The organism is Paenibacillus senegalensis JC66 (assembly GCF_000285515.1).
In the GTDB taxonomy this organism is placed as follows: Bacteria; Bacillota; Bacilli; order Paenibacillales; family NBRC-103111; genus Paenibacillus_L; species Paenibacillus_L senegalensis.
This window is the reverse complement of record NZ_HE610964.1, coordinates 125,583-182,886: the sequence shown is the minus strand read 5'-3', so window position 1 is coordinate 182,886 and position 57,304 is coordinate 125,583. Positions and strand designations below refer to the sequence as shown.

Annotated in this window: 50 protein-coding genes; 49 read left to right on the top strand and 1 reads right to left on the bottom strand. The window is 46.8% G+C overall.

Annotation, left to right across the window (positions count from 1 at the left end; translation table 11 throughout):
* Positions 1 to 146: 146 nt before the first annotated feature.
* The 44 genes from PSHG_RS24350 (at position 147) to PSHG_RS24130 (ending at position 49,700) form a co-directional block, all read left to right on the top strand.
* Complete coding sequence (locus PSHG_RS24350) at positions 147 to 1,394, top strand: serine hydroxymethyltransferase (protein ID WP_010279033.1); 1,248 nt, start codon at positions 147 to 149, stop codon at positions 1,392 to 1,394.
* A 1,420-nt stretch (positions 1,395 to 2,814) separates the two neighbouring features.
* Positions 2,815 to 3,444, top strand: coding sequence for a uracil phosphoribosyltransferase (gene upp / locus PSHG_RS24340; RefSeq protein WP_010279029.1), 630 nt, complete (start codon positions 2,815 to 2,817; stop codon positions 3,442 to 3,444).
* Between the two features lie 90 nt (positions 3,445 to 3,534).
* Positions 3,535 to 4,695: a non-hydrolyzing UDP-N-acetylglucosamine 2-epimerase gene (gene wecB / locus PSHG_RS24335; RefSeq protein WP_010279027.1), complete on the top strand. Its 1,161-nt coding sequence runs from the start codon at positions 3,535 to 3,537 to the stop codon at positions 4,693 to 4,695.
* A gap of 218 nt (positions 4,696 to 4,913) precedes the next feature.
* A complete protein-coding gene (locus PSHG_RS24330; protein ID WP_010279024.1) occupies positions 4,914 to 5,153 on the top strand; it encodes an AtpZ/AtpI family protein in 240 nt (79 codons plus the stop codon).
* Positions 5,143 to 5,538, top strand: a complete 396-nt coding sequence (locus PSHG_RS28955; protein WP_010279021.1) for an ATP synthase subunit I — start codon at positions 5,143 to 5,145, stop codon at positions 5,536 to 5,538. Before PSHG_RS24330 ends, PSHG_RS28955 begins: the two co-directional genes overlap by 11 nt.
* A 9-nt stretch (positions 5,539 to 5,547) precedes the next feature.
* The gene (gene atpB, locus PSHG_RS24320; protein WP_010279018.1) at positions 5,548 to 6,324 is read left to right on the top strand and encodes a F0F1 ATP synthase subunit A; all 777 of its coding nucleotides are present in this window, start codon (positions 5,548 to 5,550) and stop codon (positions 6,322 to 6,324) included.
* A gap of 107 nt (positions 6,325 to 6,431) precedes the next feature.
* Positions 6,432 to 6,647: a F0F1 ATP synthase subunit C gene (gene atpE, locus PSHG_RS24315; RefSeq protein ID WP_010279015.1), complete on the top strand. Its 216-nt coding sequence runs from the start codon at positions 6,432 to 6,434 to the stop codon at positions 6,645 to 6,647.
* Between the two features lie 107 nt (positions 6,648 to 6,754).
* Complete coding sequence (gene atpF, locus PSHG_RS24310) at positions 6,755 to 7,240, top strand: F0F1 ATP synthase subunit B (protein ID WP_010279012.1); 486 nt, start codon at positions 6,755 to 6,757, stop codon at positions 7,238 to 7,240.
* Positions 7,237 to 7,788 carry a F0F1 ATP synthase subunit delta gene (locus tag PSHG_RS24305; RefSeq protein WP_010279010.1) on the top strand — a complete coding sequence of 184 codons (552 nt, stop codon included), beginning with the start codon at positions 7,237 to 7,239 and terminating at the stop codon, positions 7,786 to 7,788. Before atpF ends, PSHG_RS24305 begins: the two co-directional genes overlap by 4 nt.
* A gap of 16 nt (positions 7,789 to 7,804) precedes the next feature.
* Complete coding sequence (atpA, locus tag PSHG_RS24300; protein WP_010279007.1) at positions 7,805 to 9,316, top strand: F0F1 ATP synthase subunit alpha; 1,512 nt, start codon at positions 7,805 to 7,807, stop codon at positions 9,314 to 9,316.
* 67 nt (positions 9,317 to 9,383) lie between these two features.
* On the top strand, positions 9,384 to 10,247 hold the full coding sequence (gene atpG / locus PSHG_RS24295; protein ID WP_010279006.1) for an ATP synthase F1 subunit gamma: 864 nt from the start codon (positions 9,384 to 9,386) through the stop codon (positions 10,245 to 10,247).
* A 97-nt stretch (positions 10,248 to 10,344) separates the two neighbouring features.
* A complete protein-coding gene (gene atpD, locus PSHG_RS24290) occupies positions 10,345 to 11,751 on the top strand; it encodes a F0F1 ATP synthase subunit beta (protein ID WP_010279004.1) in 1,407 nt (468 codons plus the stop codon).
* A 166-nt stretch (positions 11,752 to 11,917) separates the two neighbouring features.
* A complete protein-coding gene (locus tag PSHG_RS24285; RefSeq protein WP_010279002.1) occupies positions 11,918 to 12,316 on the top strand; it encodes a F0F1 ATP synthase subunit epsilon in 399 nt (132 codons plus the stop codon).
* A 138-nt stretch (positions 12,317 to 12,454) separates the two neighbouring features.
* Positions 12,455 to 12,817 carry an NADH-quinone oxidoreductase subunit A gene (locus PSHG_RS24280; RefSeq protein ID WP_010279000.1) on the top strand — a complete coding sequence of 121 codons (363 nt, stop codon included), beginning with the start codon at positions 12,455 to 12,457 and terminating at the stop codon, positions 12,815 to 12,817.
* Positions 12,808 to 13,326 carry a NuoB/complex I 20 kDa subunit family protein gene (locus PSHG_RS24275; protein ID WP_010278999.1) on the top strand — a complete coding sequence of 173 codons (519 nt, stop codon included), beginning with the start codon at positions 12,808 to 12,810 and terminating at the stop codon, positions 13,324 to 13,326. The genes PSHG_RS24280 and PSHG_RS24275 overlap by 10 nt, the downstream gene beginning before the upstream one ends.
* Entirely contained in the window at positions 13,323 to 14,024 is a 702-nt protein-coding gene (locus PSHG_RS24270) for an NADH-quinone oxidoreductase subunit C (protein ID WP_010278998.1), read from the top strand. Before PSHG_RS24275 ends, PSHG_RS24270 begins: the two co-directional genes overlap by 4 nt.
* A 3-nt stretch (positions 14,025 to 14,027) precedes the next feature.
* On the top strand, positions 14,028 to 15,128 hold the full coding sequence (locus PSHG_RS24265) for an NADH-quinone oxidoreductase subunit D (protein ID WP_010278997.1): 1,101 nt from the start codon (positions 14,028 to 14,030) through the stop codon (positions 15,126 to 15,128).
* Positions 15,128 to 16,138, top strand: coding sequence for an NADH-quinone oxidoreductase subunit NuoH (nuoH, locus tag PSHG_RS24260; RefSeq protein ID WP_010278996.1), 1,011 nt, complete (start codon positions 15,128 to 15,130; stop codon positions 16,136 to 16,138). The genes PSHG_RS24265 and nuoH overlap by 1 nt, the downstream gene beginning before the upstream one ends.
* Positions 16,139 to 16,162: 24 nt before the next feature.
* The gene (gene nuoI / locus PSHG_RS24255) at positions 16,163 to 16,615 is read left to right on the top strand and encodes an NADH-quinone oxidoreductase subunit NuoI (RefSeq protein WP_010278994.1); all 453 of its coding nucleotides are present in this window, start codon (positions 16,163 to 16,165) and stop codon (positions 16,613 to 16,615) included.
* The gene (locus PSHG_RS24250) at positions 16,608 to 17,135 is read left to right on the top strand and encodes an NADH-quinone oxidoreductase subunit J (protein WP_010278993.1); all 528 of its coding nucleotides are present in this window, start codon (positions 16,608 to 16,610) and stop codon (positions 17,133 to 17,135) included. Before nuoI ends, PSHG_RS24250 begins: the two co-directional genes overlap by 8 nt.
* A gap of 3 nt (positions 17,136 to 17,138) precedes the next feature.
* Positions 17,139 to 17,450, top strand: a complete 312-nt coding sequence (nuoK, locus tag PSHG_RS24245) for an NADH-quinone oxidoreductase subunit NuoK (protein ID WP_010278990.1) — start codon at positions 17,139 to 17,141, stop codon at positions 17,448 to 17,450.
* Positions 17,451 to 17,549: 99 nt separating this feature from the next.
* Complete coding sequence (gene nuoL, locus PSHG_RS24240) at positions 17,550 to 19,430, top strand: NADH-quinone oxidoreductase subunit L (RefSeq protein ID WP_010278988.1); 1,881 nt, start codon at positions 17,550 to 17,552, stop codon at positions 19,428 to 19,430.
* The gene (locus PSHG_RS24235; RefSeq protein WP_010278986.1) at positions 19,430 to 21,052 is read left to right on the top strand and encodes a complex I subunit 4 family protein; all 1,623 of its coding nucleotides are present in this window, start codon (positions 19,430 to 19,432) and stop codon (positions 21,050 to 21,052) included. The genes nuoL and PSHG_RS24235 overlap by 1 nt, the downstream gene beginning before the upstream one ends.
* Positions 21,053 to 21,056: 4 nt before the next feature.
* Positions 21,057 to 22,580, top strand: coding sequence for an NADH-quinone oxidoreductase subunit N (locus tag PSHG_RS24230; RefSeq protein WP_010278983.1), 1,524 nt, complete (start codon positions 21,057 to 21,059; stop codon positions 22,578 to 22,580).
* 336 nt (positions 22,581 to 22,916) lie between these two features.
* Positions 22,917 to 25,358, top strand: a complete 2,442-nt coding sequence (locus PSHG_RS28950) for a S8 family peptidase (protein WP_010278981.1) — start codon at positions 22,917 to 22,919, stop codon at positions 25,356 to 25,358.
* Positions 25,359 to 25,384: 26 nt separating this feature from the next.
* Positions 25,385 to 25,636 (top strand): DUF1146 family protein, encoded by a 252-nt coding sequence (locus PSHG_RS24220; RefSeq protein ID WP_010278978.1) that lies wholly within the window; start codon positions 25,385 to 25,387, stop codon positions 25,634 to 25,636.
* A gap of 105 nt (positions 25,637 to 25,741) precedes the next feature.
* Positions 25,742 to 27,064, top strand: coding sequence for a UDP-N-acetylglucosamine 1-carboxyvinyltransferase (gene murA / locus PSHG_RS24215; protein ID WP_010278974.1), 1,323 nt, complete (start codon positions 25,742 to 25,744; stop codon positions 27,062 to 27,064).
* 275 nt (positions 27,065 to 27,339) lie between these two features.
* Positions 27,340 to 28,395 carry a stage II sporulation protein D gene (gene spoIID, locus PSHG_RS24210; RefSeq protein ID WP_010278971.1) on the top strand — a complete coding sequence of 352 codons (1,056 nt, stop codon included), beginning with the start codon at positions 27,340 to 27,342 and terminating at the stop codon, positions 28,393 to 28,395.
* Positions 28,396 to 28,472: 77 nt separating this feature from the next.
* Positions 28,473 to 29,210 (top strand): M23 family metallopeptidase, encoded by a 738-nt coding sequence (locus tag PSHG_RS24205; RefSeq protein WP_010278969.1) that lies wholly within the window; start codon positions 28,473 to 28,475, stop codon positions 29,208 to 29,210.
* 359 nt (positions 29,211 to 29,569) lie between these two features.
* A complete protein-coding gene (gene spoIIID / locus PSHG_RS24200; RefSeq protein WP_010278968.1) occupies positions 29,570 to 29,863 on the top strand; it encodes a sporulation transcriptional regulator SpoIIID in 294 nt (97 codons plus the stop codon).
* Positions 29,864 to 30,061: 198 nt separating this feature from the next.
* Positions 30,062 to 31,072 carry a rod shape-determining protein gene (gene mreB, locus PSHG_RS24195; RefSeq protein ID WP_010278966.1) on the top strand — a complete coding sequence of 337 codons (1,011 nt, stop codon included), beginning with the start codon at positions 30,062 to 30,064 and terminating at the stop codon, positions 31,070 to 31,072.
* A 40-nt stretch (positions 31,073 to 31,112) separates the two neighbouring features.
* The gene (locus PSHG_RS24190) at positions 31,113 to 32,018 is read left to right on the top strand and encodes a flagellar hook-basal body protein (RefSeq protein WP_010278964.1); all 906 of its coding nucleotides are present in this window, start codon (positions 31,113 to 31,115) and stop codon (positions 32,016 to 32,018) included.
* 43 nt (positions 32,019 to 32,061) lie between these two features.
* The gene (locus PSHG_RS24185) at positions 32,062 to 32,907 is read left to right on the top strand and encodes a flagellar hook-basal body protein (RefSeq protein WP_010278962.1); all 846 of its coding nucleotides are present in this window, start codon (positions 32,062 to 32,064) and stop codon (positions 32,905 to 32,907) included.
* Between the two features lie 20 nt (positions 32,908 to 32,927).
* A complete protein-coding gene (locus PSHG_RS28945) occupies positions 32,928 to 33,251 on the top strand; it encodes a DNA-directed RNA polymerase subunit beta (RefSeq protein ID WP_010278961.1) in 324 nt (107 codons plus the stop codon).
* A 257-nt stretch (positions 33,252 to 33,508) separates the two neighbouring features.
* Positions 33,509 to 33,937: a 3-hydroxyacyl-ACP dehydratase FabZ gene (fabZ, locus tag PSHG_RS24175; RefSeq protein WP_010278959.1), complete on the top strand. Its 429-nt coding sequence runs from the start codon at positions 33,509 to 33,511 to the stop codon at positions 33,935 to 33,937.
* Between the two features lie 146 nt (positions 33,938 to 34,083).
* The gene (locus tag PSHG_RS24170; protein WP_010278957.1) at positions 34,084 to 35,784 is read left to right on the top strand and encodes a phospho-sugar mutase; all 1,701 of its coding nucleotides are present in this window, start codon (positions 34,084 to 34,086) and stop codon (positions 35,782 to 35,784) included.
* A 52-nt stretch (positions 35,785 to 35,836) separates the two neighbouring features.
* Positions 35,837 to 37,900, top strand: a complete 2,064-nt coding sequence (locus tag PSHG_RS24165; RefSeq protein WP_010278955.1) for a DUF5693 family protein — start codon at positions 35,837 to 35,839, stop codon at positions 37,898 to 37,900.
* Complete coding sequence (gene csaB, locus PSHG_RS24160) at positions 37,873 to 39,000, top strand: polysaccharide pyruvyl transferase CsaB (RefSeq protein WP_010278953.1); 1,128 nt, start codon at positions 37,873 to 37,875, stop codon at positions 38,998 to 39,000. Before PSHG_RS24165 ends, csaB begins: the two co-directional genes overlap by 28 nt.
* Positions 39,000 to 39,743: a WecB/TagA/CpsF family glycosyltransferase gene (locus tag PSHG_RS24155; RefSeq protein ID WP_010278950.1), complete on the top strand. Its 744-nt coding sequence runs from the start codon at positions 39,000 to 39,002 to the stop codon at positions 39,741 to 39,743. The genes csaB and PSHG_RS24155 overlap by 1 nt, the downstream gene beginning before the upstream one ends.
* 126 nt (positions 39,744 to 39,869) lie before the next feature.
* The gene (locus PSHG_RS24150; protein WP_010278946.1) at positions 39,870 to 40,973 is read left to right on the top strand and encodes a glycosyltransferase family 4 protein; all 1,104 of its coding nucleotides are present in this window, start codon (positions 39,870 to 39,872) and stop codon (positions 40,971 to 40,973) included.
* A 284-nt stretch (positions 40,974 to 41,257) separates the two neighbouring features.
* Positions 41,258 to 45,058, top strand: a complete 3,801-nt coding sequence (locus tag PSHG_RS29700; protein ID WP_010278943.1) for an S-layer homology domain-containing protein — start codon at positions 41,258 to 41,260, stop codon at positions 45,056 to 45,058.
* A gap of 524 nt (positions 45,059 to 45,582) precedes the next feature.
* The gene (locus tag PSHG_RS24140) at positions 45,583 to 48,468 is read left to right on the top strand and encodes a hypothetical protein (RefSeq protein ID WP_010278940.1); all 2,886 of its coding nucleotides are present in this window, start codon (positions 45,583 to 45,585) and stop codon (positions 48,466 to 48,468) included.
* Positions 48,469 to 48,658: 190 nt separating this feature from the next.
* Positions 48,659 to 49,264, top strand: a complete 606-nt coding sequence (locus tag PSHG_RS24135) for a hypothetical protein (RefSeq protein WP_010278938.1) — start codon at positions 48,659 to 48,661, stop codon at positions 49,262 to 49,264.
* Positions 49,265 to 49,424: 160 nt separating this feature from the next.
* Positions 49,425 to 49,700: an alpha/beta-type small acid-soluble spore protein gene (locus PSHG_RS24130; protein WP_010278936.1), complete on the top strand. Its 276-nt coding sequence runs from the start codon at positions 49,425 to 49,427 to the stop codon at positions 49,698 to 49,700.
* 140 nt (positions 49,701 to 49,840) lie between these two features.
* On the opposite strand, the gene PSHG_RS29695 is transcribed toward PSHG_RS24130, so the two are convergent.
* Positions 49,841 to 50,260: a hypothetical protein gene (locus tag PSHG_RS29695; protein ID WP_010278934.1), complete on the bottom strand. Its 420-nt coding sequence runs from the start codon at positions 50,258 to 50,260 to the stop codon at positions 49,841 to 49,843.
* A gap of 277 nt (positions 50,261 to 50,537) precedes the next feature.
* Between PSHG_RS29695 and metK the strand changes: the two genes are divergently transcribed.
* From metK to PSHG_RS24100, 5 genes are all read left to right on the top strand, one after another.
* A complete protein-coding gene (gene metK, locus PSHG_RS24120; RefSeq protein ID WP_010278932.1) occupies positions 50,538 to 51,743 on the top strand; it encodes a methionine adenosyltransferase in 1,206 nt (401 codons plus the stop codon).
* A 240-nt stretch (positions 51,744 to 51,983) separates the two neighbouring features.
* Positions 51,984 to 54,644: a stalk domain-containing protein gene (locus PSHG_RS24115; protein WP_010278930.1), complete on the top strand. Its 2,661-nt coding sequence runs from the start codon at positions 51,984 to 51,986 to the stop codon at positions 54,642 to 54,644.
* A gap of 305 nt (positions 54,645 to 54,949) precedes the next feature.
* Complete coding sequence (locus tag PSHG_RS24110) at positions 54,950 to 56,104, top strand: sensor histidine kinase (RefSeq protein WP_010278927.1); 1,155 nt, start codon at positions 54,950 to 54,952, stop codon at positions 56,102 to 56,104.
* A 4-nt stretch (positions 56,105 to 56,108) separates the two neighbouring features.
* A complete protein-coding gene (locus PSHG_RS24105) occupies positions 56,109 to 56,831 on the top strand; it encodes a response regulator (RefSeq protein WP_010278923.1) in 723 nt (240 codons plus the stop codon).
* Between the two features lie 52 nt (positions 56,832 to 56,883).
* Positions 56,884 to 57,288, top strand: a complete 405-nt coding sequence (locus PSHG_RS24100) for a glycosyltransferase (RefSeq protein WP_010278920.1) — start codon at positions 56,884 to 56,886, stop codon at positions 57,286 to 57,288.
* Positions 57,289 to 57,304 lie beyond the last annotated feature (16 nt).

The window sequence follows — 57,304 nt, the reverse complement described above, 5'->3', positions numbered from 1 at the left end:
CCCTAATTAAGCATGTCCAGATAGCATTATGAAAATTCAACCAGATTTATCGAATGCCGATTCCGTTTAGCGGATATCGGATTAGCTATAGCCAAATCACATTTGCAAAATCTCAAATAAGAGTGTTTATGGGAGGATAAGAGAACATGGAACATTTGCGTCAAACCGATCCTGAATTGCTGGCCATTATGGGTCAGGAGCTTTCCAGACAAAGGGACAAAATTGAATTGATCGCTTCGGAGAATTTTGTTAGCCAGGCTGTTATCGAAGCGATGGGCTCTGTGCTGACTAACAAATATGCGGAAGGCTACCCGGCCAAGCGCTTTTACGGCGGCTGTGAGCATGTTGATGATATTGAGAATTTGGCGATCGATCGCGCGAAGCAGCTGTTTGGAGCCGAGCATGCGAATGTTCAGCCCCATTCCGGTGCACAAGCTAATATGGCCGTATATTTGGCCGCTTTGAAGCCAGGGGATACGGTCTTAGGCATGAACCTGGCCCACGGCGGACATTTGACTCATGGCAGCCCGGCTAATGCATCCGGTATTTTGTATAACTTTGTGGCTTATGGCGTCAATGACCAAACCTTCCGTATTGACTATGATGAGGTTCGCAAAGCGGCGTTTAAACACCGTCCCAAGCTGATCGTTGCCGGTGCAAGTGCTTATCCGCGGACGATTGATTTTGAGGCTCTGGCTTCTATAGCTAATGATGTAGGCGCCCTGTTCATGGTTGATATGGCACATATTGCGGGCCTAGTGGCTACCGGTCTTCATCCTAATCCGGTTCCTCACGCCCACTTTGTAACGACAACTACGCATAAAACCTTGCGCGGTCCTCGCGGCGGAATGATTCTGTGCCGTAAATCATGGGCTAGAGAGATCGACAAGGCGGTATTTCCAGGATCTCAAGGCGGTCCGTTAATGCACGTAATCGCGGCCAAGGCCGTATCGTTTGGCGAGGCCTTGAAGCCTGAGTTCGCCGACTACTGCCGCAATGTGGTGGATAACGCCAAAGTACTGGCTCAAGAGCTTATGAATCAAGGGCTTGAGGTCGTTTCCGGCGGAACGGACAATCATTTGATGCTGGTAGACTTGCGCAGCATTCAATTGACGGGTAAGGAAGCACAGCATGTGCTCGATGAAATCGGAGTTACCGTCAACAAGAATGCGATTCCGTTCGATCCGACCAGTCCTTTTGTAACAAGCGGTATCCGCATCGGTACTCCGGCTGCTACAAGCCGTGGAATGGATCAGGAAGCGATGAAGACGATCGGCCAAATCATTGCAATGACGCTGAAAAACTCCAAGGACGAAGCGGTACTGGAAAAAGCCCGCGGCATGGTGTCCGAACTAACTGCCCAGTTCCCTCTTTATGCTGATTTAAGTTATTAATATAGAAAGTTTTGCATTTGACACGCACCGTTCCGACGGTTCTCTTTACGGGGCTGAACAAGGTTCACGTCGAGTTGGGATTGTGGCATTAGCCTACAATCTATTGAAAGTGGCAGGTATCCGCCTGACTACTTTCCGGGAAAACAGACAAACAAAAAAATGGACGGAAAACATTACGGTTTTCCGTCCATTTGCTGAGGAAAGCATCGTTGAAAAACGATAAGAGGTGCGGAAGCAGCGCAGCGCCTTGAAGAAACCACGGAAGCTCATGCGTGAAGATTTTCTTCCTCGATTTGCCAAGTATGGGACCCAGATAGAATCAATCTTTACAGCGATTGGAGGCCCCCCTCTATCCCGCGGTGGTCACCTCATTCTTCAATCAAAAGCCCGGACTAAGTCGTTACCTGATTTTTGTTATACACAACAAAAACGGGGCGTCCAGTCGTCAGTTTTCACTGACTTTCTGCATTTGTATGATTTGTCATACAAATCTCGGGCAATCGCCCTTCAAATCCATGCATTTGTACGATATTTCGTATAAAACGATGGCTGCAAGCCCTTAAACCCCTGAATTTGTACGACGTTTCATACAAATCTCCGGTAGTGGCACTTCAACCCCATGAATTTGTACGACAAATCGTACAAAGCGCAGGCAACAAGCCCGCGCAGCCGCGAACCCCGCTGGCCCCGCGAGCCCCGCGATCGCGCCAACCTTGGCTATTTTCATGCTGGAGTTGTGCCTGAGAATTCAATGGCATGACTGTTTTCGCAATCAATTTCGCAAACCATTCCACAAACCATTTCACAAACCATTCCACAAACCATTTCGCAAACCATTTCACAAACATTTCACAAACACTTTCGCATACAATTCGCCTCGTGTCCGCTGGCCTCGGGTTCGCTGCTTGGGGGTTGCTTATTCTGGCTATCGGGCTGAACGGCCACTTTTCGGACATCCCCATTTTTTTTGCAGTTACCTTTGCGCCTATTGGCGCCTATGCTAAAAAGACGACTGTCATCGTATAAGGGACCTTTTCCCAGCATGAGTGTAAAAACGCACGAGAAAGGCAATCAGCACGCCTCTATCAGTTCTAATTCGAAATTAACGGATATTTTCAGAGGTTTTGTGGTATAATGAACTGGGTTTTTACGCCTGTTTCTTTTAAAAACAAGCGTAAATGACCGTAAGCTGCAGTCAAGCAGGTTAATATGCAAGCTTTTTATTTTTTGCGCACGTATTTTTCGTTTTTCAAGGTAGAAGTTAAAGGTTTCCGCCCGGCAAAGTGCCCTGACATCGCTGCGAAGCCAAGGCTTCCCTTGTGGGGGAATAGTAAGAGCAGGTAGTTTGACACAAAATACGGTAAGAAGTCAGAGCTGATTTTTTTGCTGCGAATGGATAAAGGCAGGAGGAAGTAAACTAATGAGTAAAGTCGTTATTTGTGATCATCCGTTAATTCAACATAAACTTACGTACATAAGAGATGTGAATACAAAGACGAAGGATTTCCGTCAGCTGGTTGATGAAGTGGCCACGCTGATGGCTTACGAGATCACCCGGGAGATTCCGCTGGAAGGGATCACGGTGCAAACTCCGGTAGCGGAGGCGGAATGCAAAATGATCTCCGGCCGCATGCTTGGATTAATCCCCATCCTGCGCGCGGGGCTGGGTATGCTGGATGGCGTGCTCAAGCTCTTGCCGTCAGCGGAGGTGGGTCATATCGGACTGTACCGCGATCCCGAGACGCTGCAGCCGGTTGAGTATTACCTTAAGCTGCCGACTGATGTAACGGAGCGTGAATTAATTGTGATCGATCCGATGCTGGCAACCGGAGGATCGGCTAATGCATGTATCGACTCTTTGAAGAGAAGGGGCTGCACGCAAATCAAATTGATGTGTTTAATCGCAGCGCCGGAAGGAATCAAGGCTGTACAGGAAGCTCATGATGACGTTGATATCTATGTGGCGGCTATCGATGAGAAGCTTGATGAGCACGGGTATATCGTCCCTGGCCTAGGAGACGCTGGCGACCGGTTGTACGGGACAAAATAAGAAGCAGCGCATTATGATGACTAGTTTATTAGTAAAAACAAGCCAAATGCTAGAGCAGCTGTGCGTCATAAGGATAGGAGGGAAACGGGGATGAAGAAAGTAAAAGTAATGACAGTATTCGGAACCCGTCCTGAAGCAATCAAGATGGTTCCGCTTGTAAAAGAATTGGAGAAAGTTCCTGATTCGATAGAATCCGTAGTTTGTGTAACTGCCCAGCACAGACAAATGATGGATCAGGTGCTGAAGGTGTTTCAGATCACGCCGGATTATGACCTGGATATTATGAAGGAGCGGCAGACGCTAAGCGAGTTGTCGGTAAGAGTGATGCAGGGTTTGGCTCCGGTGCTGGAAGAGGCTAAGCCCGATATTGTACTTGTTCATGGCGACACCTCTACGACTTTTTTAGCCAGTTATTGCGCTTTTTTGCAGCAGATCAAGGTGGGGCACGTAGAAGCCGGACTGCGAACCTGGAATAAGCTGTCTCCTTATCCGGAGGAAATGAACCGGCAGCTGACAGGGGTTCTGGCTGACCTGCATTTTGCCCCTACTGAATGGTCAGCAGGGAATCTGTTAAAAGAGAATAAACCGGAAAAGAGCATTTATATTACGGGCAATACTGTGACCGATGTGCCTAAATACACGGTATCGGAACAATATTCCCACCCTGTTCTGGAGTGGGCAGCCGGCAAGAGGCTTATCCTGATGACTGCCCATCGCCGCGAATCACAGGGAGAGCCGCACCGGCAAATTTTCCGGGCGATTCGCAGAATTGCTGATGAATTCGAAGATATAGCTATCGTCTACCCGGTTCACCTAAGCCCAGCTGTACGCGAGCCGGCTTACGAGCTTCTGGGTGATCATCCGAGAATTCAATTGATAGAACCGCTGGACGTGGTCGATCTCCACAACTTTTATCCGCATACCCACCTGATTGTTACCGATTCCGGTGGTCTTCAAGAAGAGGCCCCTTCATTCGGAGTGCCGGTTCTGGTTCTGCGTGATACGACGGAGAGGCCGGAAGGGATTGAAGCCGGAACGCTGGAGCTTGTTGGCACTGACGAGGAGCATGTCTACAGCCGTACCCGTGCCTTATTAACGGATGATGTGCTTTACAAACAGATGAGCGAAGCGGCTAATCCGTACGGCGACGGGGCCGCAGCGAAGAGGATTGTCGAAGCTATTCTTTATGAATTCGGTCTGCAAACCGAGAGACCGCAGCCTTTTCGCTCGGAAAAGAAGGATAGAAGCTAACACCATACAGTTCAACTGTTGACTTTCCAATCTTCGGAAATGCAGATTTCATAAGGGTTTTCTGAAGGTCAGTTCACATAATGTTTGCATTTAAATGAATTGACAAACCTTGCTTCACTTTATTAAAATATATGAGGATTGTAACACGTTTTGGCATGGTAAAACGATTTCAAGAAGGCGGCTCAATTCGGTCCTCATTACGAAGTTAAGGGGATGAAATGTTGAAGAAGCCTAACCGGAATGAAAATCCATGGCGGGCTGCTGGTCTGGTCAGCGTCATCGGCGCTGATTTTGTTGTCTGCCTGCTGCTGGGTTACTTTATCGGGAAGTACGTGAGCAATCTGTTTGGCGGATCGATAGGATGGGTGGCAGGCGGGATTTTCCTCGGACTGGCAGTGGCTGTTATCAGCACCATCTTTATGATCAAGAAACTTCTGGAGGACACGAATGAAGGATGACCTTAGGACCCATATGCATTTCGTGTTCCGAACCGCATTGTTTTTTATGTCTTTTTGCTTGTTGGTGTGGGCGTTTGTTCCGCAGTGGCAGCCGGTCGCCGCAGGTCTTGTCCTGGGTACGGTTATCAGTTTGATCAATGCCCGGTTGTTAGCTTATAAGATTGAGCTGATGACCAAGCATGTGATGGAAAATACGGGGAAAAGGGTCAACTTGGGCTTCATTGCGAGGGCCAGCATGAGCATTATTGGCGTGATGGTTTGCTTGAAGTTCGAGCAGTTTGATCTGATGTCCGCCGTCTGCGGGTTATTTTATGTACAAGCGGTAACACTTTTAAAAGGATTGATTTCTGCTGCAAACAATAACGGAATGCATGGAAAGGGGTGAGTCAAATCAATGCATCAAGCTCCTGTGCTAGAACTTGGCGGATTTAATTTTGATCTTTCCACAATTGGAGTTACCGTCGTTACCTTTTTGATTACTTTCATTGTAGCCAAAGTAATGACAAGGAACTTATCAGTTGAGAACCCCTCTAAAATGCAAAATTTCATGGAATGGGTTGTCGAGTTTGTTCAAGGAATCGCTACCAGCTCCATGCCGTTGAAGAAAGCGAAAGCCTACGTATCGCTTGGTATGACCTTGATTATGTTTATCTTTATCGCAAATATTCTAGGCCTTCCATTCGCTGTCATTACCGAGCATCCAGAGCCGGTGAAAGTAGCGGGTTTAACGATTGTTTCGGAGGAAGCGGTACAGAAGGGGATTGAAAAGGGCCATCATGGTGCCGAGATTCTCTGGTGGAAATCGCCTACAGCTGATATTTCTGTAACGTTGGGTCTTGCTTTAGTTGTTTTCTTCCTGATCCACTTCTTGGGATTGAAGCTCAATACAAAGCACTACCTCAAGCACTATATGGAACCCTATGCTATCTTCTTCCCGCTTAACATTCTTAAAGAAGTGATGAAGCCAATCACACTGGCTATTCGTTTATATGCGAATATTTTCGCGGGGGAAATTCTGATTTCTACCATTATTATGGCCGGGGTCTTTGGTATTCCGCTCCTGGCAGTATGGCAAGGATTCAGTATTTTTATCGGGGCCATTCAGGCGTTCCTGTTTACCGTGTTGACGATGGTCTATATTTCTCAAGCGACCATTCACGAGGAACACTAACCTTTGTCGAACTCTGCCGGAGAGAGGGGGCGCTTGCTTCTCCTTAAAAGTGGCATGAGATGAGATATATACTAATTCTTTAAACAATATTAGGAGGTTTTCTAACAATGGAATATTTGGCAGCGGCTATAGCAGTAGGTATGGGTGCATTTGGTGCAGGTATCGGTAACGGTATGATCGTAAGTAAAACAGTAGAAGGGATCTCCCGTCAGCCTGAGCTGCGCGGTGCCCTGCAAACCACTATGTTTATCGGTGTCGGTATCGTCGAGGTTGTTCCTTTGATCGGTGCTGTCCTTGCATTCTTGATGTTCTTCAACGCTTAATAACAATAGACTCACAGTTTGGCGGGGAGGGCCTGAGCCATCCACGCCTTCGTTTTGCTTAAGGTTACATTGTTGATGCGTTTTTCAGGAAGAAGGGAGTGACACGAATGGAGTTTTATTGGGAGAATACGGTATTTGCGATTCTTGCATTTGCTTTATTGTACTTCTTGTTAAATAAATATGCGTTTGGTCCTTTGTTTAGCGTTATGGAAAAGCGCAGAGAGATGGTCCAGGAACAAATCAGCTCTGCGGAGTCCAATCGCAAAGAAGCGGAGCGTCTTCTGGCTGAACAGCAAAAAGCAATGGCTGAAGTGAGAAAAGAAGCTCAGGAAATTCTTGAGCAAGCCCGTCAAATGAGCGGCAAAGAAGCAGACGAAATGATCAGACAGGCGCAAGAAGAGTCTGCGCGCATCAAGGAAGAGGCGCTTAAAGATATTTCGGCAGAGAAAGACAAAGCAGTTGCCGCATTGCGCGGACAAGTTAGTGCTATGGCGGTCATGATCGCTTCCAAGATTATCGAAAAGCAAGTTGACGAGAAATCGCAGGAGCAATTGATTGACCAGTATCTTAAAGAAGTGGGAGGCAAGCTATGAGCAGCGGTACGATCGTAGCCAAAAGATACGCTAAAGCGCTTTTTGAAGCAGCCCAAAGCCGTAATCTTGTCTCTCCTGTCGAGGAAGAGCTTCGTTATACCGTTCAAGCTCTGGCTGATAACAAGGAGTTTGAAGCTTTGCTGCAGCATCCGAAGCTGGATTTGGCAGCGAAGAAGGGAATGCTTACTGCAGTGTTCCAGGGCAAGGTTTCCGACATCGTATACAACACTTTGATGCTGTTGGTTGAGCGGGGAAGAGGAACTCTTGTCTCAGCACTTTACGATTATTATGTGAGTATATCGAATGAAGCTCTCGGACAGGCTGACGCACTGGTCGTATCGCCAATGCCGCTCAGTGAGCAGGAAAAGCAGGCTGTATCCGTTCAATTCGGTAAACTGATCGGAAAAACCGTTCGGGTAGAAAACGAAGTAAACCCCAAATTGCTTGGCGGAATCCAGGTTAAAATTGGGGATCGGCTATATGATGGCAGCTTATCCGGTAAGCTTTCCAGAATTGAAACTAGATTGAAGCAAAATCAAGCCATGTAGATAGGGGTGAGGTTCGTTGAGTATCAGACCTGAGGAAATAAGCACTCTGATTAAGCAACAGATTGAACAATTTCAATCCGATATTCAAGTGGTCGATGTGGGAACCGTCATTCAGGTTGGTGACGGAATTGCCCGTGCCCACGGCCTTCAAAACGTAATGGCCGGGGAGCTGCTGGAATTCTCCAATGGGGTAATGGGTATGGCCCAAAACCTGGAGGAAGATAATGTCGGTATAGTTATCATGGGACCATATAAAGACATCCGCGAAGGAGATCAGGTGAAACGTACGGGACGGATCATGCAGGTGCCTGTCGGTGAACAGTTGCTGGGGCGCGTAGTTAACGCGCTTGGACAACCTGTTGACGGCAAGGGACCGATTGAGACTACCGAATTTCGCCCTGTAGAATCTCCGGCACCGGGTGTTTTTGATCGGAAATCGGTCCATGAGCCAATGCAAACCGGAATCAAGGCGATCGATGCGATGGTACCGATCGGACGTGGACAAAGGGAATTGATTATCGGCGACCGCCAAACCGGTAAAACGTCTATCGCCATCGATGCGATCATCAACCAAAAGGGCAACGGCGTCAAATGTATTTACGTTGCCATCGGGCAGAAGCAATCGACGGTAGCGCAAGTTACCGAAACGCTTCGCCGCTTCGGCGCTCTCGATTACACGATTGTCGTTAACGCAGGCGCATCCGAGCCGGCGCCGCTGTTGTTCCTGGCACCTTATGCGGGCTGCGCAATGGGTGAGTACTTCATGTACAAAGGCGAGCACGTACTCGTTATTTATGACGACTTGACCAAACAAGCAGCTGCTTACCGTGAGATGTCCTTGCTGCTCAGACGTCCTCCGGGCCGCGAGGCATATCCTGGCGACGTATTCTATCTGCACTCCCGCTTGCTGGAGCGTGCAGCGAAGCTGAACGACAAATTGGGCGGCGGTTCTTTGACTGCCCTGCCTTTCATCGAAACCCAGGCCTCCGATGTTTCGGCTTATATTCCAACCAACGTAATCTCCATCACTGACGGACAAATCTTCCTCGAGTCGGATCTGTTCAACTCCGGACAGCGTCCTGCGATTAACGTAGGGATTTCCGTATCCAGGGTAGGGGGTTCGGCACAAATTAAAGCGATGAAGAAAGTTGCCGGTACGTTGAAGCTGGATCTGGCTTCTTACCGTGAATTGCAGGCTTTCTCCCAGTTCGCTTCCGATCTGGATAAATCGACCCAAGGCCGTTTGAACCGGGGAGCGCGCACGTTCGAAATTTTGAAGCAGGGCGTTAATCAGTCCATGTCAGTTGAGAAGCAGGTTGTCAGTATTTTCACAGCCGTTAGAGGGTTTCTCGATGACATCGCCTTGGAAGACGTAATTCGCTTCGAGAAAGAATTCCTGGCCTTTGTTGAAATGAACCATCCGGAGATTTTCACTTCCATTCAAGAGACGAAAGATTTGACCAAGGAGAACGAACAAGAGCTGATTAAGGCGATTGAAAAGTTCAAAAGAACCTTCTCCGCATCCTAATTAGGCGTTTCTTCTCGATGAATCTGACCCGCCGAGACTGGCGGGTTCAAAGGGCGGTGAACTATTAGTGGCTAAAGGCATGCGTGAAATAAAGCGCTCGATTAAGAGTACGCAAAATACAAAGCAAATGACCAAAGCAATGGAGATGATCGCAGCAAGCCGTCTGAAAAAGACTCAAGACGCCGCCCTGGCGTCCCGTCCTTATGCAGACAAGCTGAAAGAGGTCATTTCCAACATTGCTGCGGGCACTAAGGATATTGATCATCCGATGCTGGAACAGCGCGAGATCAAGCGGACAGGCTATCTTGTCATTACCTCCGACCGGGGGATGGCGGGCGGCTACAATGCCAACCTGCTAAGAAAGCTTGTGCAGACATTGAATGAGAGACATCAATCTCCAGACGAATACGCCCTGTTTGTTATGGGTCGCAAAGGCCGCGATTTCTTAAGAAAACGCGGTTACGCGATTCAAGAGGAGCTCGTCGGGATTTCCGATTCGCCGCAATTTGCCGATGTGAAGTCGATTGCTTATGCGGCTATCAGGCAGTACGAAGAGGGCGGAATTGATGAGTTGTATCTGGTCTACAGCCAATTCATCAATGCCATTTCCCAAAAACCGACCGAAAAGCGGATTCTCCCTTTGCAGGAGGATATGTCAGGGGAAAGCAGCACAACCGAATACGAATACGAGCCAAATGCGGCAACCGTACTGGCAATTCTATTGCCCAAATATGCAGAAACGCTGGTGTATAGTGCAGTAATCGAGGCCAAGGCTAGTGAGTTTGGTGCGCGGATGACTGCCATGGGGAATGCGTCGAAAAATGCGACAAAGCTTATTTCCTCTCTCACGCTTCAATACAACCGGGCCCGTCAAGCGGCGATTACCCAGGAAATTTCGGAGATCGTTGCGGGCGCGAACGCGCAGTCGTAGTGTAAAACCAGAATAAAGGAAGTTTGTCGTTTAAACTTTCTATCCAAGCATGAAGCTGACTTTTCAATACCAGCGAAAAGTTCTAGGAGGGAAAAGAATGAACAAAGGACGCGTTTTACAGGTTCTTGGTCCGGTTGTCGACGTGGAGTTCGAACGCGGCAACCTTCCTGAGATCTATAATGCGATCAAGGTTGAGCAAGCTTCAACGTCTGAATCGCAGCCAAATATTAACTTGACGCTTGAAGTAGCGGTCCACTTGGGAGATAATGTAGCGCGCTGCGTTGCGATGTCTTCGACTGACGGATTAGTGCGCGGAGCGGAAGCCGTTGATACGGGTGCGCCTATTTCCGTACCTGTAGGTAAAGCTACTCTTGGTCGGGTATTCAGCGTTACAGGTGACCCGATTGATGAAGATGGTGCAGTTGATCGTTCGATCAGCCTGCCTATCCATCGTCCGGCGCCTGCCTTTGAAGAGCTGTCCACTCAGTCTGAAATTTTGGAAACTGGAATTAAAGTTGTTGACCTCTTGGCACCTTATGCCAAGGGAGGAAAAATTGGTCTGTTCGGTGGAGCGGGTGTTGGTAAAACCGTCTTGATTCAGGAACTGATCAATAACATCGCTCAAGAGCACAGCGGGATCTCCGTATTTGCAGGAGTAGGGGAGAGAACACGTGAAGGTAATGACTTGTATCATGAGATGAAAGATGCAGGCGTTATCGATAAAACAGCGATGGTATTCGGGCAGATGAACGAACCGCCAGGCGCCCGTCTGCGGGTTGCTTTGACCGGGTTGACTATGGCTGAATATTTCCGTGACGAAGAAGGAAGAGACGTTCTTCTGTTTGTTGATAACATCTTCCGTTTTACCCAAGCGGGTTCCGAGGTTTCCGCACTGCTCGGCCGCATGCCTTCCGCGGTTGGTTACCAGCCTACACTGGCTACCGAGATGGGTCAGCTTCAGGAGCGGATCACTTCCACCAAAAAAGGTTCGGTTACATCCATTCAGGCGATTTACGTTCCTGCGGATGACTACACGGACCCGGCCCCAGCTACTACATTCTCCCACTTGGACGCAACAACGAACTTGGAGCGGAGAATTTCCGAGATGGGGATTTACCCGGCGGTTGACCCGCTGGCTTCCAGCTCGCGGATTTTGGCGCCGGAGATTGTCGGCGAAGAGCACTATCGTGTTGCTCAAAGCGTTAAAGAAATTTTGCAGCGTTACAAAGAACTTCAGGATATCATCGCCATCATGGGTATGGACGAGCTGTCTGATGAAGATAAATTGACGGTACAAAGAGCAAGAAAGATTCAAAACTTCTTGTCTCAAAACCTGCACGTTGCCGAGCAGTTCACGGGAACTCCAGGCGTTTATGTACCGGTCAAGGAAACCGTACGCAGCTTCAAAGAAATTTTGGAAGGCAAGCATGACGATCTTCCTGAAGGTGCTTTCCTGTACGTAAGTACGATTGAAGAAGCGGTAGAGAAAGCTAAGAAGATGTAACGAAAACAAGCTATTCCCGCCGAAGGTTATCAGGGGCGGAGTCCTGCTTTCTTCAGGCTTCCTACAGGGAAGCCTGAAGGCTTACAGAGCATGGTTTTCCCTTCATCTACGCGTTTCACTTTGAAGTGTGCGGATAGGACAGGGGGAACTTTCAGGAGGTATCGGCATGAGTACATTTTTGCTGGAGATTGTTACACCAGAACGAAAGATCTATGGGGAAGAAGTAGATATGATCGTGGTTAAAGGTGTTGAAGGGGAGCTGGGGATTCTCCCTAACCATATCCCGATGGTATCTCCTCTAAAAATCGGTCCGGTTCGCATTAAAAAAAGCGGTTCAGAGGAACTGATCGCTGTAAACGGCGGCTTTATGGAGGTTCGCAAAAGTAAAGTTGTCATTCTTGCTGAAAGCGCCGAGTTCCCTTCTGATATTGATATCGAACGGGCACGTGCTTCCAAGGAGCGGGCCGAAAACCGTCTCAAAAACATTGGAGATTATGACATCAAGAGAGCGCAGCTGTCACTGCAGCGCGCATTGAACCGCTTGGAAATCTCCTCTAAATCATAAGGCTTGGAAAACTAGACGTGAAGACAGCTTTTCGCTCATCTTCGCGTCTTTTTCTTTATTTAAAGCATTAGACACTAAATTCCGCATTTGCTATAATTGGGGTGGTGTTCATCTCATAAGCGGGGAGGTTCCAACTGCATGCTGTATCAAAATCAGTATGTCATTGTCGCTATCTTTATCGTTCTTGGCATACTGCTCCCAGTAGTCGCCTTAACGTTAGGTAGATGGTTGAGACCCAACAAACCGGTATCTGAAAAACTAACCACTTATGAAAGCGGTAACGTGCCGGTAGGTGAGAGTCACATCAGATTTAACATTCGTTATTATTTGTTTGCTTTGATGTTCGTCATATTTGATGTGGAAACTGTATTCTTGTATCCGTGGGCCGTAGCGTATCAGCAGCTAGGGCTATTTGCACTGGTCGAAATGCTTATATTTGTCTCCTTGTTAATTGTAGGTCTGATCTATGCCTGGAAGAAGAAGGTGTTTAAATGGAGCTAAATCTTGAATCTATCCGTCCGGAAGAACGGGAAGAGCTGGAGCGCAATGTGTTCTTTTCCACGCTTGAGCAGCTGAAAGGCTGGGCGCGCAGCAATTCCCTGTGGCCGCTGACGTTCGGGCTGGCTTGCTGCGCCATTGAGATGATGGGTACTGGGGCTGCACATTATGATCTTGACCGCTTTGGCGTCATGTTTCGTACCTCGCCCAGACAATCAGATGTGATGATCGTCTCCGGTACGGTAACGAAGAAGATGGCTCCGTTAATTCGTCGTCTTTATGACCAAATGCCGGAGCCTAAATGGGTCATTGCCATGGGCTCTTGTGCTACGGCCGGAGGCCCTTATGTCAAATCTTATTCAGTTGTTAAAGGAGTGGACCAGGTTGTGCCCGTCGATGTATATATTCCGGGCTGCCCGCCTAATCCCGCAGCACTCATCTATGGAATTAACAAATTACAGGTCAAAATCCGTTATGAGGCGAAAACCGGGAAGCAGGTGACCAACCAATGAGTGAGGAAAAGAAGGAGCTTGCCAAACAGCCGGAGGCGGACCCAGCGGATGAGCAGTCAGCCAAGAAGGAGAGTCAAGAGTCTTCCCCTCAGGCTGCTCCATCTGACCAGGCGGTATTAGATAAGGAAGCCAAACGAAAGGCTGCTTTGGAAGCCAGAGCCGCCCGTGCAGCGCAGAAGGCTAAGAAGGAAGAAGAGCCTGAGGAGCCGAAGCTCCCTTCCCCTATGCAGCCTGTGTTGGACCGGGCCGTACAATTGATACAAACAGAGGTTTCCGAGGAGGCTGTCGCGGAGGCTTTCATCAATGAAATTGACGGCCATCGTCCTTATTTAGTTATTAAGCAGGAATTTTGGCCGGAAACTGCGAAGTTGCTTAAGGAGCACCCGGAGTTCGGGCTTACCTATTTGCGCAATCTTTCCGGCGTTGATCAGGAAACCCATTTGGAGGTCGTTTACCATCTGATCTCCATGGAGTCGAAACAAAATTACTGCATAAAGGTAAAAACAGATCGTGATCAGCCTCGGGTCCCTTCGGTGACATCCGTTTGGGAAACGGCTAACTGGAATGAGAGGGAAGTATACGATTTGCTCGGGATAGACTTTCCAGGCCATCCGGATTTGCGAAGGATTATGATGCCGGACGATTGGGTAGGCCACCCGCTTCGTAAAGACTATGAACCGCTGGATCCGGAGGTGTAGCAGGTGATCAGGACGGAAGAACTGCTATTGAATGTTGGACCTCAACACCCGAGTACACACGGTGTTTTTCGAATCATTGTCAAGCTGGACGGGGAGATCATTACCGAGGCGAACCCCGTGATGGGTTATTTACATAGAGGGACCGAGAAACTGGCTGAAAATTTGAGCTACACCCAAATTATCCCTTACACGGACCGTATGGACTACGTCTCCGCGATGACCAACAATTATGTTCTCGTCCATACGGTTGAAAAGCTCCTCGGTCTGGAGGTGCCGGAGAGAGCGGAATTTTTAAGATTAATTGTCATGGAGCTTCAAAGAATAGCCAGTCACCTGGTCTGGTGGGGGACCTATCTGCTCGATATCGGGGCTATGAGTCCGTTTTTATATGCTTTTAGAGACCGTGAAATGATCATCAACCTGTTCAACGAGTTATGTGGGGCAAGACTGACCTACAATTATATGCGTGTAGGCGGAGTGAAGTGGGATGCTCCAGAAGGCTGGCTGGATAAAGTACGTGACTTTGTCCCCTATATGCGCAAGAAAGTAGACGAGTATGACGATCTTGTGAGCGGTAACGAAATTTTTCTTGCCCGTATTAAAGGGATTGGCCGGTATGATGCAGAAACAGCAATTAATCTTGGCTTAAGTGGAGCTAACTTGCGCTGTACAGGAGTCAAATGGGATTTACGCAAGGACCAGCCGTACAGCTTATATGAACGCTTTGAATTTGATGTGCCTGTTGGGAAAAACGGGGACTGCTATGATCGGTATGTCATTCGTCTTGAAGAAATTCGTCAATCGCTGCGGATTTTGGAGCAAGCACTCGAGCAATTCCCGGAAGAAGGGGAGATAATGGGCAAGGTTCCCAGAGTCATCCGGGCGCCGGAAGGTGAAGTGTATGCGGGCATCGAATCGCCTAGAGGTGAGATTGGCTGTTATATTGTTTCCAGAGGAAAAGATAAGCCCTACCGCTTAAAGTTCAGAAGGCCGTCATTTGTAAATCTGCAAATCCTGCCGAAACTGCTTGTTGGCGAGTCGATGACTAATTTGATTACGATTCTTGGAGGCGTCGATATTGTCGTTGGGGAGGTGGATTGCTGATGACCGGTTGGTTGCCTGGACCCATAACATGGCAAAGCTTCACCCTCTATTTCCTTGTTTCGGTTGCCTTCCTTTTGGTCATTCTTGGTTACGTAACCTATGCGATTTACTTTGAGAGAAAGGTAATTGGCTGGATGCAGGGGCGCCACGGTCCCAATCGGGTAGGACCTCTTGGTTTGCTGCAGACGGTCGCCGATGTCGCCAAGCTTTTGATCAAGGAGGATACCATTCCTAAAAAGGCCCAGAGAGATCTGTTCATCCTTGCGCCAGTGATCTCCTTTGTCCCGTCTTTTGTCGTTCTGGCTACGATTCCATTCACAGAGACGCTGTATTTTGCCGATTTAAATGTTGGGATACTCTACTATGTAGCATTATCAAGCATCTCGACGATCGGAATTATTTTAGGGGGCTGGGCTTCTAACAACAAGTACGCCTTGCTCGGGGGCATGCGCTCAGCCGCCCAGATGATCAGCTATGAAATTCCGCTGGTTATTTCTGTTGTTGGGGTAATTATGCTCTCTGGGAGCTTGCAGCTGTCTGCCATTGTAGAAGGCCAAAGCGGCGGCTTCTGGAACTGGAATTTCCTACCCCAAATTATAGGTTTTATCGTATTTATTGTAGCGGCCGTCTCGGAGCTGAACCGGACTCCTTTTGACCTGCCCGAAGCGGAGTCTGAACTTGTTGCCGGCTATCATGTAGAGTACAGCGGGTTCCGTTTTGCTTTTTTCATGCTGGCTGAATATGTTTACGTTTTCGCTATTGCTTCTTTGACTACGGTGCTGTTTCTCGGGGGCTGGCATCCTCCGTTTCCATTCCTGGATTTCATCCCGGGCATCCTCTGGTTTTTGCTCAAGTTTTCATTCGTTGTCTTCTTCCTATTCTGGCTTCGCGCCACGTTTCCAAGGGTGCGGGTTGATCAGTTAATGGGATTAGGCTGGAAGGTGCTGCTGCCTCTGTCACTGGTCAACATCTTTATAACGGCGATTGTATATGAAATCTTTTTCCGATAAAAGCAAGGTAAGGGGGAAACCGACATGAAAGGGTTAATGAAAGGATTGGGTGTTACTTTCAAGAATATGACCCAAAAAAAAGTAACCTACCGCTATCCTGATGTTCCGCTGGAAATGCCGGACCGATTTCGCGGCATCCAATACCTTGATCCGGATAAATGTATTGTATGCAATCAATGCGCGAGAATTTGTCCGACCGACTGTATTACATTAACTGGGAAGCCTAACCCCGACCCGGAGAAACGGGTCAAGCTCGTAGATACATTTGATATCAACTTTGAGATTTGTATTCTATGTGACTTCTGCACGGAAGTTTGTCCGACTGAAGCGATCGTTATGACCAACAATTTTGAACTGGCCACGTACAGCCGGGATGAGCTTTATAAAGACAAAGACTGGCTATTTGCGAACAACCAGAATATACGTAAGGAAAATAATTCTGCGCTTCCCAAGGGAGGGGCGAAAAAAGATGCTTAGCAATCTTGCCGATTTTTTCTCGAGTGGCAGCAATCTCGTATTTTTCGCCTTTGCTCTTTTTATTATAGGCGGAGCGATTTTTATGATCAGCTTTACAAAGGTTGTTCACATGGTCATTTCCATGGCGTTCACTTTTTTGAGCCTGGGCGGCTTATACATTCTTCTCGAGGCGGAATTTGTTGCTTTTGTTCAGGTGCTTATATACGCGGGAGCGATATCGATCCTTATGATTTTTGGTATTATGCTGACGAACCATCAGGAGCAAGAAGAAGATGAAGTGAAGAGACCGCTTCATAATACCCTTCTCGGACTAGGTGTGCTGGCATTGTTTGGGATTTTGTTCTACGCGATCCAAACTTCGGAGTTTCCCGCCCAAACAGCTGTTCTGAGCGAGAACAATACTATGGAAATCGGAATGCGAATTTTCACGGCTCATGTGATACCGTTTGAGTTAATGTCCGTTTTGCTGACGGTTGCCTTTATAGGAGCCATTGTGGTGGCTAAGAGAGAGGAGGATTAACCGATGAGCGGAATGATTTCACCGTACCTGACCCTTGGAGCCATCCTATTCTGCATTGGATTATATGGGGCGTTAACCAAAAGAAATGCTGTTATCGTGCTCCTTTGCATAGAGTTGATGTTAAATGGGGCCAATCTGAATTTGATTGCTTTTGCCAAGATGGGAATTACTCCATCTCTAACGGGTCAAGTGTTCTCCCTGTTCACCATTACATTGGCAGCAGCCGAGGCAGCTATTGGCGTAGCCATCTTGATTATGCTGTACCGCAATCGCGGAACCTCCAATGTAGATGAGATGAACCTAATGAAGCACTGACTTCGAGGCGGGCCTGTCTCAAATATGCAGCGGGCTCCCTTGATTTGAATCCCTGGTAAGCCCTCTTTGTCCAACAACTAAAGGAGGAACAACTAATTGATGGAACTGGACTTCTCACGATACGTGTGGCTGATTCCGCTATTCCCGTTGCTGTCCTTTCTCATCCTGATGGCATTAGGCCGCCAAGCCAAAGAAGCAGGGGCATATATTAGTACAGCTGCAGCCGGACTCTCGTTTATCATTGCCGTATTGGTGTTCTGGCAGCGTTTAGGCAATCCCTCCGGAGATTACCTGTGGAATGCATTTACCTGGCTGAATATTGGCAATCTTACCCTTTCATTTGGCTACGAAGTTACCAATGTCAATGCCTTGATGCTGTTGATCGTTTCCCTGGTCAGCTTGCTGGTTAACGTTTATTCTAAAGGATACATGCGTGAAGATGAACGCAAGTCAGTCTTCTTCAGCTATATCTCCTTGTTCACTTTTTCGATGCTAGGATTGGTTATATCAGGAAACCTGGTGCAGCTTTATATTTTCTGGGAATTGGTAGGCGTCTGCTCCTTTTTGCTGATCGGATTCTGGTACACGAAGCCGGAGGCCAAAGCCGCCGCCAAGAAAGCTTTTATCGTTACACGAATCGGCGATGTCGGCCTGCTGCTTGCTATCCTGTTCCTGTTCTGGTATATGCCTAATAACGCTTTGGATTTTGTTTCTATACATAACACCTTTTCAACGAATCCAGCCATCAGTGACGGGTTGATCACCTTGATTGCGATCCTTATTCTGATTGGCGCCGTCGGGAAATCGGGGCAATTTCCTTTACACGTATGGCTGCCGGATGCGATGGTCGGTCCTACCCCGATTAGTGCGCTGATTCACGCGGCAACGATGGTAGCGGCCGGTGTGTACCTGCTTGCCCGTACTCACGCTATATTTCTCGCGTCGCCTGCGGCTCTTATGACTGTAGCGGCTGTTGGTGCTTTTACCGCTCTGTTTGCAGCTACGCTGGGTACTGTCCAAAACGATATTAAAAAAATACTCGCTTATTCGACGGTCAGTCAACTGGGCTATATGTTCATGGCGCTTGGAATGGGCATCTCAATTACAGCAGGCATGTTCCATCTGATGACGCATGCGTTCTTCAAGGCGTTGCTGTTCCTGGGAGCGGGCAGTGTCATCCATGCGGTGCATACCCAAAACATATTCCACATGGGCGGACTGTCCAAAACGATGAAAACAACCACCTGGACGTTTGCCATAGGAGGACTCGCCCTGGCCGGGATATTCCCATTATCCGGTTTCTGGTCCAAGGATGCTATATTGGCGGAAGCCTATCACCACCATCCTGTGCTCTTTGGCGTTGGCCTTGTGACGGCATTCCTAACTGCTTTTTACATGGCAAGGCTTTTCTTCCTCGTCTTTACCGGTCCTAACAAAGGCCAAGAAGCTGGTCATGAGTCACCTGCTGTGATGACCACTCCGATGATCATCCTTGCGGTGCTTGCCATAGTAGCGGGCTTCGTCTTCATTCCACAGGTCAATCCCTGGCTGGGGGAATGGCTGACAGGGGAAGCTGCGGAGGAAACTTTGAACTGGATAGTCATTGTCCTCTCCAACCTGGTGGCGCTGGCAGGAATATTCGCAGGCTGGCTTGTGTATGCAAGAAAAAGCGGGGCGGTGGAGCAGGACCCATGGGCCCAGAAAGTTCCCGCCTTGCACAGGTTATTGTCGCGGAATTATTTCATTGATGAAGTGTATCAATGGCTGATCGTCCGTCCGTTAAGAGGACTTGGCCATATATTGAGACTAGTAGATGAATTTATCGTAGATGGCATAGTCCGCCTAGTCTCAGGTGCTGTCGTCGCTTTGGGCTACCAGGGCACAAGGTGGCAAAACGGCCAAATTCAAACCTATGGTTTGCTTACCCTGTTAGGCTTTGTTATTCTTGTGCTTGCTTTGGTGGGAAGGAGGTTTATCTGATGTTAGCAGAAATACCGATCCTTAGCTTGATCACCTTTTCCCCATTGCTAGGCATTTTAATCCTGCTGTTCATTCCCGGCGAGCGGGGCCAATGGATTAAACGGGTGGGGACAGCAGCGGCTTTTGTGCCTTTGCTGCTTACTGCGTGGTTATATGTTGACTTTAATCAACATGACAGTGTTATGCCTTATACGGAGCAGTTGAGGTGGATACATATCCCACTGAATGCTGAAATCATACAAGGCCTGGATTCTTTCCATCTGATCTTTGATTACTCTCTGGCTGTGGATGGTCTTTCACTGCCGCTCGTTTTTCTCACAGCGTTGGTAGCCGCCATGGCTGCACTCGGTTCTTTTACGATCAAGAAGCGCTGGAAAACCTATTATATTCTGTTCCTGCTGCTTCAAACCGGAATGTTCGGTGTCTTTATGGCGCGGGACCTGATGTTGTTCTTTGTCTTCTTCGAAATGACGCTCATTCCGATGTTTTTCCTTATTGGGATTTGGGGGTACATGGAGAGGGAAAAGGCAGCTGCCAAATTCCTTGTCTATAATGGTGTCGGCTCTGTCATCATGCTGTTTGCTTTTCTCATTATTGTGGCTACTGCCGGATTTTCTGAAGTTATTGAAGGGCAGACGGCCTCGATCTATTTTACTGGAAGCCTTCCTGAGATTACGGCAAATCTCTTGGGTACAGCCGAATCTTATGCCAATATGAATCATCCGCAAAACCCGTTTTTCTTAAGCGATGGAATGAAATGGACGTTATTTATTTTACTGTTGATCGCTTTTGGCATTAAGCTGCCCATTTTTCCTTTCCATACGTGGATGCTGAAGGTCCATACGGAAGCACCTCCGGCCATCGTCATGATTCACTCTGGAGTATTGCTCAAGATGGGAGCTTACGGGTTGATCCGGTTTGGGGTTCTGCTCTTTCCCGAGCAGGCTGCACAATCCGCCTATGTGTTGGCGCTGCTTGGTTTAATCAACATTTTGTACGGCGCAGTTCTGGCAATTGTGCAAAAAGATTTCAAGCTCATTCTGGCTTACTCCAGCATTAGTCACATGGGCATCGTGCTGCTTGGCCTGGCCGCGTTCAACGAAATCGGGATGCAGGGCGCTGTTTTTCAAATGATCTCTCACGGTTTGATTTCTGCGCTCTTATTTTTGCTGGTGGCCAGTATCTACGAACGAACGCAGACCACCATGCTGGAGCAGCTGGGAGGCTTGGCCTCATCCGCACCTTTCATTAGCGGGATTTTATTAATAGCAGGCATGGCTTCGCTTGGTCTTCCAGGCCTATCCGGGTTTGTTAGTGAACTGCTCGCCTTTCTCGGTTTATTCGAGACGATGAAGATTATAACGGCCTTGTCTCTTCTCGGAATTATATTGGCGGCCGTTTATGTTCTTCGCGGGGTATTGAAAATTACATTCGGCTCACTGCCAAAGGCCTACTCTGGCATTAAGGATGCGCGTTTGGTCGAAGTAGTCCCTATGATCACGTTAGTTGCTTTTATCCTGTTAATTGGCGTGTATCCGAGCATTTTAAGCCAACCTCTCACCCTGACCATCAGTGAGCTTAACAATTTTATTCTTAGCGCTACGGCAAATCTAGGGGGTTAGACAAATGGACCAAAGACTTCTAGCAAGCGACCTAGTCTACTTGGCTCCGGAGCTGACCCTAGTCATCTCCGCGGTTGTCATTTCATTGATTGATCTGTTTCTGCCTGGCCGGATCAATCGGACGTTTCTCGGATGGCTAACGATTGCCGGGCTTGCGGTTGCTGCTGTTTTTGTGGGAATGAGGCTGGATTTGCTAGAACCGATCGAGTTTCTCTACCAAAGCTACCGTATTGATAACTTTGCCAATTTGCTAAAGCTGGTTTTGCTGGCAGGCACAGCTCTTATAATTCTTATGAGTCTGCACTCCGTTAAAAATCAGGACATTCCGCATCTGGGGGAATATTACTACATGTATTTGCCGGCTGTTCTGGGCGGCATGATTATGGTTTCCTCCGGGGACCTGATTACGCTGTTCATCGGCTTGGAGCTGCTCAGTATTACATCCTATATTATGGTGGCGATGAAGAAGAAAGATTCCTTATCAAATGAAGGGGCCTTCAAGTATGTAGTGCTTGGTGGGATTTCTTCCGCTATCTTGTTGTACGGTATGTCGTTTCTTTATGGCTTGTCGGGGTCAACCCAGTTAACCGAAATCAACTCTGCGTTAAGTGAGCATGCCGGTTCGTACGGTGCAATGATCTACGTAGCCTTTTTCCTAATCCTGGCCGGGTTCGGCTTCAAAATAGCTGCTGCTCCTTTTCATGCCTGGGCCCCGGATGTATATCAAGGCGCGCCTACACCGGTTGCCGCTTTTCTTGCTGTTGTTTCTAAAATCGCAGCAATCGGCCTCCTCTTCCGCTTGACTTATGTGCTCTTCTATGGCGTAGGGGTTAATCCGGATCAACCAATAGGCAACGATATTTTCCTCGCTTTAAGTGTGCTGGCTGCCGTTTCGATGATAGCCGGAAACGTGATGGCCCTGCGTCAAAAAAATATGAAGCGGCTCCTTGCCTACTCGGGGATCGCTAACGCCGGATACTTGCTAGTTCCGATAGCAACCGAATTTTCGTTTTCCCATGCCAGCAATTTTACCGAGTTTTTCTATTATGGTGTCGCTTATATGTTAATGAACCTTGGAGCATTCGCGGTGCTAATGATGGTGGAGGCGACCAGTCATTCATCGGAGATTAAAGGGTTTGCCGGATTGTATTACAGAGCTCCATGGACTGCGTTTGCCGTTGTTCTGATTATCCTGTCTCTGGCAGGCTTGCCTGTAACGGCAGGCTTCTTCGGAAAGCTGTTTATCGTGCTGGGAACAATTCAAACCCAGGCCTATTGGCTGGCGGCCGTTATGGTATTAAGCAGTGTCATCTCTTACGTGTATTATTTCTCTATCATTCGGCAAATGTTTATGCGCAGCAATGCCAAGGATGAACAATTGATCGCCACTTTGCCGCAGCAAGTGACGCTATGGTTTTGCGCTCTTGCAGGAGTAATTCTGGGTCTGTTCCCGGGACTGCTAATTCGCTACGCTCAGTCCGTGTTTGAACTGACTAGAGATCTTTTTATGATGACCGGTCAAGCTTGATGAGCATTCATACGTTAATAGTTTAATCATAAGCCCGGCTCCCTAATGAAGGGGGCGGGCTTATTTCCTGTGTAAATCTGCGATCCCACTCTCAAAAGTCATAGACTTTATCCTTTAATAGGACTTTTGACCCTTTTGCGTCCTAGCTGGAAGGGTTAATGTGAGTGGTATCGAATATTTCTCAAGAGCATTTTGCATTATTCGATTCCAGCAACAGGCGGTAACAAGAGATAGGCAAGCAAACACGAATTGATCTATAGCTTGTTTGATTAAAAGCTTCTTTTTGGATTTATGCAAAATGCTGAGGTAGAATAAATACATAAAAGGATAAATGCGATGTCATTCAAGGTCAGATGGTTGTTTGTTGGAATCGTTATCCTCTTAGGGGTAGTGACTCTCCCGGCGTTTATTCAGGAGAGCGCCCTCCAATCTCCCTCGATTACTAAGCATTCAACCTGGATTATACAATGGAAGCACAGCAAGGACCCCGCCTTTGACAGCATGAGCAAGCTGGTGAATGATTATCCCGACGTTAATGTTTCCGTCGCCATGCCTGATCCGCGCGTGGCCGAAGCTGATTGGCTGCATTACTGGCAGGCTTCAGAATATGTCGAATTCATTCAGCCTAACCATACGTACTCTATCGCCCAAGAGCTTAGCGATCCCCTACCATCCGTTCCAACTCATTTAAGGCAGATTGGTGCTGAGGAAGCGTGGCAAATGGTTGTCCCGCAATCAGATCTCATCATTGCTGTCGTGGACACTGGAGTGGATTTAAATCATCCCGATCTTAAGACCAATTTAGTGCCCGGTGTTAATCTGATTACTCCCGGTTCTCCACCTATGGACGATCACGGTCATGGTACAGGAGTGGCCGGAGTCATAGCAGCCGCTAACAACAAGGAAGCTGGCGTATCCGGCGTGTTGTGGGAAGCTAACATTATGCCGATAAAAGCATTGGAGTCAACAGGCAACGGTGATGAAGATAAGCTTGGCGAGGGTATTCGCTATGCTGTAGACAACGGAGCCAAAATTGTGGTGCTTTCACTCGGGCTCAACAAGCCTTCTCCTTATATGGAATCGATTGTCCGATATGCGGAAGAGAGGGGAGTTTTGCTGGTTGCAGCAACCGGAAACGAGGCGAATGCCGTCAAGTTTCCTGCAGCTTATCCAACGGTGTTGGCCGTAGCCGGGGGTACCCCGCAAGGGGCCGATCCGAGATCGAATTCGGGGCCGGAAGTCGATGTTATGGCTCCCTGGACGGTCTATACGACCCGTTTAGGAGGCTCTTATGGTTATCAGGAAGGAACGTCTATGGCTGCCCCGCAGGTGGCTGCGGTTAGTGCTCTGCTGTGGAAAGAGAATCCGGATTGGAAGCCGTATCAGATAAGGAATGCTATCCGGCAGTCGGCGCATAACATAGTGGGAGCCGAGTGGGATGCAAACAGCGGCTTTGGTATGCTGAGAGCGGACCGGGCCATGAGCCTGGATTATCGGGACCATTTATACGAAGGTCACCGTTCGATGGAGCAAGCCAAGCCTTTGACGATTTCACAGCAGATTTCAGATGCGGTGGGGGAACATCAAGGAGAGAATTGGTACGTTATCGACTCGCCGTATGACGGCACACTGACCATTGCGATAGAATCGAATGCGTATGACTCTCTGTCCATCGGCCACTATGATTCTGCGGACTTAGCTGAATCAGATTTTGCCGCTGATTGGTCAAGGGGAGAGCAAATTCCGGTTACTCAGGGAAAAAGTTATCTTCGCATAAGCTTAAATCCAGGAGCTGAAGAAGCCGCTTATCTGATCACCACCGGTTTCCTTATTGCCCCGGATGCGTTCGAGGATAACGACAGGCAGTACAAGGCATACCGGCTTCCGCTGCGCTCTACGACACTGACAGGAACTTTCCACCAGGAGGAGGATCATGACTGGTATTCCATGAAGATAGAGGAGCCAGGCACACTCCGCCTCATCGTAGAAGTAGATACGGCCAGGATGGATCCGGTGATCCTGATCCAAAGGCAGGGCATGAGAGAGATCAGAGTCGATGAATATGGCGATGGTCTCCAGGAGGATACGGGATGGCTTGATGTAACACCGGGAATCTACTATTTCCGGATTAGCAATATTCCGGGATATTCTGCTCCTGTAGTGGGAACCTACACGTTAAGCGTAGAGTATGAGCCCGCTAACCTTGATCCAAATGAACCGGATAACCGCTCCAATGGCAGTGAGGCAGAGTTTGCGGATATAGCCGGTCATTGGGCTGAGCGAGAGATAAAGCAGCTGACTCAAGAAGGAATTTTGCAAGGCATAGCCGATAATCAATTTGCCCCCGATCGTTTCATGACCCGGGCTCAAGCTGTAGCTGCTTTGGTCCGGATGATGGATGGCGCCGGGCAGCAGTCAGGTGGCGGCAAGCTTGCTTTCAACGATGTGAAGCCTGACCATTGGGCCTATCCGTATATAAGCGCCGCCACTCAGCGAGCTTTAATTCAAGGTTATGAGGACGGCAGCTTTCGGCCGGAAGGCCTTGTTACCCGAATGGAGATGATTGCCTTACTCAGCCGGGCCATTCCATTGGAGACGGATGAAGCACAGGGCAGCAGCCGTTTCCCGGATGTGTCCTCCGCTTACTGGGGCCACTCCTTATTGGTCTCATTGCACGAAGCGGGTGTAATTGACGGTTACGAGGATGGCAGCTTTAAGCCCGACCAGCCTGCTACCCGGGCCGAGTTTGTTTCATTCTTGGTGAAGTGGTTGAAATAATACTATCTTTGAGGGGGAGAGCGATTTTGGGCGCGTTGAGTTCGATCCAACAGTCGATGGCGGTCAATGGGCTAATCTATATTGTCGTCGTGCTAGTTTGTGTTGCAACGGCTTGGTGGGCGCTGCAGCAGTTTAAGCTCGACTTGTTTGTCAAAAATCCTCGCAGTGCTCAAAGCAAAGTATTACAGGTTCTGCTTTCACTGGCTTTAGGCTACCAGGTAGCGAGATTTATTATAGATTACTTTAATTGGTCGGCGATGTTGACGGGACTGTTTTAGTGCATACCCGAATAACAATCCCCTTACATGTAAACAATGGAAGTAGAGAGTTACAGAACGTTGTGAGTTAGATACACTTTAAATAAAAACGCGGAGGGAACCTAGATGAGCAAAATTATCGTCCGCGGCGGTAATCAACTATCGGGAAAAGTGAAAATACACGGAGCCAAAAATGCAGTATTACCGGTTATTGCTGCATCCTTATTAGCTTCTTCAGGCGTTTCCAAAATTAAGGATGCCCCTCCGCTGGACGATGTAAAGACCATTTACCAGCTGCTGCAACAATTGGGAGTGCAAATGAATTATGAGGATGAGTGTATTCATGTAGATGCGAGCAGCTTTTCCGGATATGAAGCGCCATACGATTTAGTGAGAAAAATGCGAGCTTCTTTTTTAGTGCTGGGACCTTTATTGTCCAGGTTGGGTCAGGCGAAAATTCCTCTCCCCGGAGGATGTGCAATTGGAACCCGTCCGATTGACCAGCATCTTAAAGGCTTTGAGATGATGGGAGCGGATATTGATTTGGGTCAAGGCTTTATAGAAGCGCGGGTCAATGGACGCCTCAAAGGGGCCAAAATCTATTTGGATGTAGCAAGCGTAGGGGCTACCGAGAACATTATGATGGCGGCGACCCTGGCTGAAGGCACCACGTACATCGAGAATGCCGCTATGGAGCCGGAAATTGTAGATTTGGCCAACTATCTGAATGCGATGGGGGCTAAAATACGGGGCGCGGGCACAGGCGCAATTCGCATTGATGGTGTCGAAGCCTTGCACGGTGTAAACCATACAGTGATCCCCGACCGTATTGAAGCGGGTACGTACATGATTGCTGCGGCTATCACGGGCGGCACTCTCTTTGTTGAAGGGGCTATATCGGACCATCTGAAGCCGCTCATTTCCAAAATGCGTGAAATGGGTGTCATAATTGAGGAAGAGGAAAGCGGTATTCGCGTAAGTGCTCCCCATGCTTTGCGGGCTGTTGATTTAAAGACGCTGCCGTATCCCGGCTTCCCCACAGATATGCAATCTCAGATGATGGCCTTGCTGTTAAAATCCGAAGGAACCAGCATCGTGACCGAAACGGTATTTGAAAACCGGTATATGCATGTGGAAGAATTCATCCGGATGAACGCCCAGATTAAGGTAGAAGGCAGAACCGCTGTCGTTCAAGGTAACGCCCGGCTGCGGGGAGCTAAGGTAGCCGCTACGGATTTAAGGGCTGGAGCCGCGTTAATTCTTGCCGGACTTTGTGCCCAGGGAGAGACGGAAATCACCGGGCTTCATCATATTGACCGCGGATATGTGGGCATTGTCGAGAAGCTGCAAGCGTTAGGCGCCGAAATAGAACGATTCGAAAGTCCGTCCCCGGCGAAAGAAGAGCGGAAGGAAGTCGGTTTTTTTGCTGTCCAGCCTACATGGGCATAATTAAATTCAACAGTTGAACCTCTGGTCCTATAGGACCAGAGGTTTTTTTGTCAATAATAGAGGCTTGGATGGGATCCAATTATAAGCTAGTTAGCAGTTCTATGCCCGATTACAAGATTTGTTAGTCTATCACCCTCCCGAGTTACATAAGATAGAATATCCGCTTAAACACAATCTACTCTAGTGGCTTTCGATCGGAGGGCTGCGCACCTGACGACAAATGCCCTGCGATAAGTGGAAGTTGAAGTTTCACCATGTGGTGTAGGGAGGAAACTATGAACGAGAGAATGAGACACAAAGCTCTGTGGTGGATGGCTGCCGCCTTGTCTTTATCGATGCTGCTGACTATTATGATCCGGGTATGGTCAGGGGAGGAGAAAACCGTGTCCCCTTTGCCGCCTTCGGCAGACAGCCCGCAAACGCTGGAGCCGTCAACGAGCGATACTAAGATACCCGATCAGCCATTGTGGGTTCCCGTCTACCTGAGCACGGAAAACAAAGTGGATCAAATCCAGCTGGAGGACTATGTCCGGGGAGTGGTTGCTGCTGAAATGCCGGCTGAGTTCGAGCCAGCAGCCCTGCAAGCCCAGGCATTGGCTGCACGAACCTATATAGTCAGGAGATGGATGACCGATGACCGCAGCAATGTTCCGGTACAGGATGCGCTGGTGACCGACACGATCACCCATCAAGCCTATCAAACGGACGAAATGCTGTTAGACCGCTGGGGCTCGCAGCAGTACGAATCGTATTATCAGAAAATAGAAGAGGCAGTCAAGGCAACACAGGGTATGATTTTAACTTATGAGAAGCAGCCCATTGAAGCTTTGTTCTTCTCCACCAGCAACGGGCGTACCGAAAATTCGGAAGACTACTGGGAACAGCATTTGCCATATCTAAGAAGTGTCGAAAGTCCATGGGACGAGGAAATATCACCACGTTATACGAAAACGGTCAGTCTAGCGAAAGATAGTGTACTGAAAGCGCTGGGGATATCATCTTCTCTATCAGCGGATTCGTTGGTGGCCGGCATGGATGTCACAGAATACTCGGCTGGCGGCCGGGTGAAGTCCGTACGTGTGGCAGGCCAGACCTTTACAGGGAGGGAGATTCGTGAGAAGCTGCAGCTCGATTCTTCCCAGTTCTACTGGAAAGCTAACGGGAATTCCATTGATATCACAACGTACGGCTATGGTCACGGAGTTGGCATGAGTCAGTGGGGAGCTAACGGCATGGCTAAGGAAGGGTACACGGCCGAAGAGATAGTCAAGCATTACTATAAAGGAATAGATATTCAACCCTGGGCGGAAATTGTTAATATAGCAAACTAAAAAATATTCTTTCATTGGTATTACCTCAAGTATAAAACCTAGCAGTCTGGCAACAATGGTACTGAGGTGATATAACCATGAATGAACAAAACAAAGAGGTTCAAGTAGAAAAAGAGGCTCCTCAATCCGTAGATGGAGTCAGATCTGCAACCCCGAATTCCCCATGGCGCAGACTGCTAGCCAAGAAATGGGCATTCCCGGCAATCTACATGGTGGCGGCTGCAATTATTTTAACGCTAATGTTGGTTTATCAAAATTCGGGCAAACCAACCGTTATGGAAGAATCCATCGGACTAGGTTTGGAAACAACAGGTGAGACTGATCAAGAAGGCAACCCGGATTCACAACCCGTTGGCGCGCAAGTAGAGACTATGCAGTGGCCTGTGAGCAACTTCGATGAGATGGACATTACGATGCCTTTCTTTGACAGCGAAGCTTCAGCCGAAGTGAAGCAGGAGGCCATGGTCGAATACAACGATACATTCACTCCTCACGTCGGTATCGATTTCGCAAGACCGGATCAGGAACCCTTTGAAGTGCTTGCTGCCTTAAGCGGACAGGTAACGGCTGTAGAGGTTAATCCGGTAGTTGGACAAATCGTAGAGATTACTCATTCCAATGGGATGGTAACGGTGTATCAAAGCTTGGGTGAAGTTGAAGTGACTCAAGGGCAGGAAGTTCAGCAAGGTGAGGTTATTGGAACTGCAGGCCGCAATGAGTTAGAAAAACATCTGGGTAATCACGTTCACTTTGAAGTTCGCCAAGGCCAGGACGGCCCGGCGCTTAACCCGAATGATTTGATTACGCAGGAATAAGTGAAAATAACGATTGCATGACCAGTTGAGGGAATTGCAGATCATTACGCGGGAGGGACACCTCCCGCTTTTTCTTTTAGTACAAAATTTATTTTTCCGGGATTCTGCGTAATCGATCTAGCGTAAAGGGTGTCAGGACACGCTTCCCCTTGACGGGTCGTTCCTGCTGGATAAACGGGGCTGAAATGACTGATGTTAACTTGAAAAATGCTTCAGGATAAGGAGAGAAAAAGTACAAAAATCATCTTGTCCGACAAATAATTGCTTGCGAAATGGCTTGTCAGCAAGGGAAACAAAGAATATATAAGCATGCTCCTCATATAATGTACCAAACTATCTCGAGTAGGGAGGCGAGGGGAGTGCACGATTACATTAAAGAGCGAACCATCAAAATCGGCCGTTGTATTGTGGAAACCAGAAGCACGGTTCGCACGATTGCCAAAGAGTTTGGAGTCTCCAAAAGCACGGTGCACAAAGATTTAACGGAAAGATTACCCGATATTAACCCTGAATTGGCCAACCAAGTAAAAACAATTCTGGAATACCACAAATCGATACGTCATCTGAGAGGAGGAGAAGCGACTAAAATCAAATATAAAAAGACGAGGAATTATAAATCAGGTTCAGAATTACTGGTCTCATCCAAGTCCTAGTCTGATTGGACTCCCGTTCCTCCCCCGCTATTGCATACATGAGGAGGAATCAATTTCATAGTAGAGTAAATCCGTTTTATGAAATTGATTCGGTGAAGGAGGATTTTGTATATTTATGGCGAATTTCCTTATAAGTCTGCCGTCTGAAGGATCAGACTTGGGACGGACTTGGTGATTACGCAGGGAGGAACGTAAGGGATGTTCAGTAAGGACATTGGGATAGATCTGGGTACGGCTAATGTATCCATATATGTTAAAGGGAGGGGAATCGTACTCGACGAACCGTCCGTGGTAGCCGTTGATAACGAATCCAAGAAGATATTGCAAGTAGGCGAAGAGGCACGCCGGATGGTGGGTCGTACACCCGGCAACATAGTCGCTATCCGCCCTCTTCGTGAGGGTGTCATAGCCAATTTTGAAATGACCGAAATCATGCTTAAGTATTTTATAGATAAGGTTGACGGAAGAAAGTGGTACAGCCATCCGAGAATTTTAATTTGCGCTCCCACTAATATTACGTCGGTTGAACAAAAAGCAATTCGTGAAGCAGCGAAGAAGAGCGGAGCTAAGGAAGTCTTTTTGGAAGACGAACCGAAAGCGGCTGCAATCGGAGCGGGCATGGATATTTTTCAACCAAGTGGAAATATGGTAGTGGACATTGGAGGAGGCACGACGAATGTTGCCGTGATTTCGATGGGCGATATCGTAGCCTCCTCTTCCATTAAGATTGCCGGCGATAAGTTTGACGATGCGATCATTAAGTACATCAAGAACAAGTACAAGCTGTTGATCGGGGAAAGAACAGCCGAAGATATCAAAATCAAAATAGCTACGGTAAGTCCTGATGGCCGGCAGGAGGAAATGGATATTCGCGGCCGGGACATGGTGACAGGCCTGCCGTTGTCGATTACGGTGAAGTCGAATGAGATCAAGGAAGCGTTAATGGAATCGGTGGCCGCTATAGTTTCTGCAGCAAAATCATTATTAGAGATAACACCTCCGGAGCTTTCTGCCGATATAATTGATAAAGGGATTATTGTGACCGGCGGAGGCGCACTGCTGCACGGGCTCGACCAGCTATTGAATGAGGAATTGCTTGTTCCTGTTCTTGTAGCTGATGACCCGATGCATTGCGTCGTAAAAGGAACAGGTGCGATGCTGGACAATTTGGACAAGGTCTCCAAAAAATCCCCCTATAAAGGACTGTAATCCGAGCGGCCTTAAGTAACGGCTGCGGAAAGGGGACGTTATGTTAAGAGGATTGTATACTTCCGCTGCAGGAATGATTGCGCAGCAAAGAAGGCATGACACGGTAACCAATAATATATCGAATCTGAATACGCCGGGTTTCAAGCAAGGCAATGCCGTTAACCGTTCGTTTCCGGAAATGCTGATCGCTCTTACGAATGGTCAGGCTAATCATCCCGGGTCCTTAAATATTGGACTTTTGAATACGGGTGTGTTTGCGGAAGAAGATCTGTCTGTTTACGTACAGGGCGATCTGCAGCAAACCCGTCAGCCGTTTGACTTAGCGCTTCGTTCTCATATTAATGTGCCTGGACAAGCCTTTGACGGAGCGGGCAAAGGAATTGATGAACAGGGGAATATCGTTTACCAGCCGCAGGCCTTCTTCACTATTGCGGGAGCAGATGATTCCGCGCGTTATACACGCAATGGGAATTTTACCGTGAGTACTGCAGGCCAGCTGGTGACAGAAGACGGCTATTCAGTGGTTGGTGTTAATGGTCAGCCTATTACGTTATTCGATGACGTGGATAATGTTGCTTTTCCCGACGCTATCATAACCGAAACAGGAGTGCTGCTTGACCCCCGCACAGGACAAGCTATCCGCGACGCCGATGGCAATGCTAAGCAGCTGTTGTTAACACGCATAGATCAGCCAAACCGCTTGATTCGCGAGGGGACAGGTTTGTTCCGTCTAAACGAAGATGAAGCAGATCTTGCCCAGCCAGTTGCGGCTGAGGATGATGTGACCCTATATCAAGGCTATCTAGAACGTTCCAATGTGGACCCGGCTCAGGCGCTGGTGGATATGATGACAGCGCTTCGTGCTTACGAAGCTAACCAGAAGATGGTCCAGTATTACGATAGAAGCCTCGAGAAAGCCGTTAATGAAGTTGGACGTATAGGATAGGTTGGTTTTTCGGGCAATAACGGATCTTCGGGGGGAATAATGAGTGAATAATTCCATGATTAATTCCATGGTTACTATGCGAGCGCTGCAGCAAAAGATCGATCTGGTGGCCAACAATATATCTCATCTGGATACGAATGGATATAAGAGAAAGGATGCAACTTTTAAGGATGTGCTCAACAATGTCGTATCCCAGCCCCAAGGCTTTGAAAAGGAAGGAAGGCTATCCCCGCTAGGTCTGCCCCAAGGCTGGGGAGCACGTCTTTCTCAAGTCCAGTTGGATTTGAGCCAGGGAACTTTAAAGGAAACCGGAGTGTCAACCGATGTATCGATAAGCGGTGGAGCTTTGTTTGCTATTCAACGCTCTATTACAGACTCAAATGGAGAGCGGATTAACGAACAATTATATACAAGGGACGGCTCCTTTCAATGGAGTGTAATGCCAAGTGACACGGAGTACCGTTATTTAACAACCAAGGATGGATGGTCAGTGCTCAACACAGCCGGAGAACCTATCCGTGTACAAATGAATGAAGAGATCCGAATAGATGAAGAAGGCACTCTCTACGCCTACCGCCCGTCTCAGCCTGATTCTGCGACCGCTATCGGACAAATTCAATTAATGAGGGTAATTCGTCCCCAATACTTGCAGGAAATGGGTTATAATAAATATGGTGTGGCCGCTGATGCGGAGATCGGAGCTGTGCTGCAGGCTGCAGCTGGTGGAGATGACATCGCCGTTAAGCAAGGATTTCTCGAGCAGTCCAATGTTAGCCTCAGTGATGAAATGACTGAGCTGATGATGATTCAGAGAGCCTTTCAAATGAACTCGCGGGCAATTACCTCCTCCGACACTATGATGCAGTTGACTAACAACCTGCGAGGCTAATTGAAGTGAGGAATGCAGTTATGAATGAACTCAACCGACCGGGGGATAACGAGAAAGATTTTTCAGCCGCGGATACAGATAAGGCTAACCAGACGGTCAAGGTCTCCATATCGGAAGCGAAGACCGAGGACGCCACTAAAAAGCGTAAGAAGAAATCCAAGAAAAAAAAGCGCAAGCCCATTTGGCGGGTGCTCCGCTTTTTCCTGGTGCCTTTCTTATGTCTCGCAGCTTTATTTGGCGGTCTCGTTATCGGGTATGTTTATTTAGGGGAACAGCCTTTATCTGATGTATGGAATATAGATACTTGGAAGCATGTATTTGATTTAGTGTTTGCCAATACATGAGACCATCTTCACTGGATGAATCCGCTTCCCATGCTCACTTCGGCAGGGGGAGTTTTTTTTTGTATTTATCAAAGGTATAATGAAGAGGGAAAATTGGGTAAAAGGGAAAAGGACATATTTCTGAGACTCGCGATGTCTTGTGGTAGAAATATGCCCCTTATATCAACCTTCACTACTGCAGATCGCGAAGGGACATTAGTTAGTGTAAGTCTAAAAGCACCGTTTTATACAAGTAAAAGTGAAAAAGGAGCCTGACTATGCTGGATATTCAACAAATTCAACAAATCATTCCACACCGGTACCCATTTCTGCTGGTGGATCGTATTCTCGAGGTTGAGCCTGGAGTCCGAGCAGTAGGCATAAAAAATGTTTCCATTAATGAGCCCTTTTTTGCAGGGCATTTTCCCGAATACCCCGTCATGCCGGGGGTTCTGATTTTGGAGGCGTTAGCACAGGTGGGGGCCGTAGCTTTGCTGCAGGCTGATGGTAACCGCGGGAAAATCGGACTGCTGGCGGGTGCGGATGGATTCCGTTTTCGCAGACAGGTTAAGCCGGGAGATGTATTAACTCTGGAAATGCAAATTACTCGCTTAAAAGGCACTATCGGAAAAGGAACAGGAACGGCAAAAGTAGGCGATGAAATTGCTGCCCAAGGAGAATTAATGTTTGCATTGCAGGATGCCTGATTTATGTTAATGGCAGCATGAGAGTCAATGCGAATGCCAAAGGAAAACTGCTATCATCAGTCAGCTTGCTTCATAAATGAGAAAGCCCTTTTATCATTGATAAAGAATTTTTAGTCTATACTATATGGTATCGGAGGGATTCGGAAATGGATCGTGCTTCTCAAGTGAAGGAATTGTATGATGCGTGGCTTCATGATACAGGAATAGATGAAGAAACCAAACAAGAGCTGCGGGCTATACAGGACTTGCCTGAGGAAATTGAAGACCGTTTTTTCAGGGATCTTGAATTTGGGACAGGTGGATTGCGTGGTGTGGTCGGAGCAGGGACTAACCGGATTAATGCCTACACGGTTGGCAGGGCAACTCAGGGGCTAGCTGCATATTTGCTTGAATCCGGGATTACTTCTCCATCGGTAGTCATTGCGCATGACTCGAGGAATCTATCGCCTGAATTGTCTTTGGAAACAGCTTTAGTATTGGCTGGAAACGGAATTAAGGCTTATTTGTTTGACTCGCTAAGGCCTACTCCAGAATTGTCCTTTGCTGTTCGTTATTTGAAAGCTTCGGCTGGAGTGGTAGTTACCGCCAGTCATAATCCCCCTGAATATAACGGCTATAAGGTATATGGTAAGGATGGCGGACAAATCGTTGCCGAACAAGCGGATCAGATCATTGCGTATATCCGTTCACTGGAGTTTAAAGATATTCGCAAGCTCTCCAAAGCAGAAGCTCAGGCAAAGGGACTTCTCGAGATCATTGGTAAAGAAGTCGACGATGCTTACATACGGGAAGTATTGGCCGTAAGCCCTAATCCTGCGATGACCCGAAAGGAAGGACCTAACGTCAACGTTGTTTATACTCCTCTCCATGGGGCTGGCAATCTGTCCATACGGAGGGTGCTAAAGGAAGCAGGCTTTACCCGTGTGCAAGTCGTGCCCGAGCAAGAGCAGCCGGATCCATTGTTCAGCACCGTCAAATCTCCAAATCCGGAAGAAAAGGAAGCCTTCACCCTGGCTATGCAGCTTGCCGCGCAAAGCAATGCGGACATTATTTTGGGCACCGATCCCGACTGTGACCGCATGGGCGCTGTTGTGAAAAATGCGGACGGAGATTACTTTGTCCTCTCCGGCAATCAATCGGGAGCGATCATGATCGCTTATTTAATGTCGACTTTGCAGGAGCAGGGCAAATTACCGGACAATGGAGCCATTATTAAAACGATCGTAACCAGTGAGCTGGGAGCTGAGATTGCTCGCAGCTATGGCGCTGAAGTGCTTAATACGCTAACCGGCTTCAAGTATATTGGAGAGAAAATAACCCAATTTGAAAGAAATGGGCAGTACCAATTTTTATTCGGTTATGAGGAAAGCTACGGTTATCTTGCGGGTACTTATGCAAGAGATAAGGATGCGGTTGTCGCTTCGCTATTAATATGTGAAGCAGCAGCTTATTATAAAAGCAAAGGAAAAACCTTGTATGATGTTTTGCAGGAGCTCTATCAGCAATATGGCTATTATAATGAAGCTTTAGAATCGAGAACACTGAAGGGGAAAGACGGCCTGGCCCAAATCGGAGCGATTATGGAAGATTGGCGCGTAAACCCTCCGACGGAATTGAATGGACAGAAGATCGTTTCCCTTTTGGACTATACTCATGGGCTGAATGGCCTGCCCAGTGAAAATGTATTAAAGTATCAGCTGGAAGACGAGTCCTGGTTTTGTTTGAGACCATCGGGAACAGAACCCAAAATTAAAGTATATTTTGCGGTCAAAGGGACTTCCTCTGAAGATGCCAATCATCGCCTGGAAGCGTTGCGCCAAGCAGTAATGGCACGAATTGATTCGTAGAACTGTAAAAGATATCATATTTGTTTAGTAATTAGGATAGGAAGTGGAAGTATTGAAGGATTGGTACATGCGTTGGAACCGCAAAGCGTCCACACTGCTGTGGTGGGTAGTGATTGTAGCTATAATTGCTTCTCTGCCTTTGGCCTATGAGCGTATCCTTACCGAAAGCTCCGCGAAACGAGTGGAATTCGTATTTGACTATAGAGATATTCTCGACATTTCGGAGTACAAGTCTAACCCGGCTCAGTTCGTCGATGAGGAACTGGATGCAATGAAATCTGCCGGCGTGCATTCCATGGCTGTTTACGAAAGCACGTTAGATGAGCTGGAGTTGGCCCAAAGACTAGATTTATACACTACACGAGAAATCACTGTGCTGGATCCGGCGCAGGCCAATCCTGCGGAGAAGAACACTTACGTCCTGTTTAAGGGTGAGGAGATCGCCGGTGTCCTGCAGCCTATGATAGAGCAGTCTTTAAGAGAGCAAGGGGTAGGTACGCAGCCTTGGTCATTTAATGATCGGCCGGGTTTAATCATTGAGCTTCCTATAGAGGAAGCTACTATGAAGCCGTTAGATCCGGATCCGATTGCATTACAGCAGCTTCAGGATAAAGGCTTCGGAATTGTGGCAAGGCTGTCCAACCGGAGCACTCCATTTGTAAAGGATGCTATGGACCGTAAGCTATCTCAATATAAGGAAGCGGGAGCGTCCACCGTTATTTTTGAGGGGGAATCGGTTCCTGGCTTCACCGGCAAGGCGGATAATGTAGAGCTGGAGCAAATGGCGGAGCTTCTTCAGCAGCATGAAATGACGATTGCCGCTATCGAGCTTTTGCGAGCTCCTCAAAGAGGATTTAATACGCTGGCCAAAGAGCTCCGTTATGATGTGGTTCGGCTTCATTCGTTGTCGGAGGCAGAAGCTGACCGCCTGGTAGGGAACATAACTGAGCAGGAGCAGGCCGATCGTATTCAGGTTCTGGCTGACCGTTTTGTGCTGGCGGTGAAAGACCGGAATATCCGAATGGTGTTTCTAAACGCAAGACCTTCAAGGAATGTTGAACGAGGCGTTATTACCGATCCGTTGGAGCCTATCCGGGAGACATTGCGCGGTGAGGACGGGGCGCTGAAGCGTATTGTCAATGAAGGCTATGCACTAGGGTCCGCCCGATCCTTCACTATTTTCAACTCCGCTTGGCAAATGTATTTAAAATGGATAGTGGTTGCAGGCAGTGTGGCATTAATCGCTTTAACCGCAGGCCATTTTATTCCTTCCCTGCGTTTGCTCTCGTTCGTGGGAGGCGGTTTATTCTCGGCGGGATTATTCGTACTGTCTTCTAATTGGCTGTACAAGATTTTGGCGCTGGGCGTAGGGATTTGTGCCCCAACGCTAGGAATGATTCTGGCGATCCGGGCGATCCGGAAAAAACGGGCCGCGACATATACGGGGTCGGCATTAGGCTTAACGATTAACTTGTTCATACGTTCGCTGGCTGTCTCTTTAATCGGAGTGGCCTTTATAGTCGGCATGCTGAACAATATTATCTACAGTTTGCTTATTGACCAGTTCAGAGGCATTAGCTTATTTAGTTTGGCGCCTATTGTGTTAATTGGTATTTACCTGCTGTTCTTTAGTGAGGATTTGAAGTTTTCTGAAATTGTTACTCGGGTCAAAAAAGTTCTCTCTTCTTCGATAAGTGTATTATGGATCGTTTTGGCTGCAGGAGCAGGTGCTGTTGTTTACTACTACTTGTCTAGGACAGGCAATGAGGGACAAGCTTCCAATTTTGAGAAGCTTTTCAGAGCAGTTCTTGAGAACACGCTTGGTGTACGCCCGCGCTTCAAAGAGTTCCTGATCGGGCATCCCTTATTTATTCTCGGGGCTTACCTTGCTATTAAATATCGTCCCGCCGGGCTGTATATTTTTATCCTAGGCATATTTGCGCAAATCTCAGTTGTTAATACCTTCACGCATCTGCATACTCCAATCTATATTTCATCCATTCGGGTCGGGTACGGGGTGTTGTTTGGGGTTATTATCGGTCTGATTTTTATAGCGATCTGGGAACTGCTGGCAAGGAGTTGGAAAAAATGGGGTTCACCCTTACTAAAAAGCTAGTCATTTCCGGATATTACGGCTTCCAAAATAGCGGTGACGAAGCTGTTCTGCAATCGATATTGCTGGCATTAAAAGCTCAAGGTGAAAATGAAGGTGTTCATATAGAGCCGGTAGTGCTGTCTATTAATCCGCCGCTGACGGAAGCGATGTACGGGGTCAAGGCGGTGCATCGCATGAAACCGGCTAAGGTGTTCCAAGCGATCAAGGAAAGCGATGGCTTGATTAGCGGCGGAGGCAGCTTGTTACAGGACGCGACCAGTGCCAAGAGCATTCCGTATTATTTGGCTGTTATTAAAATCGCCCAGTTTTTGAAAAAGCCGACTTTTGTTTATTCACAAGGAATTGGTCCCGTTCAAAGAAAACTGTTTTATTCTTGGATACGCGGGGTATTTAACCAGTGTCAGTATCTTTCTGTCCGTGATCAGGAATCCGCTGAGCTGCTGCGGGAGATGGGCTGCTCGGCTCGTGTTGAAGTGGTGCCGGACCCGGTCATGGGACTTCCGCTGAACCCAAAGACGGAATTGCCTTCTGACGACGATCGGAGTTTGCCCGTCATTGGGGTTTCCGTGCGGTTCTGGAATGAGGACCGCTCGGAATTGGAGGGCTTAGCCCGATGCTTGCAGGAGATTCGTCGTGAACGGGAAGTGTTGATTCGCTTCCTCCCTTTTCATATGCCCGATGATCTTGAAGCCTCTTTAGAGGTGATTCGCAGAATGGATGCTTCCAATGATCCGCTTGTCCAAGTCGTGGATCATGCACAGCATCCGCAAGCTATGCTGGCCGAAGTTGGCAGGTGTGATTTGCTCGTTGGAATGCGGCTGCACTCCTTAATTTATGCTGCCTCGCAGTATGTTCCCATGCTGGGGATATCCTATGATCCTAAGATTGACCAGTTTTTACAGCGTTTGCATATGAAAGCTGCCGCTTCAACCAAAGTTTTCCACGTCGATCAAGTGGTAGTGACGCTGAAGGAGCTGCTTGATGGCAAGGAGGGATGGATATCTGCCAAAAGTAAGCTGATCAACCAGCTTAAACAGGATGCTGAACAGCCTGCGAAGCAGATTATGGCCCGGATCACAAGAGAAAAGGTGAACGCATGATGAAATTTCAGACGGTTACCATCTTCGGAGTCCCCTTTTCCAAGATGTCACTTAATGAAACGGTAGAATACTTAACGAATGCCATTCAGGAAAAAAGGCCCCATCAAGTCATCACAGCCAATCCGATCATGGTGATGGAAGCCAGGAAAAACAATGAGTATCTGGATATGATGAAGCGTGCTGAGCTAATTGTACCGGATGGAGCCGGAATTGTGTGGGCCGCCAATTACGTAGGAGAGCCTGTTGCAGAACGGGTTACAGGATTTGAACTGCTGCACGAACTCTTAAAAGTGGGAGAAAAGCATCGTTGGAAGGTTTATTTACTCGGTGCTTCTCCTGATATTATCCAAGCGGCAGCTGATAAACTGAAGCAGCAATACCCTTTAATTAACTTTGCGGGTATTCGTGACGGCTATTTTGGTCCTGAACAAGATGAAGAAATTATCGCCGACATTCAAGGGAAAGAGCCTGATTTATTACTTGTCGGCCGTTCCGCCGACCGCCAAGAGCCTTGGATTGACAAATACAAGCATCGTCTGCAGGTTCCTGTTATGATGGGAGTAGGCGGCAGCTATGATGTGATTTCCGGAAAGCTGAAAAGGGCGCCGCAATGGTTTATCCGCATGCGGCTGGAATGGTTTTACCGCTTGCTGCAAGAACCGTGGCGCTATAAACGAATGATGGTGCTGCCGAAGTTTGCCCTTAGTGTAATCCGTCACAAAGATAAAGTGACCAGATCATGAATTTTCTAGGCAAGGACTATCCGCTGCCCATGATTTGGGGTAGAATGTGGGAATTGGCCTATGTGCAGTAACACATAATAAAAAGGGAAACTAAAGCAGTACGGAGTACGGAGAGGTTGTGAATTCATGAGTGGTAATGCATGGATATATATCATTGGCTTTGCTGCGGCATGCTTGCTTTCAGTCGTGTTAACGCCGCTGGTCAAAAAGTTGGCGATTAAAGTCGGGGCTATAGACGTCCCCAATCATCGTTCTGTCCACTCTAAAATTATGCCCAGAATGGGCGGATTAGCTATTTTCCTGGCCTTTGTCGGGTCCTACCTGATCATGGCACCGGCTACAACAGGCTATAATATGGATGTAGCCATGGGACTTATCCTTGGAGGAGCCGTAATTGTTCTGGTCGGAGCGCTAGATGACAAATATGATCTGTCTCCTAAGGTCAAGTTACTTGGACAAATCATTGCCGCGTCCATTGTTATTTCCTTTGGTCTGCAGATTGACTACATTAAACTGCCCTTTTTTGACGCTATGGACTTGAATCCTTGGTTCAGTATCCCGTTAACGGTGCTGTGGATTGTCGGTGTCACCAATGCGATAAACTTAATAGATGGTCTAGACGGTCTTTCAGCTGGAGTGTCCGCTATTGCTACAACATCGCTGCTAGTACTGGCCATCATGATGGGGAATGTCACCGTCATCCTGCTGTGTGTAGTCCTTCTAGGAAGCACTATAGGGTTTTTGTTTTATAACTTCCACCCCGCCAAAATTTTTATGGGGGACTCGGGCTCGTTATTTTTAGGATTCAGTCTGGCAACCTTGTCTATTCTTGGTTACAAATCTGCGACGATCGTATCCTTCCTCGTCCCGCTAGCGATTCTTGGAGTACCTTTATCCGATACATTGATGGCGATTTTGCGGCGCAAGTTGAACAACAAGCCGATTTTTACAGCAGATAAAGGACATTTGCACCACTGCTTGATGGGACTGGGTTTTAGCATGAAGAAGAGCGTGCTGATAATTTATGGAATAGCTTCTTTCTTCGGCTTATGTGCTGTCCTGCTGTCGAAGGCTTCCCAATGGGGAGCAATACTGGTTGTCGTTCTGTTGCTGCTGTTCATGGAAATAGGAGCCGAGGCTATCGGGATTGTTAGCAAAAGCCGCAAACCGGTTCTGCGTCTCATTCAGAAATTAGTGCCCGCGTCCATACGCTCAAGAGTAACTAAATAAATCCGGTCCTGTCTGTATAAAGATGCAAGTTGTAAAGCACTCATACTTACTTTAATTTGTTCTATAAGGCCTTAGGCGCTTCATATGCCAGGGTCTTTTTTGTTTTCTCTGCGGAAAACTAGGCAAAGTCAAATTCCGTAGGAGAAGCCCTAAACTTCACTGTCGAGAATGCCGATAATGAAGATATATTGTCTATATCTTTGTATCGTTCAGCTGCTGCCGTTTTCGCTAAAGGGTTAAGCAAAACGGTTAACAGAGCTATAAGCAAAAAGGAGGAAACCAGTTTGAAAAAGATCAGAAAATGGCTGTGCTCGGTAATGGCGGTTGCCATGATTATCGGACTGCTGCCAGCCGGATTAAGCACCGTCGAGGCGGCTGCACCCAATTATTTTTTTCCTGACAACCAGCAGTTGGCATCTAAGGCTAACCCGTCAACGATCAACCGCGATAATTCCTTTATTGCTGATACGAACCGCCTAACAATTACCGGAACGTATCAGTATGTCAACTCGGATTCATTAACCGTTCGAGTTGAGCAATTGGTAAACGAGGGCGGGACCTGGAAAGAAGATCCCCAGCGTTATTTTACCGCGGCCGTTAATACGCTATCTGACAATCGATTTGAGATTCGTAATCTTGAGTTGTTTTCCGGCTTTAACAAGATGACCGTCACTGGCAGACAAGGCAATATTGAACGCAGTGATACTTTTTATATTGTTTATGATGATGCTCCCTACCTTCAACAGCTGCAGGTTCGGGCAGATAGCGGGTCGATGGTCGATCTGAATGAAGGGGCCAGCTTGATTCTGGAGAAGCCAGCATCGGCTGGAGAAGGCTATACTATGCAAGTTTACGTAGATGGTAAGGCTAACAACACAACAGGAGTTACGGTGGACGGAAGAAGAGCCAGTGTACTTGAGGATGGCTCATTTTATGTTCCGGCTATTACGCTGCAGCCCGGAAAGAACGTGCTGGAGTTTGAACTTGAAAACCAATCGAATACGGTAAAAGTATACCGCACCATTTATTACTACGACCCGGATCAGCCCTATTACAAGCTAGATATCGTGCAAAGCGGCAATGCCCAATCTATGCTTGGTCCGAAACCAATATTGACAGATGCGGCTAACTCGGTGCACTTGGAAGCAGGCATGATTGTTCCTTATAGCCAGACTCCGTTTGACAGTGCTCAAGTACGGGTTTATGACCCGGATGGAACAACCGATGCGCTTGGCATACAAGGCTCGTTCACCATTACAGACATTCCTTCTCCAGACGGGATGTCCATGAAATACAGACTGGTTGAATTTACAACGGCGTTGTACACTTTGCCCGCACAAGGTGATCAGAGGATCGCGATTGAAATCGAGCATGATAGTGTGGAATCGACGGTTGTGCGCACAATCAGCTATTTGCCTAACGAGCTGCTGATTCAGAACATAGAGCTTTTATCAGATAGCAATCCCAATAATGTCGTAGGCCCGCTTCATAACAGCGAGGTTCAATCAGGAAGCTTTTATGTCAAAGTAACAGCGGACAAAAGCTACACAAGTGCTCAAGCCTTGCAAGCCAATCTGGTTCCTATGGGCCAAGTAAATATCCAGCATGTATCAGGCAGTGCCAACGTGCATGTCTATCAAATTACTGGTTTCCCTAACGGCCAGCAGCAGGTTCGTTTTCAGTTTGCCGGCAGTACTAATGCGTATATGGCAACCATCAATTATGTATCCAAAAATTTCATCTACGTAGAAAATTACTTTGATGGACAAACCATCACGATAGATTCCCGACAAGCGAATCGCTCAATCGCCGGCCCAGTTGTCAAATTAGTCGGCTTCGAAGGTTCGTATTCACTGGAATATTTCGTTAATGGTCTGCCTGGCGTCAATCCCCAGCCGGGTCAAGTAACGGACTTTACTGCTCCTCCGTTGAATGTAACTACGGAACCCGGTAATCTAAGCTATGGGGAGAACCGCCTTGTGTTTCGTGTTGTATACACGGAAGGGGAATATCGGCGCGAAGTGACCAAGGAAATCCGGCTCTATATTGTGGATACGAATGTATCGACAATTGAGCGCTTCGAGCCCGTGATCATTCCTGGAAACGGCAGAGCCGCGTTAAATGACAGCACGGAGCTGTCTCATATTTTTATCGATTCGCCAGACATCATTTATGCAGCTAACCAATTCAGAACAAGCAACAAAAAAGTCGATCTCGTGTTAAAAGCCGGGGGGGCTAACCATGTTAAGCTCACTCATGCCGGAGAGACGATTATTGAATTTAATACTACAACGAATACAACCGATCCTTACAATCCAAGCACGCCTAAAGCGAACAATGTGATTCTCATTGGCACGACTGCTTATGAATACGATTATTTTGGGAATCCTGCAAACTTTATTTTACGGATTCGTGATTTTGATTTGAGCAATCCAGGAACCTACCCATTTACGCTGGAGCTGAAAAATAACGTAGGCGCCACTTCCACCCAAAGAATTGAGGTGGTTAGAGAGGTTGCTGATTTCAGAATCGTTGCGCCGCAGCCTACAGTGGGGGACCGGATTGTCGTAAACAAAAATTTTGTCCGTTTTGATATTGAAGCTGAAGGCGCAACTGAAGTGCTGATCAATGGACAGCCTGCTGAAAAGCGCTCTGACTATAGCGATCGCTTCATTCTCGATTACACCGGCTTAAAAGCTTCAAGAGATAACAGCATTAAGATCGTCATTAACCGCCCATCGGGTAATTTGAACACTGCGGTCGATGTGTACTATGCCTATAGCAATCAGATCGGTTCGCAATATATGGAGGAAATTTCTAGAAAACACAGTGTGTTTGATAAAAAGCTGGAGCTTACCTTCCCTAGAGGAACGCTGCTCAAAAAGGCTAATCCTTCCTTAAATAATGGGGTGGAGCAGTTTTATAATAATACGAAGCTTTTATTCGGGATTGCAGATCCTAGCGATGGGGTAGTCGAAAGAATGAATGATTACGGCAACATTATCGGCTTCGATCCTGACCAAGGCTCGGACAGCGGAACAGGTGACCATCGTATTGTGCCAATTGAGCCGCGTTTGTCCCGCTTGTTTACCAGCTTGATGAATCGGGATCATTTCACTCCGATCTCTTCGATTTATTGGATTTCAGGAGGGGTAGGGGAAGCGGGAACCCGAGGCAGCACCAATTATAAGCCTGCCACCAATGGACTGAATCCGTACTCGCTGGAAGGTACTTTCACTTTGTTTGAACCGTCTCGCAAGCTTGTTCCAACGAATCGCGGCGAGTTAACCCTTACGTATGATGAATCTGTAGTGCAGGACGCAGGAACGGTCGTTACCGTATTCATGTTTAATGACCAAGGCCAATGGGTAAATCTTGGCGGAGTTGTTGATACGCGGAGAAACACGATTACGGTTCCATTCGATGATTTCGGCTATTACATGGTCGCCAAGCTGCGTTACGGTTTCAACGATGTTTCCAACCATCCCTGGGCCAGAAATGTTCTTGAGGCGCTTTTCTCCAAAGGCATTATGACTAATTTGCGGACTGAGGATTTTGGTGTAGACGACTATATCTCCCGCGGAGAATTCGCTACCTTGCTAGTCAAATCCTTAAACTTGCCTCTGAATTACGAAGGGGTGCCAACATTCGTTGATGTTACACCGGGAGATCGGGCAGTTACATGGACTTATGAACATTTGGAGACAGCGGCAAGAGCCGGAATCATTCAGGGCATAGCAAATCGCTACTTCGGGCCGACCGAACGACTGACCCGGGAACAGGCGGCTACCATGATCGCCAGAGCGGTTGAGCTGCGGTTGGCGCTTAACGATGCGAAGCTGGAAGCTTCCCTGGCGAAGAGCTTTACCGATGCAGGTGCCATATCCTATTACGCCAGACCAGCTATAGAAGCGGTCAACAAGGCAGGGATCATGATCGGCAAGGACAATCCATTACAGGAAGGTGAGAAAAAGGCAACGGTCAGATTTGATCCGCGTTCCAATTTGACCCGTGCGGAAGCCGGACAGATTGCTATTAGACTGCTGCAGCAATCGACGAAGATGTTTCCGAAGAACTTGAATTAATCGGCGACAACTGCATAATTGCTCTTTATCCTTTACCATGTCGACAATTCAACATAGTTTGTCGGCATGGTAATTATTTCAGAATGACGATAACGATCGAACGAGTTATACTAATAAAGCAGCTAATCATACATAGACACGCAATGGATGAACGTAATGATAGCCCGCATTGGGGCAAGAAACTTTTTTCCTGCCCACCGCAACTTTTTGCGAATTGAGACGTTTAATACATTAGAGTGAAGCAGAACAGCCTTTCTATCAGTCTTCCTCTGGATAAAATTCTCAAAATTACTCTTTACGGCGAAGAAGTGCCATTGTATAATGGGTAAAGTGGCATTCTAGTCTCTAGTTTTCTATGTTTTTGTTTACTAGTTTCTGTGACACCATGTTACAGACTTTATTAATAGTAATGATGCTCAACTCTGGAAAGGGGGTGAAATCGGCCAATGAGGGAAACGAGCTCCAATTATTGTACTACTCACACTCATGAACCGAAACGATTTCGAGGAGGAGAAAAAAAGGTTATGAAGAAAAGTTTGTCTTTACTCCTAGCTATAGCTATGGTCTTCTCCATGTTTGCTACGGTAGTATCCGCTAACCCGCAAACAACTATGGAGAAATATGAATTCCTTAAAGAAAAAGGAATTTTCGAGGGTACTGACGGCGACCTGCCAGCCCTTGACGACGCGATGACTCGCGCACAATTTGCAAAAGTTTTGACTTTGCTTAACGGTCTGTCCGAAGACCGCGCAGCAGCAGCTGGTTACACTGATCTTCTGGGTGCTGGCTGGGCTACTGGTTTTATCGGTGCAGTTACTAAAGCTGGTCTTATGGAAGGAACTTGGGATGTTCCCCTTCAGTTCACTCCATCCGGTGAAGTGAAGATCGAAGAATTGGCTGCCACTTTGGTACGCACATTTGATCTGACACTGGTTGACGAAGCTGTTAACGGTAAAGTTAGCGACTGGGCTATCCAATACGTTGCTACTGCTTTGAGAGCTAATTTGATTAGCGAGCAATCCGACTACACTGTAGCTGCTAAACGCGGTCTGCTTGTAGAAGCTGCTTACAATGCATATCTGCAACTTAATGTACCTGCTGAGCTTTCCATCACTGATGCTAAAGCTGTAGGTGCTAAGAAAGTCGATGTTACTTTCAACAAAGCTGTTGAAGATGCTAGCAAAATCAAACTGACTCTGAACAGAGGTACTGGTAACACTGCAGTGACTCTGGCAGAAAAAGACGGTTTGGTTTGGAACGATGCTAAGACTAAAGCTACTTTCACAACTAGCGTAGCTATGACTGAAGGCACTTATAACGTTAAATTAGCTCGTGCTGCTGAAGATAATGGCGTAGAAATCGGTACTGACTACAAGGATTTCTCCGTTCAAAATGAAAGAATCGAAAAAATTGATTTCAAAGCTTCCAGCGATATTATTCCTCAAGCTAAAAAAGTAAACATTGAATTTGAAGCTAAAAACCAATACGGTGAAGTTTCGACTCTGCCAGCTTCCCGTTTCACAATTCATTCCGGAAACAACAACGTAGCTGTTACTGCAGCTAACGACAGACAAAGATTGACTGTTAACACTCTTGATGCTGTTGATAATGGTTATCTGAGCAGAGGTAGCTACTTGGCTATCACGATTGTTGCCGAGAATGGTGCTGTAACTGCAAACAAAGCTTTCCAAATTGGTGATGTCCAAACTGTTGGAAAAATCACTCTGAATGAGCTGGTTCTGCAAAACAATAAAGAGCGTCTTGATGCTGGCGACTATGCTTACATCACTTATGATGCTCAAGACCAATACGGTCATCCGGTTACAGATTTGGAAACTCTTAAACGTTACGTTTTCTTGAGCAGCGTTCCTGCGGGAGTTCTTTCTCAATTAGAATTTGTTTCCGATGAAACTGGTGACAATGTTCCTGAGATTAGAATTACGGCTTCCAATCAGTATAACTATGACACTGAAACAACCGTTCATGCAGTTGCTGCTGGTACTGGCTCCAGCTCTCAGTTGAAATTGAATGTTTCTTCTCCAAAAACTCCTTATGAAGTAAGCTTTGGAGAGTTCAATGAAACTGTTGCAGTTGGTGACACTAAGAAGAAGTACATCCCATTGGTTGTTAAAGACCAACACGGAGATACTCTTTCCGCTGACGACATCGTAAAAGCATTCAATGAAAATCAAATGTATGTCTTCGGTCACTCCAACTTGGCTACTGTTGATGTTGAGAAGTCTGGTGTCAACAAAGGTAAGATTTATGTATTACCTAACAATGACGACAGAAAAGGTACTATTAACATCCAGGTTCAAATTCCTAGAACCAGCAAAATGGCTAACTTGAATGTTACAATTCAAGAAAGACGCTATGTAAACGATGTGTACATTTCTTCCAACATGAGACAAAGACTGCTTCCTGGTTCAGAAAGCAGCCTGAAGCTGAAGTTCAAAGATCAATATGGTGAAGATATTGAGATCTTCCAAAATCGCAAAGTAGAGACGGAAACAACTCGTATTTCTGGCGATTCCAACCCAGTTACTTGGACTGCGAATGCTAATAACCAGTACACTGGTACAGTTGACATTGTGAACAATGTTAATGACAAAAATATTACGTTCACTGCTTCCGCAACTAACAGAGCAGAAGCCGAATACAGATTCACAGCTAGATTGATTGATACTGAAACTGGTTCCGTTGTAGATACTGCAACTTTCACTTTCAGTACAATTAAAGCTGAAGATGCTCGCAACTTAACTTACGAGCTGGAGTCCTTCTCCAACGGCATTTATGCTAATGAGAAATTTAGAAGCACTACTGTTACAGGCGACACTTACAAAGCTTACCAAAGAGAAATTAAATTGACCGCTAAAGATTCCTCCGGTAGAACGATTGCTGTACCTGCTGGTGCTATCATTAGCGTAGGAATTGACAACAATGATGTTGCAAACATTATTGCAGAAGATGGTAAATTTAAGCTCAGCGGTAAAAAAGCTGGTAAAGTGAACCTCAATGCAGTTATTGAGATCGCTGGCCGTCAATACAATGCTCAATTGAGAGATGTTGAAGTTAGCGAAGCTACACCAATTGCTCAATCTATTACTGCTAAGCACAACGGCAAAAACAGAAGCGCTGGAACTGGATCCATCAACCTTTGGGATGAGTCCATTCTTGGCGAAATTAAAGTCAAAGATCAATATGGCGTAGAAATTAAAAACGCTGATCTGTGGCAAATTGGAGCATTCGGTGTTCGTGCAATCGTTACTAACGTTGAAGGTGGAACTGTTACTAACAACAACAATGGTACTATCACTGTTGGATCTGGCGTAACTTCCTTCACAGTAACTGTAAGCACAGCTAACGGATATTCCGTAACTGCTGATGTTGATGTTAACGCTGGTAGCTAATCTATATTAGCTTAAAGAAAGGACCCCCTTACGGGGGTTCTTTTCTTTTAATAGAGCAACTTTGTCTATTAGCCAAAGTATAACTACATAGATGAAAATTTAATGGGTTATTCTAAAGAATTTCAGTTCAAGAACTTATTTGTGAAAAATACATACTACTATTCATTCTTACTTGAGGTGATAAGAGAAAATGAAAGCAAAATGGAAGTTTATTGTTGCACCCGTTCTCCTGGGTGCTGGGCTATGGCTGGGAGCCATAATTACAACAAGTGCGGATGGAGGGAATGCAGTAAGTCCTGGAACAGCAGATGACCCATTGGTGACAAAGAGTTATGTAGATTCTCTGTTTAATGGCGGAACCCCAAGTGGAGGATCGAGCCCATCCGGAATTACGGAAGCCGATTTAAATAAGCTAAAGCAAGAGATATTGAAAGAACTTGAAACTCGCGCGGGCTCAAGCGGCGGAAGTACTACTGGGGAATCCGACGGAAGTGCCCAGATCGTAACCGTCGTTGAACTTCAACCGGGGGAAACCTTGTATGCCTCTTCAGGTACTGAAGTTATTGTCCGTAATGGACAAGCGGTAGCAGTTAGTGATGATGATAACGGTATACCTGATGTAACAGCTGGTAAGGATATTAAAGCCGGTAGCAAAGTGGAGCTTAATCACTTGTTATTGTTCCCTAGAGAAGGGAGAGGTATTAAATCTCTGGAATCCAATACCACGGTAATGTTTGTAATGGTAAAAGGCACTTATCTTCATCTAGATGCCGCGGGTTCTAAAGTTGGCCCGTAGACGAAACGCTTTAGAGTTTCGCTTCATGTAAAGCGTTGTGATAATTTCCGTAATTGTGCATAACCTAACCATAAATTTTCTTGAACTGACATTTTGTTTTACGTGTGAAGTTGGACGATTGAGCAATACTAGAGGATACCTGATAAGGAGGTGACTCTATATGGCTAAATCGAATAAATTGGTTCCTGAAAGCAAGCAAGCTTTAGATCAATTAAAGTATGAAATTGCCGCTGAACTTGGACTTCCCATCGGTAATCATTCCGTTAGTTTTTCGAATGCAGATGCAGAATTTGCAGGAGAGCTTGGTACATTCTCTCGAAATTCGCAAAAGGAGCACTATTGGGGACATTTATCCTCTAGAGATACTGGTGCAGTCGGTGGAACCATTACTAAACGCTTAATTCAGAAAGCTGAAGAAACCCTCTTTAATCTGTAATTTTTTTATTCGATGATTCGATTGGTTTTCTTTTCATCTACCTGAATCTTTTAGTTATTTACTGGTAAATAAATTCATACGTTACCAAGTTCCATTAAAAACACCTTCAAGTTTCCTTGAAGGTGTTTTCCTTAGGTAGCTTATGGACTTTGTAAGTAAAAAACGTAATAGCCCCCATAATCTCGGGAAGAGTTGCCTGAAATTTGAAAGAATAAAGTTTCACCTGGAGCTACATGGCTTCCTTGAACACCATCAACTTGTCCAGGACCCATATCTGATGCTGGGATTGTAATCTCAGTACCAAATCTTGTTTGATGAATCATTACCAAATTATAATTAATGCCCGCAGGAGATTGTAATAAAGCAGTAAAACTTACGCTGGATCCAGTATTGTTGGTCCATTTGTACCAATGAGATGTATTCTGAGGCAAAGCACCACTTACACTAGAGTTCATTGAAATGGGATCGGCAGTTTGTCGGGAAGTATTAGCAAAAGCGGACGAGGAAATAGAGAATAATAAAATAATTGATAGTAACGTGGTTATCAATTTCTTGTTCATATAAATACCTCCTTATAATAGCAAATTAGCTGGCGCTAACCTCATTCTACCATAATTAGGTTATAAATGTAAACAAATGCTATAAAAAGTAAAATAATAGAAAGTCCTAAGAGTACTTTTTAGTGATCTGTAAAGTGAGTCAAACTCATGACATACACCAATTGACAGCCTTAGACAAATAAAGTACTATTTGAACATGAAGGTTATCCAACCTCCTCTCCTACGGGAGCAGGTTGTTTTTTTGTGTAAGGCTACTATGAACTAGGGGGTCGATGGAGTGACGACTTCAACGAATAAAAAATTATTTACTTCTGAATCCGTGACAGAAGGACATCCCGATAAAATTTGTGATCAAATTTCGGACGCCGTATTGGATGCATTTCTAAAGGAAGACCCAAATGCTCGGGTTGCGTGCGAAGTGTCGGTTGCTACAGGGCTTGTTTTGGTGATCGGGGAGATTTCAAGCCGCGCCGATTACATCGATATTCCGTCTATTGTCCGGAATACGATTAAGGATATAGGCTACACTAGAGCTAAGTACGGATTCGACTACAAAACGTGCGCAGTATTAACTTCTTTGAACGAGCAGTCGGCTGACATTGCCCAAGGTGTAGATAAAGCTTTGGAAGCAAGAGAAGGCCAAATGTCTGATGAAGAAATCGAAGCACTAGGCGCTGGAGATCAGGGGTTAATGTTTGGTTTTGCTGTCAATGAAACCCCAGAGCTAATGCCAATGCCTATCGCTTTGTCTCACCGCTTGGCCAGACAATTAGCTGAGGTCCGTAAAAACGGTACGCTGCCTTATTTGCGCCCGGATGGCAAAACACAAGTTACCGTGGAATACGAAAACGACAAACCGCTTCGCGTGGATACAATCGTTGTATCAACGCAGCACTCGGAAGACATTACTTTAGAGCAGATTCAAAAGGATATCAAAGAACACGTAATTGCACCGGTTGTCCCAAATGAATTTCTGGATGAGAATACCAAGTATTTTATCAACCCGACTGGCCGTTTTGTAATCGGCGGCCCTCAGGGAGATGCCGGTTTAACCGGGCGTAAAATTATCGTTGATACGTATGGCGGTTACGCGCGTCACGGCGGAGGGGCTTTCTCCGGAAAAGATCCGACCAAGGTAGACCGGTCTGCCGCATATGCAGCAAGATATGTAGCGAAGAACGTAGTAGCAGCAGGCTTGGCTGAAAAATGTGAAATCCAATTAGCTTACGCTATCGGTGTAGCACGCCCTGTATCCATTAGTGTAGATACATTTGGAACTGGAAAAGTTAGCGAAGCAAAGCTGGTAGAAGTCATTAGCAAACACTTTGATCTTCGTTCTGCGGGGATCATTAAAGAGCTGGAATTAAGGCAGCCTATTTATAAGCAAACAGCAGCATATGGCCATTTTGGAAGGACCGATGTTGATCTGCCTTGGGAAAGAACGGATAAAGCAGAGCTGCTGAAGAAAGATGCTATGGCTTAAAAGCTACAACAGCCTAACGCATATACTTTACAACTTCTACTACTTCCTCGCACGTTTTTAACTAAAGAACAGCTTACAATGGAACATTATTAAACCCTTCTCTATATTTAAGAAAAAGAGAGGGGTTTTTCTTTGTCTAGCCTTATCGAAAAATGGAGAATTTTCCTTTTCTATCGTAACTTTTCACTATCCCTAGTAGTCTATATATAGTGAGAAACGAGATTTGGAGGAGAGACAACTATGATTCAACGGCAAGAGCAGACGAGAAAGAAGTGGCGGAAACGTGCTGCAGCCATACTGTTAGCTGCTGGCCTGATCATGCAATCCTGGACAGTTATGCCGAGTCCGGCAGAAGCATCCGGGAAAGTAACCTATCAAGGTCAAGAAATTATCTCTGCGGGGGCCATCTTAAAAAAATATAATTATACCTCAACGAGAAAGGGCAAGACGGCTAATGTAAAAGTGAATGTCGTAGAGATCGCACTGCAAAATCCATATATCCATTTGGATGTGATGACAGGTCAAAATGATAAATTTACTAAGCCGAATACGGTCAAAGGTATGGCTAGCGATAGCGGAGCGATAGCTGGAGTTAATGGTGACTTCTACAATACAAAAGCTGATTTGGCTCCAATGGGACCTCAAATAACTAATAACGAGATCCGAGCTACCCCTAACGAGCTTCCAGGATTCTACAGCTTCGGGGTAACAATGGACAACCGACCGATAATCGATACGTTTACTTTTACGGGCTGGGTTACAGCAGCCAATGGAAATAGCTATAACTTAGGCGGAGTTAACAAGACTTACTACTGGTTCGAACCTAGTGGCCAGCACAGTATGATCGATAGTATTTTCTTATATACGGATGCATGGGGTAGTCCGGTTCGGGCCAATGATGGAGTAACTGTACCTACCGAGGTTCTGGTGCAGGATGGAATTGTTCAGGATATTAGAGTAAATGGTGTTTTGGATATGACTCCGCCGGAGGACGGATACATATTGCGGGCTTCGGGGAAAGGTGCAGAATTTGTAATCAATAACCTCAGTGTGGGTGAACCCGTATCTGCTGAATACAACATTATTCCACGCGATCCGACAAAAAGCTATAAAGCTTCTGATTTTAAAATGCTGATTGGCGGACATACGATTCTTGTCGACAATGGCAAACCAACTTCATACTCAAGATCTGGTGCTGAACCGAACGGTTTTCGCGCGCGGACAGCGGTTGGATTTTCACAGGATGAGAAGTTTGCTTACTTGATCAATGTTGAAGACAACGGCAGTAGTGCTGGAATGAGCTTTGCTGAGTTGCAAGATGTAATGATACAAATCGGCGTATGGAAAGGCATTAATCTTGATGGCGGCGGTTCGTCCCAGATGGTCGCCAGACCGTTAGGAGAGCTTGGAGTTCAATTAGTTGGCATTCCGGAATCGAATTACCAGCGGCGTGTCGTTAATGGGATTGGAGTGTTCACGACAGCTCCTAAAGGGGAGGCATTGGGACTAAAGATCTCCGGCCCGGATTCGCTCTTTCTTAACGAGCCTGGGGTTTATACGGCCAGAGGCTATGATGTCTACTACAATCCTATTCCTCAGCTGGAAGACCCCGCTCAATGGTCTGTCAGCGATAACGCGGGGACGTTTGCAGATAATGTTTATACACCAACAAGAAAAGGAACGTCCACGATTCATGTGACGTCAGGCCAGGCAAAGGCAAGTACAGAAGTGAACGTTGTGCAAAGAAAAGACATTGCCCGGTTGCAAATCATTCCATCCAGCAGCGTTCTGATTGAGAACGGAACAATCGATTTGGCGGTAAAAGCATGGTTAAGGGACGGAACGGAAAGGGTAATCCCTGCCGCTTCCTTTGACTGGAATATGAGAGGATTTGAAGGTGAAGTCGTCGGTGATCAGCTTATTATTTCCAGTTTGGATGAGAACTACAGCGGCGGACAATTGATCGCTACTTATGATGGGTTTAGCACAATTCTTGACATGACTCCAGGTGTGGATAAGCTGTGGACAGATTTCGAGGAGAATGCTCCTCATGTATCCTTTAGTAGTACGTTAGGGGTCGATGGCGATGTGTCTATAGTGGAAGGGATGCTTGAATTGCCGGCTGGACAGCATGCCGCCCAAATGACAGTAAATTTTGTTGAGGAAGCGATTGGGACTTTGGCTGCCTATACTGAGTTCGGAACGGATGGAATTGTGTTGGAAGGCCAACCGCAATCCATGAGCCTGGACGTGTGGGGAGATGCGAGTAATCATTGGCTTAGAGCAGAACTGATTGATGCTGGAGGGAAGACCCATCGGGTCGATCTGGCCAAACAGGTAGATTGGCTCGGCTGGCGGACGGTCAGCGGAGACTTCTCCAGTTTCGACATGGCTTACCCGGTCAAGTTGACTCGCTTGTATGTTGCGGATATTGACGAGGGTCGCGAGACGCGGGCACGCCAATCGACCATTGGCTTCGATAACCTTTCATTCCGTTACAAATCCCAAGATATGAGTGCATCGAGAAATAAAGTGAGTCTGACTATCGATCAATCTCAAATTGTTGTTAACGGGCAGCGGATGCAAATCGATCAGGCACCTGTGCTCATTGATGGCAATACGTTGGTGCCCATCCGTTTTGTAGTGGAGGCCATGGGCGGAGAAGTAGTTCCGTGGCAGGTTGGTGATGTTGAACGCAAGGTGACTATTTACAGAGACGGAAATATGGCTGAATTTTGGCTGGACCAATTAGATACGGTGATTAACGGTGAATTGGTAACAGCTGAAGTGCCGCCGCAACTGATTAATGAAAGGACCATGGTGCCACTGAGAATTCTATCCGAAAATTTTGGCTGGAAAGTGTCGTGGGATCAACCTACCCTTACAGTGACTTTGGAATAGATCTAGTGAACTAAGGATGCTTTTGGAGTTGAGACCACGGACTGGTTTTTTTGCTAAAAGATAATATCAGGCTTTTGGTTGATTAGTCGCAGGGTGCGAGTAAGTCTTGCGGGATATTGAGAAATGGGTTAAAAGGGTAATCTCAGCAATTATTCGACAAAAAATTAAATTTTTAGTTAGTGGCGTTCTATACATGATGCGAGAATATGGTAAAATAGTTCTATTGAAGCTCTCCAATCGTTCTTCAAATTGTGTTAGTATGTTTACAGGAAGACAAGCCCAATGTTGAAGGGGTACTGGACAGAGTGAAAGTAGATGCCATAGATCGCGTCATCAAGAACGCCATTAATGTTATGGAGAGCAGCAAATACAAAATATTCGAAATCAGCGAAAGCGCGCGCAATGAAATGAATTCATTGCAGAATGAGCTGGAGCGTGTTTCTGAAGAAACTTTGCTCACAATTGATCAGGTAGATAAACTAGAACTGGAGTACCGGAAATCAAGAATCCGATTGACTGAAGTCAGTCGGGATTTTCACCGTTTTACTGAGGAAGATATTCGGATTTCTTATGAAGCGGCCACCCAGCTGCAGCTGCAGCTGACCGTTTATCGGGAGAAAGAGAATCATCTGAAGATGCGGAGGGATGAGCTGCAGAAGCGAATTCGCAACGTCGAAGGGCAAATCGAAAGAGCCGAAACCCTCGTCTCACAAATGAATGTAGTGCTGGAATATTTGTCCGGCGATTTAAACCAGGTTACGCGTATGCTCGAATCAGCCAAAACCCGACAGCTTCTTGGCCTGAAGATCATAATGGCCCAAGAGGATGAGCGCAAACGGATAGCTCGGGAAATTCATGACGGATTGGCACAGACTATGGCCCATGTAGTGATTCGCACAGAAATCGCGGAGCGTATGCTGGGACAGCAGCAGTATGAAACGGTGAAGGAAGAGCTTGGTGATCTGAAGGAACAGGTAAGAGACAGTCTTGAAGAAGTCCGCAAAATTATTTTCAATCTTCGCCCCATGGCTTTGGACGATCTCGGACTAATCCCAACCTTGCGCAAGTTCGTTCAGGATTTTGAAGAGAAGACCAAAATTCGCACCCGCTTTGATCTGGCCGGCAGAGAGAGCCGGTTGCCTTCCGCTATGGAAGTAGCCGTTTACCGATTGATTCAAGAGGCTTTTTCCAATGCTTTGAAGCATGCCAACGCCTCCTACATCTCCTTGGATATGACATTCCAACGACATATGGTGAAGATTGTAATTAAAGACAATGGGACCGGTTTTGATGTCAAACAGATGGAATCCAAGATGTTAACCGGTAATCATTATGGCTTGATGGGGATGACCGAGCGTGTAGATCTCTTGGAAGGCAGAATGGACATTGAATCGAATAAAGACCAGGGCACCAAAATTACAATGCTAATTCCAATAAGTTCGGAAGAGAGGAAGGAGTGAAGCAATGGTGATAACGGAAAATCCGAAGCGTACGGTGAAGCTGTTGTTGGCCGATGACCATCAGCTTTTCCGCGAAGGTGTAAAGCGCATTATTAACATGGAGAATGACTTGGAGGTCATAGGAGAATGCGGCGATGGAATCCAGGTCATAGAGCTGTGTAATGCGCTTAATCCGGATATTGTGTTAATGGACATTAATATGCCGGTGGAAAATGGTGTCGTTGCCACTCAAAAACTAAAGGAGATTTTTCCATCTGTTAAAGTCATTATACTATCGATCCACGATGATGAAAGCTATGTATTCGAGACACTTCGCAAGGGGGCTTCCGGTTATTTGCTTAAAGATATGGAGGCCGAGTCATTAATTAATGCGATTCGTTCGGTAGTCTCGGGCCATGCCTATATTCATCCGAAGGTGACAGGCAAACTAATCAACCAGCTCCGCCGCATGACCTACTTGGAAGACAGCAAAGTTACGGTGGATGGTGAAGTGCAGGAGGCGGGGGTCAAATACATTCACTCGCCTAACAGTCCGCTAACGAGAAGAGAAGCCGAGGTGCTCCGTCTTATGGCGGAAGGAAAAAGCAATAAAGCTATCGGAGAGTTTTTATTTATTAGCGAAAAAACAGTCAAAAACCACGTCAGCAGTATTTTGCAAAAGCTGGAGGTTGATGATCGGACGCAAGCGGTCATTGTGGCCATCAAAAACGGCTGGGTGACCCTTTAGGAACCGATCCCCTGAAACGGCATATACTATTTCCATAAAGGAGGTAGCCGCTATGGGGATCGGTTTGCTTATAGTTGCCGGAATTTTCGGATTGAGCATCCTGTCAGTGCATGCTATCTATTACTTCTATAGGAATCAACTTGCTGAAGTTCATCCGGATATCGTGATTATCATGACTTATAATAATGAAAATGAAATAGAAAAAGAGATGAATCATATTTACACCCGGGCCTTGTGCAGAGGTAGAGAAGTGAAGATCGTCATCTTCGACGGCGGATCCAGGGATACCACATTAACGATAGTGGAGAAATGGAACCAGAGAAGGGGATGTGTTCAGGTTTTCCATACGAATACAGGGTTGGATGCTTTCTTAAAACAGCATAGAGACCATATTGTACAAGTCATCACGCTTCACGAGAAAGGAAAGCCGCTTCATTTGTCAGCTCTCTATCCGTAAACGCTTTCGTAATATT

Coding starts and splice junctions, on each gene's coding strand:
- nuoK (WP_010278990.1), top strand. CDS start 17,139: ATGAGCGGAATGATTTCACCGTACCTGACCCTTGGAGCCATCCTATTC.
- PSHG_RS24205 (WP_010278969.1), top strand. CDS start 28,473: ATGAATGAACAAAACAAAGAGGTTCAAGTAGAAAAAGAGGCTCCTCAA.
- PSHG_RS24130 (WP_010278936.1), top strand. CDS start 49,425: ATGGCTAAATCGAATAAATTGGTTCCTGAAAGCAAGCAAGCTTTAGAT.
- PSHG_RS24285 (WP_010279002.1), top strand. CDS start 11,918: ATGAGTACATTTTTGCTGGAGATTGTTACACCAGAACGAAAGATCTAT.
- spoIID (WP_010278971.1), top strand. CDS start 27,340: ATGAACGAGAGAATGAGACACAAAGCTCTGTGGTGGATGGCTGCCGCC.
- PSHG_RS24100 (WP_010278920.1), top strand. CDS start 56,884: ATGGGGATCGGTTTGCTTATAGTTGCCGGAATTTTCGGATTGAGCATC.
- PSHG_RS24280 (WP_010279000.1), top strand. CDS start 12,455: ATGCTGTATCAAAATCAGTATGTCATTGTCGCTATCTTTATCGTTCTT.
- PSHG_RS24330 (WP_010279024.1), top strand. CDS start 4,914: ATGTTGAAGAAGCCTAACCGGAATGAAAATCCATGGCGGGCTGCTGGT.
- PSHG_RS24230 (WP_010278983.1), top strand. CDS start 21,057: ATGGACCAAAGACTTCTAGCAAGCGACCTAGTCTACTTGGCTCCGGAG.
- PSHG_RS24275 (WP_010278999.1), top strand. CDS start 12,808: ATGGAGCTAAATCTTGAATCTATCCGTCCGGAAGAACGGGAAGAGCTG.
- PSHG_RS28950 (WP_010278981.1), top strand. CDS start 22,917: ATGTCATTCAAGGTCAGATGGTTGTTTGTTGGAATCGTTATCCTCTTA.
- wecB (WP_010279027.1), top strand. CDS start 3,535: ATGAAGAAAGTAAAAGTAATGACAGTATTCGGAACCCGTCCTGAAGCA.
- nuoL (WP_010278988.1), top strand. CDS start 17,550: ATGGAACTGGACTTCTCACGATACGTGTGGCTGATTCCGCTATTCCCG.
- murA (WP_010278974.1), top strand. CDS start 25,742: ATGAGCAAAATTATCGTCCGCGGCGGTAATCAACTATCGGGAAAAGTG.
- atpE (WP_010279015.1), top strand. CDS start 6,432: ATGGAATATTTGGCAGCGGCTATAGCAGTAGGTATGGGTGCATTTGGT.
- PSHG_RS24115 (WP_010278930.1), top strand. CDS start 51,984: ATGATTCAACGGCAAGAGCAGACGAGAAAGAAGTGGCGGAAACGTGCT.
- PSHG_RS24270 (WP_010278998.1), top strand. CDS start 13,323: ATGAGTGAGGAAAAGAAGGAGCTTGCCAAACAGCCGGAGGCGGACCCA.
- atpF (WP_010279012.1), top strand. CDS start 6,755: ATGGAGTTTTATTGGGAGAATACGGTATTTGCGATTCTTGCATTTGCT.
- atpB (WP_010279018.1), top strand. CDS start 5,548: ATGCATCAAGCTCCTGTGCTAGAACTTGGCGGATTTAATTTTGATCTT.
- upp (WP_010279029.1), top strand. CDS start 2,815: ATGAGTAAAGTCGTTATTTGTGATCATCCGTTAATTCAACATAAACTT.
- PSHG_RS24190 (WP_010278964.1), top strand. CDS start 31,113: ATGTTAAGAGGATTGTATACTTCCGCTGCAGGAATGATTGCGCAGCAA.
- PSHG_RS24105 (WP_010278923.1), top strand. CDS start 56,109: ATGGTGATAACGGAAAATCCGAAGCGTACGGTGAAGCTGTTGTTGGCC.
- PSHG_RS24350 (WP_010279033.1), top strand. CDS start 147: ATGGAACATTTGCGTCAAACCGATCCTGAATTGCTGGCCATTATGGGT.
- PSHG_RS24155 (WP_010278950.1), top strand. CDS start 39,000: ATGAAATTTCAGACGGTTACCATCTTCGGAGTCCCCTTTTCCAAGATG.
- nuoH (WP_010278996.1), top strand. CDS start 15,128: ATGACCGGTTGGTTGCCTGGACCCATAACATGGCAAAGCTTCACCCTC.
- atpD (WP_010279004.1), top strand. CDS start 10,345: ATGAACAAAGGACGCGTTTTACAGGTTCTTGGTCCGGTTGTCGACGTG.
- nuoI (WP_010278994.1), top strand. CDS start 16,163: ATGAAAGGGTTAATGAAAGGATTGGGTGTTACTTTCAAGAATATGACC.
- PSHG_RS24150 (WP_010278946.1), top strand. CDS start 39,870: ATGAGTGGTAATGCATGGATATATATCATTGGCTTTGCTGCGGCATGC.
- PSHG_RS28945 (WP_010278961.1), top strand. CDS start 32,928: ATGAATGAACTCAACCGACCGGGGGATAACGAGAAAGATTTTTCAGCC.
- PSHG_RS24305 (WP_010279010.1), top strand. CDS start 7,237: ATGAGCAGCGGTACGATCGTAGCCAAAAGATACGCTAAAGCGCTTTTT.
- PSHG_RS24250 (WP_010278993.1), top strand. CDS start 16,608: ATGCTTAGCAATCTTGCCGATTTTTTCTCGAGTGGCAGCAATCTCGTA.
- PSHG_RS24135 (WP_010278938.1), top strand. CDS start 48,659: ATGAAAGCAAAATGGAAGTTTATTGTTGCACCCGTTCTCCTGGGTGCT.
- PSHG_RS24140 (WP_010278940.1), top strand. CDS start 45,583: ATGAAGAAAAGTTTGTCTTTACTCCTAGCTATAGCTATGGTCTTCTCC.
- PSHG_RS24170 (WP_010278957.1), top strand. CDS start 34,084: ATGGATCGTGCTTCTCAAGTGAAGGAATTGTATGATGCGTGGCTTCAT.
- csaB (WP_010278953.1), top strand. CDS start 37,873: ATGGGGTTCACCCTTACTAAAAAGCTAGTCATTTCCGGATATTACGGC.
- mreB (WP_010278966.1), top strand. CDS start 30,062: ATGTTCAGTAAGGACATTGGGATAGATCTGGGTACGGCTAATGTATCC.
- PSHG_RS28955 (WP_010279021.1), top strand. CDS start 5,143: ATGAAGGATGACCTTAGGACCCATATGCATTTCGTGTTCCGAACCGCA.
- PSHG_RS29695 (WP_010278934.1), bottom strand. CDS start 50,260: ATGAACAAGAAATTGATAACCACGTTACTATCAATTATTTTATTATTC.
- fabZ (WP_010278959.1), top strand. CDS start 33,509: ATGCTGGATATTCAACAAATTCAACAAATCATTCCACACCGGTACCCA.
- PSHG_RS24235 (WP_010278986.1), top strand. CDS start 19,430: ATGTTAGCAGAAATACCGATCCTTAGCTTGATCACCTTTTCCCCATTG.